This window comes from Sphingopyxis sp. (assembly GCF_036675685.1).
Taxonomy (GTDB): Bacteria; Pseudomonadota; Alphaproteobacteria; order Sphingomonadales; family Sphingomonadaceae; genus Sphingopyxis.
This window is the reverse complement of sequence record NZ_JAKFEM010000051.1, coordinates 1-47,507: the sequence shown is the minus strand read 5'-3', so window position 1 is coordinate 47,507 and position 47,507 is coordinate 1. Positions and strand designations below refer to the sequence as shown.

Genomic DNA, 47,507 nt, shown 5'->3' with positions numbered 1-47,507 from the left:
CGCCTGAAGGACTGGAGACGCGTCGCGACGCGCTACGATCGGTGCCCGAAGGCCTTCTTCTCTGCCGTGGCTCTCGCCGCAACCGTCATCTTCTGGCTCTGATCAATGAGTCCTGACCCTAGAAACTCGCTGGCGCCCGCAAACCACTGGTCGAAATATTGCTGTGCTTCCTTGCGAGCCTCCTCGGGCGACAACGGCTTCGGCGCATCGAAGGACTGCGTGCCAAGCTGGTAGAGTATGATCCCGTCGCGCACGATATCGATGAAGAAGGGCCGCCCGCGCGAAAGCTGTTGGTTCACGTCGGTCAGGCTGTGGACGATCAGGCCGACGGGGGCCGAGAGCTTCTTCGTGACGCCATAGTCGCGCAGGAAGCGGTCTTCGGCCTTGTACCAGTAATCGACCGGATCGGTGAGCCGCTCGTCGTTGACGACGACGAGGATATCATAATCCGAATAATAGCCACCGACGGGATCGGCGACCCAGTCGCCGCGCGCATAGCTTCCGTAGAGAATGACCTTGAGGATGCGGCCCTGCTTCTTCCACTTTTGCGTGGCGAGGGCCGTCGCATCCTCGAACTCGGCGAAGAGGATTTCGACGATACGTGCGAGGTCCTGCTGCTTGCCGCCGGGAAGATGGTCGAGATCGGTTTTCATGTCTTTCGAATCCTAGCCGAATATTACGCGCTGACAATGGAAAGGGTGAGCCCCGCGCCCGCCGGAACGGACGCGGGGTCTCAGCCCTCAGTCAGCCGGGTTCCAGATGACGGCATAGGTGTCGTCATCGTCCTGACCCGCGGCGCGGCCGAGGTTCGCGTAGAGGCGGCGCGGTCCGAACTCGGGTGCCGCGAGGCTCAGCGAGACGTAAGTCTTGCCCGACACCTCGCCGGCCCGGACCCATCCGGCGCCGATCTCGACGCCTTCGGAAAAGACCCGGAAATCGGGCTGGACATCGTTGCCCTTGGTGCGATTGGGGCTGATCTCGATGCTCGCGCGGATCGAGAGAGTCTTGAGCTGGCCAACGAAGCCCTTTTCGATGGTGCCGTTCACAAAGCCGATAGCTGCCATTGTTCGTCTCCTTCATCGCTGCCGGAGACCATCCCCGGAGCGTGAGCAGGGACAGGCCGGGGGCCATAACGGCGCGCACCCGAAGGGCCGGAGCACATGCGGAGGACGGCCGGCCCGGCACTTTTTTGGACGCGGGAAACGCGTCGGCGCGAGGAGCCCGCACAGCGGGCGGGGAAAAAAGCACCGGGACGGCCGTTGCGCGGCGTTTCGCGCCCGGCCAGACGGCTCACTCCGGCACCGGGATGGTCCCGGCGGTGAAGGACACTAAGGCGCGGCTAAAGAATTTTTGCTGAACGCTTCATCGAAATTGGCATGGTCAACGCCGAGCGGCCGTAGCAAGGCACGCAGGAACAATCACCGGGTTCGCGGACGGGCGATCCACGGCATCCGGACATCGCCGCGGCTACGACAGGCGGATCAGGGGATATGGAATGAACGGCAGGGCGGAGCTTCTGATCGCAGGCGAGCATGGGGATCTCCAGCAGATCGCGGCGCGCAGCGCGGGCATCTGGGTCGGACTGTCGATCGACGATGCCGCACATGCCGCTCTCCGCCGCGACGGGCTCGATCCGGCACGGCTGCGGCTGACGGGGCTTCACCCGTTCGAATATTCCGGCGCAGCGAATGGCGGGCTTCAGGTCGTGGCCTGCGCCAACGATAACGAGACGGCGGAGGCGCTCCTCGACCTGTTCCGGATCTATTTCCTCAGGCGCTTGCTCGCGTAATCAGAGATTTCGGGAACGCGCCGCCGAGCCCCGACCGGGGCTGAAGGCCGATAGCCGTCACGACGATCGGGCGAAGGCCTCGGTTATGAAATCGCGGCCAAGCCGCAGTCCGACCGGATCGACGCTGTGGCCCACGCCGTAGGAGATGTGCGTCGTGACCTCGACGCCAAGGCGCTTGAGCTCGCTTTCGGACATATGGAGCGCGGCAATCGGCACGACCGGATCGGCCGTGCCGTGCACCAACAGCACCGGCGGCTTCGGCGAGGCGTCGTGCGCAAGCCCGAGCGTTCCGGCAAGCATCCCCGAGTAACCGACGATCGCAGCGACGGCTCGCGACCGGCGGAGCCCGACATGAAGTGCCATCATCGTGCCCTGGCTGAAGCCGACGAGCGCCAGATCGGCTTCGGTCAGTTCATATTGGGCGAGCTTACGGTCGATGAAGGCGTCGATCGCCGGCGCTGCCGATGCCGCGCCCGCGGCCAGTGCCGAGGGCGCAAATCCTGACAAGCCCCACCATTGATAGCCCGCGCCCATCATGCTGCAACGCTGCGGCGCGTGCGGCGCAAGGAACAGCGTGTCGGGAAGTGCCTCCTGCCACTGGGGCGCGAGGGAAATCATGTCGGTGCCGCTCGATCCGAAGCCGTGCAACAGCAAGACGATCTTTTTCGGCGGCGCTCCCGAGCGCGGCTTCAGGCTGACCCCATTCACGATCTTCGACAAAGACTATCTCTCTCCGTGTTGTCGAAGGCTATTTGGTCACGGTCAGTAGGCTCCACAAGCTACGAGAGGATCTTCCGGCAATGATGCGACAGTGCCGGACCTTGGATACAACAGCGTTTGGCCGCTTGCGGCCGGTCCGGTTTCAGGTTGGTAGCCGATAAAAGCAGACGGCCTTGCGAGAACCCTCGGCAACGGTCGTGTGCCAGAAGCCCGTCGCTTTATCGGGTCACAACTGTTTTTCAGGAAGATCATCGCTTTGAACAGCCGGGTGCACTGTTCTTCGTCAGCCGGCCAGAATAGATAGCTGCCATGTCCGATTACGAACACACGCCCAACCCAAGCCCCTGGCTTTGGATATGCGCCGGAATAATGACCGGTCTCGGGTCAGCCAGCTTTGTCATCACCGAGCGCCAGTCACCGTCGGACTGGGATATCGTCACAATAGTGATGACGGCTGGACTCACCCTGCTTGCCATCGCTCTGCTCGGTGTCGGCGCGGCAGGGTTCCGGCGGCGTAAGCGTTAGGGCGTCTGGTCGGCTAACGGTCCCGAAAGCCGTCGGTCTTGCCACCGGCGAAGCCATCGACCTATCCGCCGACGGATCAATCGGGGATGCGCGCGAGCGATTATTGCTTCGAGCCGAGATGAACTGGCTCTTCTCATTCGGAGTCGCGCTCTGCAGCGTTATCCTGTTCAGTCAGGTTTTTGGAAATATGATCATCACCCGGCTTTGAAGGCGACAGAATATCCGGAAGCGACGGAAACTACGTCAGGCGGAGCCGCAGCAGCGCTCGTCTATGCTCAGTTTTCGGGAGGGCGGATTTGTCTCATGACGAAAGCGCCTTGCGCGACTTGCAACACGCAGAAGCTTTTGAGAACGCTTTCGCACTCAAGCAATTTGGGGGGCATAAGATAGCAGACTTGATCACCACGCCGATGATGGCTGAACGAAGATATTTATTCATGCTGCCCATGTGGGTATCGGCGATCGAGTGTCTGCTCGAAAACTGGTTTGGCAGGCCGTGCGAACCGGCCGAATCCGGCTGGAAAGGGAATGATATGAAAAGGCTCGGGCTTTTGCTCGCATCCGGCGCCGCGCTCGCCCTCTACGCCGCCGCGACTAACGGCCGGGCCGACGATGGGCAGGCTGCCGCAGATGCCGAGGCCTCCGCTGACGACGCTCAGGTCGCCACAAATCCAGCGCCCGGAATCGAAAGCTTCGGTAAAACGCAATTCATCTTGAGCGGCGATCCGGTCATTCCGCCGAGGGATTATTCCAAAAATGCCGGATATCCACGCGAGGAGGCGCATGGCCCCATCGAAACGGGCCGCGTCTACGATATTCTTTTTGGAGGTATTGAAGGCGGAAGGATGCAGTTTGACGTTCGCGGTTATGCAGCCGAAGATCTGGAGCGACCGGCAAGCAGCCAGCGCTTCAGCTTTCCGGTCGATCAAACGGTGATCGAATTGCGCGATATCACTATCGAAATCGATGCTGTCGAAGCCGGCAGTTTGACATTTCAGGTGCGGAAAAACTGAGCGGAATAGGCGAAAGGCCAGCCCCCTTTTCCTGCAATGCGTCGCCGAACCAGTCGGCAACCTACTCCGACGATGTCGACACGGCACGGAACATCGACGCAAGCTGCCGCCGGACGGCCTGCGCAGCATCATAATCCTCCCCACTTATGGCAAGTTCAGCGCAGGTGCCGATCGGGCCATGTTCGCCAACATCGCTGTCGCACAATTTTATCCAGCTGGCGGCACGTGCAGCCTCGCGACGATATAGCGCGCGGGCTTCATCGCACACGGTCTTGGCGTTGTCCGTGCAGCCCTGTGCGAACGCGATGTAAGCGAGATGGTCTGCCCTGGCCGCATCGCGCGGCGAACGACCGCGCAGTTCGAGCGCCGTCCTGCCCAGAAAGTGGCAACCCTCCGGGTCGATAAGAATTGCGTCGTTGTGGAAGAAGCAGGCCTTCGCGAGCTTCCCAAACGCCTCATCAAGATTGCGCGGGACCCCGGTCCCGGTGAAGGACATCCAGCCGAGATATTTGCAGGCATAAGGCCCCTGGCCGGAATCGTCGCCGGAGCAGGTGCGGGCGAGCCTCTCCTTCGCGCGCGTGTAATCGCGCAGTTGCCGAATATGGAGGTAGAGCTTGCCTGCCTCATAGCAGCCCATGGTGCCGATGCCGGCGTCGCAGGACATGTCGTAATGTTCGAGCGCGCCGCGCAGGTCGCCCCGCCGTGCAGCGCCGACGCCGCGGCTCCAGCAGGTATCGACGTTGTTGTCTGCCTTGCAGGCAGGCGCATCGGCGGCGCGGATCGGCGGGTCGATCGGGTAGTTCGGAAAGGTCACGCCGTCAGACGTCCGCTCGCGGCCCGCGTTGCGCATGCGCGCCAGCAAGCGGTCTGGATTCCTCTCGATGCTCGCCGGAACGCAGGCCAGCTTGGCGAGCGCCTTGCCAGCCCGGCTCACGGTCAGAAGCCCGAACGGGCGCAGAGCGGATGGATCAGGCTGCGCGCCATTCTTGAATCCGGCGGCAAAGCGGTAGGTGGTGTCGCCGTTCGCGAAGGTCGCAATCTCGTCGATCGTGTCGCCCGCACCGTCTTCGCGCCGATAGTCGAGCTCGGCCAGCGGGCTGGACAAAGTCAGTTCTGGCTTTCGCCCGGGGCGGCCATAGCGATAGATCGCCCGGGTGCCCGCAAGCGAAATGGACGCCACCCGGTCCTGCGCCTCGAACCGGCAGCTCAGGACGGTTTCCTCGGCGTGCCATTGAGCCGAGGCAGGCGCCGCGGTCCAGAGACAGGCCGCGATCATGGCGGCGCACAGCCACATCAGGCCATCAACTATGCGCGTCATCATCATGCTGTACATCTCTCATGGTTTGCTTGCCGGAGTGGCCTCCGGATCTTTGGCCGGCGGCCGGGCGAGCGCCAAGGCTTTTTCGGCCTCGGCGGCGGACGGCGTCTTCGGGTCGAGCATGAGAACCCGCTCCAGCAGCGCGATGGCGCGCGCAGCGTCGTGCTCGCGGCCGTTCCCGGTCTGATAGGCCCGCCCGAGCGAGAAGCAGCTCTCGGGCTCGCCCGGGCTGCAGGCTTTGTCGAACAGCGCGAGGGCGCGCGGCGGTCCTTTGGGCCAGCCCGCCGCATATCGGTATCTATCCTATGAAATTCATTGATTATTCGATCAATGTGCGGTCGATCACATTGACGATGCGCAATCGCTGGCTAAGCGGAGCGCGCGATATGCGCTCCAACGAAACAAAGGACGACCCCATGCCCCTATTGTCACGGCGCCCCGGCCCTGCACTCCGCGCGGTTCTGACGATCGCGTTGCTGCTGGTGCCCCAGATATCGCTCGCGCAGAGCTGCAAGGTGGACTTTGCCGCAGTCGAAAAGAGCATAGCAAGGCTCGAACCGTCCTATGCGGACGTACTGTCCGATATCAGCTGCGATGCCCCAACCTTGAAAGCACATCAACTGATGTGCGAATCGTTGGACGAATACCCTGCCGGACTCTGGCACATGGGTCGCCTCGACGACCTTGCCTGGGTTTATGCGAGCGAGAATGCAACCAAGCAGGAAGTCGACCAGAGCAATCCCCCTCGCGATGCCGCCTTTATCGCAAAGCGGGACGCCTGTTCCGATGCCGCGTGTCTGTGTGATCTGCTGATCAGCCACACGAACGATAGCCTCGGCGGAGAATCGCCGTATTCCGCACGTTGAAACCACGGCCCCCGAATGGCTCCGGCGATTTTTCATTGCTGATGATATCCCGGTCCCTCGGCTTGTTCGCATAATCCAGGCTCCATGCCGGCAATGGCCGCGATCTTGCGAACCGCCATTCCAACCGAATCCGGGTGTGGCCGATTTCGGACTGACGGCTTTCAGCATCGGAATCTAACAAGCGGACGTTCGGTAAACCTCGGGGCGCCGACTTTGTCGAAGAATGGTCCGGCCGCTAGAAACGGCGGCGGCTAATTTCCCCACGAACCCGATTGTCGAATCAGCGAGGCCGGAGACCTGATTTAAAATTGAACTTAGCTCTGATTTATGTTTTAGATGCTTCATGCCCAAGGTAAAAGATGCCCTCAATGGTTTCAGCGTGGCTGAAGTTCACTCGATCAGTGGTTTATCCACGCCAATGATCGACTATCTGAAACGCCACGGCTTCCTCCTTCCCGCCTATAGCAGCGCTGACAATCCTCGCGGCCGTGTCCGATACTATTCCTATCGGGACCTTCTCGTCGCGAAGATGATCCAGCGCTTCCGTGATACCGGCGTCCAGCTCTCCCGTCTCAAGATCGCAGCAGAACGTCTTTCTCAGGATAGTTTCTGGCCCGACGGAGAATCTCCCGTGCACGGTCTGAACTGGGTGGTCAGCGATGGCAGCGACGTTGGTTTTCGCAATTACGATCAACTTCATGAAGAAATACTAGGCAACGGACAGAAGGTTTTTGCCTTCGTTCTGAATGTCGGCGAACTTGTTCGGGAAATCCGCTCCAACATTCCTCGCGATAAACAGGCGCTTTTCTCGATGACCGTCGGAGAGCTGCAGTTTGCGCCAACCGGCGAGGCGAAAGCCGCATGAGGCTGTGGTCACCCCGACAACCCCTCACGAAAGTCGGCGGCCGGACGCAGAGAGGGGTCGGCCTGCCCCGGCCCACTTCCTATGCCGAAGCGACCGTTCTAGCGGCGACCCACATTTGGAGAGACACATGAATTACCATCCGCGCAATATCGCGCCCGCTGCCCTCCCTGCGCCTGTCCATGCAGGCGACACTCTCGTGTGCTGGTCGAGGATGCAGGCCGAGGCGGGCCAATCGCTTGACGCCATCGTCCGCCGCAAGGAACTCGAACGTGAAGCCAATGGAGGACTATTCCTGTGGGGTGTCGGCAACGCGCCCTCGCGGCTCGCCCATGTTTTTGCGATGATGCGACAGCCTGTCAGCGCGATTTTCTCCGTCATGAAATCCAAGCCGAAGCAGATCGATGCGGAGGCAAAGGATCTCCTTCTTTGGCGCGCCTATTACGACGCCGCCGGGACGCCACGCCGGTTGCCGGCGGCCTCGGTCGTCACCAGCCGGGCGGGTACGTCGGCAGGCCGCAAACGCGCCCATTATGCGCTCATGTGTCGCAGCGATGATTCATTGCGAATAGACCGCGGCGGCGCCCGCTTCGACCCTCTGGCATTTCGTAACGTCGGGGAGCGCGGGGGACCAGTCGGCGCATCGCAAGTCACTGCCCTCCTCCGTCAGGTCGCGACCCAGCGAGATGATGCCTCCTACGAAGTCAGCATGACAGCGGACCTTGTCGAAGGATATTGGGTCCGTCTCTGCGATCCGGTGCTGATTGGGCCGGCCGAGAAGGCCGAGCTTGATAACCTTTCGTCGTCCTCGTCAGCCGAATGGTCGCTGCTGGCAGCCCGGCTCAAGGATCGGCCCGCGCTCAACCTTGATGACGACCTGCTGGTTTAACTTCAAAGGTTCCCTTTTCGTTCTCTTGGTGCTAAACATCCTCAGACTGAAGGATTGGCAGAGCGATTGAACGCGGAACGCAAAAAACTGACTGACGAGCTTCGCCGCGCGGGCATAAGCAAGTCCGCGATTGAGGCAGCGTGGCCGAGCTGGTGGGATGACACGCTCGCGGCGTCGCCATCGGGCCGTGCCGAGCTCCGATTTGCGATCGCGCGTCGGCTCGGTCTTCGTTCCCAGCCCCTACTCGGCGAACGCGTCGAATTTGTGTGGAACGACGAGGCACGGTTCAAGCATCTGACGGCCGAAGACGAGGCTGCCCAGGCGGCCATGACATCGTTCGGGATGGCGATCGGCAAGTCGTTGCTTCAGTCCGTCGCTGAGGGGCCTGGGATGGACTCGATCGACGCCGGGCGGCTGCGCGAGGCGTTGCTCGCTAGACGAACATATGCGGACCTCGGCGGCCTCCTCTCGACCTGTTGGGCGCTCGGCATTCCCGTCATCCATTTGCGGGTATTTCCGCTCGATGCAAAACGAATGCATGCGATGGTTGTGCACTCGAACGGGCGCTTTGCAATCCTCCTCGGACATGATGCACGCTTTCCTGCGCAGCTCGCCTTCACTCTTGCGCATGAGCTGGCGCATATCATGCTCGACCATCTTGCAGGCGCCCCTGCGCTGGTCGACCTCGAAGATCCAGCGACGGCGAGTGAGCGCGACGATCAGGAGCGCGAGGCCGACGAATATGCCCTGACAGTCCTGACGGGCAGCCCCAAACCGAAGATCGAGACGAGCGTCGATGATTTCAATTCGCCGACACTTGCGCAAGCGGTTCGCGTCGCAGGGCCAGTTTACCGAATCGAGCCAGGTACGCTCGCACTTTGCCTCGCCTATCGGCGCAAAACTTGGCCGGTCGCAATCGCCGCGCTTAATAGGCTCTACCCCGACGTCGGCCCGCTGTGGCAAGAGGTCAACGGCGTCGCGGAGCGCCAAATTGGCTGGGACGCCCTCACTGACGACGCGTCCGACTATCTGCGCAGCGTGATGGGGCTGCCGGATGCGTGAGAGAGTGTTGCTCGACAATGATGTCCTCATCAAGATTTCGGCCTGGCAGCTCGGCGGCCCGCTGACGGAGTGCCTGACCACCGTATTTGGCGCGCCGGCAATGCTGGGTGTCGCCTCATTCGTCATAAGACGTAAGCTTGGGAAAATCGGCCTCCGGGATCCCGCGGCTGCAGAGGCCGCGTTTGCCCGGCTGTGCGATGCTCTGTTGCTGGTTGAGCCGACCGATGAAGAGCTCGAGACGGCGGCGGCGCTAGAAGACGCAGCCAATCGGGCCGACCTTCAGTTCGACACGGGCGAAAGCCAGCTCGCTGCTATCCTTTTGCACCGTGGTGCTGCGCTGCTGGCAACGGGCGACAAGCGCGCCATTGCCGCGCTCGCGGTACTTGCGCCCGATGAGCTTGCAGGTCGCGTCGCATCGCTTGAGGCTTTGCTACGGCAAATCGCGGCGCGGATCGGTATCGAGCAACTGCGCACGCATATCTGCAGCGAGCCGGGGGCCGACCGATCTGCCGCGATCTGTTTTGCCTGCCACCGCAAAGAGGCTATTCTGGCGGCAGAGGTCGAAGCCTGCCTGACGAGCTATCTTGGCGACCTCGCCCAAGCTGCGGAGCCGATCCTCATCAGCGATGCCGCGCTCTCAGCGCTGGCCGCGTAGGAATACCGCATAGGGTTTGCGCAATGTCGCGACGAGGCTGATCGGAATGTCGCGAAGCGGTGCATCGTTTGGAATCTGGGGGCCGTCGAGCATCTCAAGGCACGCCTTGTCGACACGCCCCTTGATATAGCGCCCGCCATTCCGCCCCATACTATTCCCGATGGGCACCTGAGTCTGGTTCAGCGGCAGCTGGAACTCAGCTTTGCGCAGATTGTCGATCCAGAGGGCATAGCGCGAACCTCGGACACTGATTGCTTCGGGGATCTCGTGCCAGTCGGTGCCGTTGACCGAATATTCAGCTGCACTGATTGGGTCCGCGAAATGCTTGGAATTGATTTCTTCCATACATAGTTCGATGACCCCGCCGCGCGCACCGATCGCCTCTCCGAAAGGCTGAACCATGGTGCTCGGATGGCAGGTGCTTCCCCCATAGCCCCATAGGGCATATCCCGCCTCCCGTATTTCCTTGTCCTTGCGCTCGATGATGTCTTCAAGGCTTTCGCGCGCATGCACGCCGACCTTCATGAACAAAATGCCGTCGCCGGGCTTGTACGGTGCGTTCATCGGCTGTCTCCGAACAGTTTGAGCTCATATTCATCGTCATGCGCCTTGCCGTAATTCACGCGGTGGCGCTCGAGGACATAATGGACCCGAGCCTCCTTCGAGCGGCCGTAGAAATTCTCGAGACGGACGGGATCGGTGATCGCGCTGCTGGGCAGCCCCGGCCCCTGATTGCCGGGGAGCGCCGATATGTAGAGATTGCAGGACCGCAGGTCCGGTGCGTCGTCCAGATGATATTCGTGTAGCTTGCGCTGCATCTTCGAGACATAATAACCCTTCTCGGCGGCACGGCGCTGGACGCTCGCGAGAACCTGCTTCGGCCAGTCGAGTTCATCATCGTCAGCGATAACAATCATGCCCTCACCGCCATGGCGGCACGCCTCGATTCCGCGCTCGACGAATATGTTGACACTCTCGCCATTGTTCGAGGCACCCCAGGGCGGATTGGTATAGAAGCAATCATATGGCTCAACGTCCGGGAGCGCATCGAGAACGTTGTAGAGGCGGGCATCGAGATTGGTTATGCTGGCGGCCTCGGCAAAGCGAGTGACGGCGTTGACCGTCCGCTCGTCGAAATCGAACACCGTGATCTGGGCCGGGCCGAAAGGAAGGACCTCGCTTGCCTGCAGATAAGCGACGCATACACTGATCGCATCGCCATCGCCAACAAAGGCGAGCCGCTTGCCATCCGCCCAGTCGGCAACGATCTCGCTCTGGAAGACCATGTCGCCCGACTTCATGTGAATCTGATCGAACTCGCGCAGCGGGCGCGGGCGGTTCTGGACGACATCGGAAATCGCATTGATGGCGCGCCGCAAGTCCACTTGATGGGGCGGCCTCGGAATAACCGGTAAGGGGGTGGCAGGCAGGCGGCGCTTTCGCTTCAACCATGAGAAGAGCGGATTCATGCGGTGTCCGTCCAGAGGCGCGGATGCGCTGATACCTGCGAGCTGGTGTCGATCGTTGCCGGGAGCCTCCTGTTTGATCTCGCGAATTGTATCGAAGCGCGACGTCCTGCGCAATGTTCTATTTTAGTTCCATGGAGCATGCTCCCGGACGGTAGCATGCGATTCATAATCGTCGCTGAAATACGGTCATGCTCCCGATCGGGAACATTGGCCTTGATATTGCCGCCTGTACGAGCTATATGATCCCGTACAGGAGCATGTATGAAGCCACCGAAGTCCGACATCGAGAGGGCCGCAGCCGGCGAAGGAGCGTTGAATGCGTTGCTCCGCGGCCGCGTGTCCGATCAATCCGCGATCTCGGATATCCTCGCGGGTAACCGATCCACACTTAAGGTCGGCGCCGGTAACGAAGCGCCAGACAGGACGCCCGCGAAGCCCGTTGCGCGACAAGCAATACGGTCTCAGCTCCACGCTGTCGCGGATCTCGGCGCGCTCGTGCGCAAGGCGCGCCTGCAACTCGGATTTACCCAACAAAGCTTCGCGGACCTGGCCGGAGTAGGGCGCCGCTTTGTGTCCGAACTCGAAAGCGGAAAGCCTACGCTTGAGGCGGACCGCGTCCTGCGCTGCTGCGCCGCGGCCGGCATAGACATTTTCGCGGAGCTACGCGCGCCATGACCGAACTGGACGTCTGGCTCGAGGCATTCGGCCAACCGGTCGGCCGCATTGTCTCGGCCGATGCCGACGACCTCAGCTTCACCTACAACGAGAGCTATCTCGGGGTTGCCGACGCGCATCCCATATCCCTCTCGCTGCCGCTTGGCGATAGGACCTACCGCAACGGTGTGGCCCGCGCCTTCTTCCAGAATCTGTTGCCGGAGAATAACCAGCTCGACCAGCTGCTCGCGAGAGAAAGGCTGGAACGAGGCGACGTCGCCGCAATTCTCCACCATCTAGGCGCCGACCTCTCCGGCGCATTGTCTTGCCTTCCCGCCGGCTCGGCCCCGGTAAAGGCTCCCGGACAACTGGCCGAAGACTATATCCCGCTCGACGACCACCAGCTCCACGATATTGCTGCACGCCTGGGAAGCAACCGGCCGCTTCCCGGCGAGATACGCGACCCCTCCCCCGTCTCGGGCTTTCAGCGCAAGATCGCGCTGACCCAGCTCCCGGATGGCACGTTCGGCGTACCGCGGCCGGGCACGGGCGTGCCGACGACCCATATTTTGAAGGTGCCCGAGCTCGCGTTTCCCAGGGAAGCCTTTTTCGAAGCCACTTGCGGTAGCCTTGCACATCACATCGGGCTCGATACCGCGCGCTCGCGATCCTACTGGATCGGAGATTATGAGGTCATATTGAGCGAACGGTTCGACCGCGTAATCAGCGACGGTGCGGTCTACCGGATTCATCAGGAGGATTTCGCGCAAGCCGCCGGACTGCCACCGCGGCTCAAATATGAACGAAACGGCCGACCAGACCATCGCTACGACGTGGAGACAATCTTGCGGGTTCTTCGCCAGACCGCGAGCCCTGCGCTCTCCAGCGACGCCTTCCTGCGCGCAACGATCTTCAATCTTGCCATCGGCAATACCGACAATCATGCCAAGAACCACGCCTTGCTCTTTGATCGCGGCACGTCACCGCGTCTTGCACCGCTCTACGATCTGGTACCCATCACGCTAAGTGACGAGCATAATCACAGCCTGTCCTTTTCGATCGGCGATGCGGCGCATCCGGACCAGGTAAACGCCGGGGATATTTCCGAGCTTCTCACACGCTTCGGCCTCGTGGGGCCCGCGGCCCGCCGTTTCATCGAGCAACGACTGGAGCCGATCGTCGCACCGCTTGCGGAAGCCCGCGAGGTAGATGGCGAATGGGCAGCGAGGTTCGACACCGCGTTGCGGGCGCAGAGTAACCGCTTGCTTGATCTGCTGCGCGCGGCAGCTAGGAAGAGCTGAGGGCAACGCGCAAGACAGCACGGGGGAAGAACGTCAATGGCGTCACTCGACCATTGGGATGCGATCAACAAAGTCTCGGACGTCGTCCAGAACCGGCCGCGCCCGCTACGCGACTTCGACCAGATTTACATGAAGACCGGCGACATGGTGCGCCAGTCCGAAGTCGTCGCCGCATGGGCCAGCGATAAACGTCTGGCCTTTATCGGCGACGGCGACGCGGTGAGCATCTGCGTTGCCTATCTTCACAAACGTGGCGTTCTGGACTTCGGTCCGTCGAGGGTCACCGTGTTCGACTTCGACGAACGCATAGTCAATTCAGTCAAACGGTTTGCCGACAAGGAGCGGCTCGACAATATCCTCGATGCGCAACGCTATAACGTCCTCGACCCGTTCCCGGATCCTGGCCGATTCGACCTTTTCTACACCAACCCTCCATGGGGCGAACATAATGGCGGCGACAGCGTTAATGTATTCGCGCAGCGCGGCTTCGAGGCCACCGGATATCAGGGCGAAGGCTTGCTCGTAATCGCAGACGACGACGAGCTGCCCTGGGCGCAGACAGTTCTCGCCAACGCCCAGCGCTTCGCATCGGACCGGGGTTACCGCGTCTCTCAGCTGCAACAGAAGCGGCACCATTATCATCTGGATGTCGAGATACCCTCCTGCAACCTGTTCCTGCGCGCCCTTCCCGGCAACCCGCCTCCCGAGACGCCGTCCGGTCCAATTGAGCCCGCAAGACTCAAGAATTTCTACGGTCTCTACCAGGAACCCAAGGTCCGCTATATCCGGGAGAGATCCCGCCCCGACTATGGGAAGGCGGCCGAGACAGAATATGAACTTGAGTATCTGGAGCCAAAGCCGTGACCGAATTTCTCACCCCCGGTACCGGCCTGTTCTTCATGCGGGTCGGCACGCATGCCCGCGAAAGCCTTGAGCAGATCGTCGAGCGCAAAACCGCGGAAATCGAGAAGCGGGGCTACACATTCTGGGGCTATGGTGGAAACACCTGCCATCCTGTTACCTCCGTGCAGCCCTTTGCAAAGGACCGTAGGGCGTCCGGCAAGTCGCTGTTCCTCTGCATGGAGGAAATGGTGTCGGAGCGCTACTTCGGCGAGCCGTTGGCCGCGGCCGAGTATTCGGAGGACGGCCGGAGCTGGCAGGACATCCCGGCCGACATCGAGGTCCGGGGGTCGCGCTACGCCCTGCGTATCGACAGCCTGCGCAAATCGGACTTCATCCTTCCGCTGGAAGATACGAGGATCCCGGTAGGCCCGTCATCGGGGCGGCCGGGCAGCCGCTTCGTCCAGGGAAATGTCGACAAGGCCTGCCTCGTCGTTGAGCCGGGCGCTGGAATACAAGACGAATATAGTCACCGCAGGATCTCTCTCGTCGCAAACCTGCTGGAACCCTATGCCCTGATGCTCCGGAACTTCCGGCCGGCCGAGCACGAGAGCTGAGCACCGGCTTCAGGAGCGACCTCGCTAGCTAGGGCGACAAGCTGGCAAACAAGGTTTGCCGGATGCGCGATGAAGAGCCGTCGACCTGGCCAAGAAGCAACGAACTGGAAGACCTGTCCATGCATATCGAAACACTGTCGCTGACAAACTTCCGGTGCTTCGGACCAACCCCGACACCTATCGCATTGAGTCAAGGGCTGACCGCCTTCATCGGGGTGAACGGGGCCGGTAAGACAGCGGTCCTGCAGGCACTGCAAAGATTGTTCGGCGTCACCGGTGACCAGCGTAGATTGAGGCGGCAGGATTTCCACATTCCGGCGGCCGAAGCTGCGGCGCCATTATCGCGTACCCTAGCGCTCGAGGTCATTCTCGCCTTCCCAGAACTCGACGCCGGAAACGGTGGCGGGGCCGCGGTGCCGCAATTTTTCCAGCAGATGGCGGCAGATGGCAGCGGCGCGCTCAAATGCAGGCTCCGCCTAGAGGCGACTTGGACCGACGACGGCTCGTCCGAGGGATCCGTCGACCAGAAATATTGGGCGATCCGGACGCTGGGAGACTATGACGATTCCGACTGCATCGATCTAAAGCCTCTAGACCGGGCTCGCATCCAGCTGATCTATGTCCCCGCCTCACGGGATGGCGCTTCGCAAGTGTCGGCTTTCCTGCGCGGCCGGCTCTGGCGTGCGATAAACTGGTCCGCCGATGTCCGTCAGACATTTTCTGAATCGGGCGCCACGCTCAACAGCGCCTTTTCGGCGGAGCCCGCCGTCGACATCGTCGCACAGGCAGTCACGAAGCGCTGGCAAGAGGTTCACACCGCGGGCACGGACACGACGCCGTCCTTCCGGCCGGTGGACTTGCGCTTTCAGGAGTTCATCCGGAAGGTGCAGGTGATGTTTCGTCCGGACGAAGCCGGCCGCGAGCGGGCACTGGAGGATCTGAGCGATGGCCAGCGCTCGCTATTCCATCTTGCGATGACGGCCGCGACCCTTGATGTCGAAGCGGCAATTGCAGGTACAAACGGGGCGCATGGATTTCAGGCCGGAGGCCTGCCCCTTCCCGCGCTTACGCTTATCGCGGTCGAGGAGCCCGAGAATAACCTCGCGCCCTTTTATCTCGCTCGGATCGTACGGCAGATCGAGGATCTGACGCGGGGAACGCAGGCGCAGGCCTTCATATCGAGCCATTCAGCCAGCATCCTCTCGCGAGTGGACCCCGTCCGAATCCGTCATTTCAGGCTCGATTCGGCGGACCGGACAGCACGGGTCCGCCAGATCACTCTTCCGCCCGGCGGCGAAGAGGCCTCGAAGTTCGTCCGGGAGGCTGTGCGAGCTTACCCCGAGCTCTATTTTGCACGTTTCGTCATACTCGGCGAAGGAGCGTCGGAAGAAGTTCTGCTTCCTCGCCTTGCCGATGCCATGAATCTCGACATCGACAGAAGTTTTGTTGCCGTCGTCCCGCTAGGTGGCCGCCACGTCAATCACCTCTGGCGCCTCCTGACAGCACTCGACATCCCGCATGCGACGCTGCTCGACCTCGATTGGGGCCGCGATGGCGGTGGATGGGGTCGTATCAAGACGAGCTGCCAGCAGCTGCTGCAAAACGGAACGCCGGCGGCATTGCTGTTCGGAGCGCAGCCTGATCCCCTGGGCCCTGATGCCAATCTAGCTGCTTTCGATTCCTATGCAGCGACCGATATCCAAGGTCTGAACAACTGGATAAACCACCTCCGGGTCTTCAACATCTTCTTCTCAGCGCCGCTCGACATCGACTACGCCATGCTGAAGGCCTTTCCAGCAGCATATAAAGTCACAGAGCCGGGACGGGTCGGCCCATCGCAACAGGGCGATCCTCGCGGTGCAGTGCTCGGAGAATATGGGCAGGGCCAGCTTTACGACGCTTCGACCGACGACGACCTGCGCTGGTATCGCTACCTGTTTCTCGGGCGCGGAAAGCCGGGGACCCATGTCCGTGTGCTGAATTCCATTTCCGCCGATGACCTCGCCGCCAGCGCGCCGGTGACATTGCGGGATCTTCTCAACTCTATCATTGTCAGGCTATTGCCAGCCCCCGCAGTAGCTCCACATGCGTTCAATATCGCGCCGCCTGCCCCGCCGCCTGGGCCGCCGCCTCCCCCGCCGGCCCCGTGACATTGCGACTCATTGCACCCGACCACTGGCGGCCACGGGGCATTGCCGACCTTGAGCCGAACGCGTGGGCAGCGCTCAGGCACGCAGGATCGGCCGCGATCGTAGCCGGTCCGGGCGCAGGCAAGACCGAGTTCCTGGCCCAGCGCGCCGCCTATCTGCTCGAGACGGGCATATGCCCGGACCCGTTCCGCGTGCTCGCTATTTCGTTCAAGAGCGATGCAGCGGAAAATTTGGCCGCCCGTGTGCGGCGACGATGCCCGCCCGAGCTCGCGAACCGGTTCACCTCACTCACCTTCGACGCATTCACCAAGAGCCTCGTAGATCGCTTCCAGTCGGCAATTCCAGCGCCTTGGCGGCCGACGCGACCCTACGAAATCTGGTTCCCGACGCGGCAACAGACCGAGGGGCATCTTTTAGATGGCCGGTTGGCGGCGCCGGAAGAATGGCAGGCAGAGATTGCAGAGCTTTCGCCCCTGAGTTTTGAATCGCGCTGGGTCGGCACTTATCGGCTTCCCGGCGCTCCGCAACTTCCGCAGTCGGGGACCGAATTCGCAGTGGATCGGTGGTGGTCGAAAATGCTGCCGGCACAGCCGCGGTCGGTCATGACATTCACTGCGCTGAACCGACTTGCGGAACTCCTGCTTCGCGCCACGCCCCATGTTCGCCGCGCTTTGCAACTTACTTATCCTTTCGTCTTCGTCGACGAATTCCAAGATACGACCTACGCCCAGTATGATTTTCTTTTGTCCACATTCCACGGCTCGGGCGCAGCGATCACGGCAGTGGGGGACGACAAACAGCGGATCATGACCTGGGCCGGAGCAAGGCCCGACTCGTTCCAGCGGATTCAAGCCGATTTCCAGGCTATGAAAGTTCCTCTCCTTTTCAATTTCCGTTCTTCCCCGGAGCTTGTACAAGTGCAACATGTGGTGGCACGGGCCATCGAACCCCAAGCTTCTGCTGGGATATCCCAAGCCTCGCGCCAGATAGACGGAGACGCCGTACAGGTCTGGCGAAGCCAAATCCGAGATCAGGAAGCCCACCATCTGGCTCAGTGGCTGACAGCCGATATGCAGGCGCGCGGGCGCGACCCGCGCGATTACGTCGTTCTGGTCAAGCAGAAGGCCGACGTGTTCGCGGCCGAGCTTTCCGGACGTCTGCAGGAGGCGGGGCTGACGCTGCGCAATGAGGCACTCAGCCTGGGCCGAACGACCCTCCAGGACCTTCTGAGCGATCCTGCCGCAAGGCTTGCCGCAGCGCTGCTGCGGCTCGGCGCAAGCGGAAGGGCACCTGAAGCTTGGCGATATTGCTCTTCGGCTCTCCCCGACCTCCGCGCGCTCGCCGCAGGCGACGTGGTGGGTCAGCATCGTGCCGAGAAGGAACTCGGCAGTTTTATCGCATCCCTTTGGCACGATATGTCCGGATCGATGCCGACGACCGCGAACGCGGCTGAACTCGCCCGACGGGCATTCGAGTTTCTGGACCTCGCAGCGATACGGAGAAGCTATCCGGACTATGCAACGGGAGAGCTGCTCGACATTATGATCGAAGCCTTCGGAAAGCACCTCGACGCATCCACTGCGGGAGCCGTCGACTGGGCGGCGGCGATCGACGCATATGAGGGCAAAGACCAGATCCCAATGATGACGGTACATAAGAGCAAGGGGCTGGAGTACGACACCGTCATCTTCATCGGCCTCGACGACCAAGCATGGTGGGCGCATTCTCCGGGCAATCCGGAAGGTCTATCGACGTTCTTCGTTGCACTGTCCCGTGCCAAGCAGCGCGCGATATTTTCATTCTGCGAAGGTCGAGGGCAAAGACAGAAGGTCGCCGAGTTGTTTCAACTGCTTACCGACGCGGGCGTTCCGGAGATAGTCATCTGACCGGACAGGCGCCGGCCCCCGAGACCCGCCCTCAAAAACGATGCAATCTCGCAATTCCTCCTAGTTTGCCGATAGAGACGAGAACGCATTCATCTTCGGACGTGGCGTCGGGCTTCAGGGGTAGCGCGATCCTGAACTCCTTCTGCGAGGCGTATTCGGGTGGCTTGATCATCACCACTCGTTCGGGAACCGCCCAGTCCGCGCCGGGGATCTTGTCATAGGGCCTGTATTCGGTCTCCCCGCAAACGACCGCGGCATAATCGAGCCTTGAGGCCTTGGTCGCTCTCGCCTGCAGTCGCGCGACGACGGTGTCGGGGTCAGCAATTTCCACACAAAAGGGTCCCAGTTCGGCTGCCCGTTCCGACGAAAGTTCGCTGCTCATACAATATACAAACATGTTTTGCGCGGCCGTCGAGAAGCTGATGCCGGAAAGCTTCCTCCCATCAGCAACCATCGTAATCTCGATACCCTCGTGAGGCTCATAATGAAGCGTCCCATCCTTGGGATCACCGCGTACTCCGCCGTCTTCGAGCTGACGATAGCTGGCCAGCGATCCGAATCGCATGTCGCCTTTGCGGATGAACGAGTTGGCAAAGCGTTCGTCAGTAAAATACTTGTAGAGCGGCATCGCTAGCTCCTCATTCGAATGGCTGCTTACGGTCCCTGGGCTGCGGCGACCAGAACGACCGACATCAGGCGCAAAGCGGCTGCGCATGGGCGAGGCAGCCATCATACCTCCCGCTCGGCAAACCGAGCAATGTCGATCGGCTCGCTACAAAGAATTCTTCGCGACCGATGCGCCCCGCAATCGGACGAACAGCACCTTGTTCGACTCGGCGCCGACATTGATGTCGCCGGTATTCATGGCCGCGATGCCAATTTCGCGCCTGCCCCGTTAAGCGCGCCGCGGCTCAGTTGAGCGGAATGATGCAATTCTCATAGTAGAGATGGGGCGCTAGCATCAGATGCTCCGGACGGTCGGAGCGGATGATACGGATCCATTCGGGGGCGTGGTTCACGCACGAGGTGTAAGCGCTCTGCGTGCTGTTGACCTGTCCAGGCTCGAACGAACAAACAAGGTGGACGTAGTTGTCGACCAGCCAGCGGATATCGCCTTTCGAACCGCGGAAATTTGCGGAGAACGGCGACAGTATGTCGACCTCGATCCCGCGCGCCGTGATCACCCTCTTCGTATAGGCGTTGAGCGGCCCAGGGGTTTGCCCCTGCGCGTAACTGCGTTGCGCGACGGTCGGGCATAGCGGCAGTCGGGTGGTGGCGCAGCCCGACAGGAGCAGCGCCACCAAGCCTAACGTGCCCATTGGCAGAGCACGCACGCCTCATTCCTCCGTCAGGATCGCGGCGAAATCGGCCAGCACGGGAGCGACGAGCGCCTTGACGCTGTCTTCGAACACCGTGACCTTCTTCACCGCGAAGCCCACGAAACGCAGCGTCGCGTCGTCGTCCGTGATCGTCAACGTCGTATCGCTCTGATCGACCTTATGCTCCTTGACGTTCTTGCTGTAGCTGCCCGATCCGCCGAAGTTGATGCCGAACGAGCGGAAGCCGCCGCCGCCCGAGGCGCTGAACGAGCTCTTGTAATCATAGGTCCATTTCTGCGACGACTTGAACTTCGTGCTGAAGCCGCGGACCATGATCAGCGCGGTCGGGTAATAGAGCAGCGAGCCTTTGGGGCCGAAGAACTCGGCGAAATCATGCGGGTTCTCGCGGACCCTTTTGTGGGTGAACAGCAGCGGCCGGAACCAGGTCGGAAAGCTCATATTGACGCGGAACGCGGCCTTCGCGCCGAGCTGGATCGAAGTCGCCTTTCTGAAATCCTCCTGGATTTCAGTGTGCTGCGAGGCATTGGCGCGCACGCGGATAAACGACCAGCCGCCGCTTCCCGATGCCTTCCAGTCGGTTTCGATCGACTTCGATTCCTGGGTCGATCGGTCGAAGGTCGCATCGAACGCGCCGGCGCCGCCGGTTTTGATCGTCGCAAGGCTCTTGTCCGGCGAGGCAACATGGCGATCGTCGAACAGCGCAGTCGAGCCGAGCGGCAGGATCGCCAGATAGTTCAGATTGAAACGGTCGCCATCGTCATAGAGGTGATCCGGATGAATCGGATAGCGCAGCCGCACCGCCGGATCGCTATAGGCGAACTCGGCGTCGATGATCTCGCGATCGCTGGGCTCGGGGAAGGTGCGGTCGAGGATCGTGCGCTTCTCGACCTCGGCAATGCGGATCGCCTGCATCTTGGCTTCGATGTCGCGCCGGTAGCCGAAGCTCGACGACCATTGCACGTAGGCATTGCGGTCGCCGATCTCGTAGCCCATCGCCTGTGCATATTGCGTCCATTCGCTGGTCTCGCGGATGGCGAGCTGCCGCGCCTCATATTTGCGGGCGTCGGTGATCTTGTCGAGATCGGCGAGGCGCAGCTGGTCGGCGGGGCTCAGCACCGCGACCACCGCGAAGGTACGCAGCTTGCGCAGGAAGCGGCCATAGACATCGGTGAGCGTCGTCAACCCGGTCGCGACTTCGCCGCTCACCGGCGAGGGTTCGATCGCGAGATCGGAGCGCCGGAGCAGATTATAATAGGACCACCAGATATAGCCGCCCTCGCTGGCCTTCTTGTCCGACAGGTCGATCGTGTCGGCGACCAGCTTGAGCTGGAGATATTCCTCGGTGGCCAATCCGCCGACCTGCGCCTTCAGCAAGTCGTAGTAATTGTCCAGGCTGATCTTGAGGGCTGTGCCGAAGGACACGTCCTGGATCGGGCTGTCGGGTGCATACATTGAACGCCTCCTGTGGATATGAGCGTGCGGCGTTGAAACTCCGCAACGACTCGTATCCTCGGCGCACAGGGGTCCGTTCGGCGTGAAAGCCGCGTGTGGAACAGCGTGAAAAGCGACGCGGCCCCTAGTCGTTCGACGCAGCGCGCACCAGCAACGGTGTGTCGGCAGCGGCCTGCAACACCGATTCGAGCATCTCGCGGTCGCCCGGCCGGCGTAATTGCCGCGCCAGCGCCAGCCCGCCGCCCTGCAATAGCGCGATGGCGCGCGCACGCGCATCTTCCATGCCGAGCAGGTGCCCGGTGACGCACAATCCCAAGGCCGTCGGCGGGAACCCGGGCGTGGTACGCTCGGCCTCGCCAAAGAAATGATACGCCTCGTCGACGTCGCCTTGCTGGAGCTTGGCGAAACCGATGCCCGCCAGCGTCTGGCCGAGCGCCCCCGTTGCCGGATTGATCCGCAGTGCCAGTTCGAAGCGCTCGGACGCGCGTACCGGTTCGCCGCGCAGCACATCGACCCATCCGCCCCAGAACAACGTCGGCTGATACGCTGGAAGCAGCCGCAGCGCGCGGTCGATAATGCGGTCGGCCATATCCATATCGCCGCCGATATTCATCAGCGTGCCGACGCAATAGCCCAGTGCTTCGACATTATCGGCGCCATAGCGCATCGCTGCCTGATAATAGGTGATCGCGCGATGCCGGGTCGCTTCGCGGTCGGGCGAATAGTGCATCAGATAGGCGATGCTGCTGCAATAAGCCGCAAGCGATGCCGACCAGGGACATGTGGGATCATCCGCAACCAGCTCCATCGTCAGCGTCAGCGCTTCGTCGATCGCATCGCCCTCCCAGCTGCGGAACAATGCGTTGGCGCGCCAGAAACGCTCATAATCCCCCGACACAGGTCCGATCAGCCGCAGGCTGCGCTGGCGCTCGGCGCTATCGACCTTCGTCCAGATTTGCGGGGCGATGCGGCCGGCGATTTCCTGCTGAAAGGCGAAGCTACCATCCGATTGACCGACAAAAGTGTCGGACCAGAATTGCTCGCCGCTTTGCCCGTCGAGCAGCGAGGCCAACACGCGCAATTGCCCGCCGTCGGATAATATGGTTCCGTCGAGCAGATAGCGCACGCCCAGCCGCGCCGCGATCTCGGTCGGCGTGCAGCCTTGCTGGGCAAGCAGTCGCGCCGCAGCGCTGGCAATGATGAACAGCTGGGGATAGGCGCTCAGGCACACGCCAATCTCGTCGGCCAGTCCGGCTCCCAGCCAGGCCTGCGGATCGGGACCGCGCACCGTGAACGGCAGCACCGCGAGCGAGGGCTTGGGAGGCGGCATCAATCGGCTGGCCGATGCCAGCGTCTCGCGCGCGCTCGGCAGTTCCGCGCCGAAAACCTCGTGCGGCGCGGGCAGCGGCGTCCCGATCGGAGGCGGCGCCCTGTCGATGATGTCGTGGACGCGTTCGCGCTCGCCGCGCAGCCAGTCCTCGAATTCTTCGCAATCACGCAGGTCGATGCCTTCCAGAAAGTCGCCGGGCAGATGCGATCGCCGGTCGGTGCCGTCGATCCCGAGCGCGAAGAGGTCGACATCGATGCGGTCGATGGCAACCGCGACCCTTTTGGTCTCGCAGATCAGCAGTTCGCCTGCGCCGTAATCGGCGAGCGTCTTGCGGAGGTTGGACAACTCGCGACGCAGGCTGTCCTGCGCCTGCTTGGCCGAACGCGAGCCCCATAGCATCGCCTCGAGCTTGCGGCGCGCACGCACGCCGCCGGGGGAGGCCACGACGAGAGCGATCAGCGCCATTGCCTTTTCACTGCTGATGGCGATGCGACAACCATCCGGCGCAAACAGACCAAATGGGCCGACCAGATTCAGACGGTACCGCATATCCCCCCTGCGGACATACTTAGCACGTCTGCCGGGATGCAACAGGCGCTTTCACGCTTTTTGGACGCTGGGGCATAGTAGAACGCTGGCGGGCCATGTCGAATCAGGGAGCCGGACGTGAAACGCCTCATGGTAATATCTGCGATGCCGCTACTACTCGGCGGATGCATTCATCTCGATGCCAAGCCGTTCGACTTCACGTGCGGCCAATTGCTCGACGCCTATAGCGAAACCTATCAGGCGACGCCCCTGTTCGCCGAACTGCAGCGCGATGGCGGTCTCGACGAATGCACCGCCGACCCCGACGGCAAGCCCCGCTGCACCGACGCCAAGCCGCACGCACTGGATGGCGCCGCCTTCCCGATGTCCGATCCAATCATCGCCGCGCTCGCCGAACGGCGCCGGAGCCCGACGAGCCTCGTCGCGCCGGACGAACCGGCCAAGGTTTTGATGCTCTCGGGCGGCGGCAGCTGGGGCGCGTTCGGCGCCGGCTATCTGGAGGCGCTGGGGCGCAACGACTGGACGGTCGTCACTGGCGTCAGCACCGGGGCGTTGCAGGCGCTGTTCGTCGCCGCCGGCGATTATGCTGCGCTGGCGAAAGCTTATGACATTGCCGATGAGACCGATCTTGCCAGGTCGAATGGCCTGCGCGGATTCCTGTCGAAAGGCTCGCAATATTCGATCGCACCGCTGCGCACCAAGGTGCTTGCCTATCTGCTGCCGACGGACGGCTCGGAATCGCCGCTAATCCGAATGATCGAGCCCGGCCGCCCGCAACTCTCGATCGCCATGGTCGAGGCGCGCAGCGGCGATTTGAAGGCCGTGCACATTACGCGGATGCTCCGCGTCGAACTCGGCGGCAGCACGCCCGACCGAGCCAAGCTCGAGCGCGTCGGACAATGCGTCGCTGGCGTTGCCCTGGCGTCGAGCTCGATTCCCGTTCGCCTCACGCCGATCCGGATCGACAAGCACAGCTATGTCGATGGCGGCGTGCGCAGTTCGGTTTTCGACAGCGGCATCGCGCGCCGGGTTGGCAGCTACGCGGCAAGCCTCGCTGCCGGCAAAGCGCCGCACATCTATGTCGTGCGCAACGGGCCGACGATTGTGTTCCACGATGCCTTCGACAAGAAAGACCCCGAGACCGCCGCTGTCGATGCGCGACCGGATATCTTGCGCGTCGGCATGCGCGGCTATTCCACGATCGTGAACCAGAACGAGCTGATGTCGATCGCCGCACTCCGGCTAAACTATCTCAAGGGCGATATCAGCGTCATATCGGCGGACGGATTCAACGCCCCGCCCGACGCGCCGGCCAGCCAGCCGCGCCAACCCGGACCGGACACCCCTGCTCGCCCGACGCCATGCGGTCCGCGTCCCGAAGCACTGTTCCATGCCGGCTTCATGCGCTGCCTGATCGGTTGGGGTGCGTGGAAGGCGAAATATGGCCCTGACTGGATCGCACTGAGCGGCGCTGCGGCACCGGCGCCCGCGCCAGCCATCACGCGGCGCTGAGCGCGCGATATCTGAACAAAGGAGAGACCCGATGCCCACGATCCGGTACCGCAGGCATGTATCCTGGTCCAACTATCACCTTACCCTCGGCACGGTGCCGCCCGGCGGCAGCGATCCGTCGATGATCATCGACACGGTTGCCACGGTCGATGCCGGCGATCTGACCCAGCCATCGGGCCTGGCGCGGTTCGCGGCGAGTGGCGCCGCGCTGTTCGAACACCTTGAGGCGATCGAGCAGATGCCGTCGGCATCGCGGGCTGCGGGCACAGTCGGCACCACCGGCAAGGCGTGGAGCTTCTCCGGTTTGATCGGGGCTTCGGATCGCCAGCTGGATTTGACCGGGCTGGTGGGCATAACCGAGATGGGCGCGGACGAACTGGCCAGCGATGCGGTGGTCGGCGCTGATCGGATCGCTCTGGTCGGCGGCGGGACCCTGCTCGCCGATATTGCAAGCTGGGCCGAGGCACGCGACCGCACGCTGTGCACCAGCGGCACGCATCTCAAGCCGACCATCGCCGGAGGTTTCGCGACCGCCAGCCACGGCTCGCGGCTCGGCTATGGCGGCCTTCAGGATATGGTGCTGGGCATGCATCTGATCACCGGCAGCCGCGAGCATGTCTGGATCGAACGCAAGACCGGCCCCGTCCTGAGCGTGGCGGGGCTCACCAAGCTGACGATCGACGGTGTGCCGGTACGGGTCGTGCGCGAGGACGAGCGCTTCGAGGATGCGCTGGTCCATCTCGGTGCAATGGGTATCGTCAACGGTGTTGCCGTCGAGCTCGCCGACAACCAGCGGTTCGCGCTGATGCAGCGGCTGCTGACCATCACGCCCGATTTGCTCGACGAAATCGGCGGTGGCCATTTCGACCGGGTCGCCCGGCGCCTCGGCTGCGCGACCGCACCGGCATTTTACGAGTTGACGATCAATCCGCATGCGCCCTTTTCCGATCCGGCCGGACATATCTTCTACTTCCCGACGCATAAGGTGCCGCTGTTTCCGGCCGGAAACGCCGGCATCGAGCGGCCGGCGGATGTCATCGCGCGGATCGGCGAGCTGATGCTTGCCTTTGCCAGCCAGCCATTGGCGGCGCCACCGACATCGGCGGTAGCGGCCAGCGCGATTCCCCCTTGGGTCCTGCCGGCGCTGCTCAAGGGCGCGGACTCCGTCTTCGCTTTCTATCTGGACCTGAAGAACTTCGAAGCTGCCGATTCGCTCTTCGATCCCGATGCGCCCGAGCGGCCCGCCTATCTGTGGAGCGAGCTCCATGGCGGTGAAATTACCGGCGGCGAACCCGGTGCTCTATACAACGCATCCTTCGCCATTCCCCTGGACCGCGTCGGAAAAGCACTTCCTGCGATCTGTGCGGCAGTGGCCCAATTAGCCGGATCGTTCGTGTTCACGCTTCGGTTCGTGGCCAAGCCGGCCGGAACGCTGGCGTTTACGCGGTTCGACCAAAATGCGGTGATCGAGATCGACGGGCTCTCGCCGTTGATTTGCCGGAAGGCCGCGCAGGGCGTCGATCCCGACCTCCCACAAGCGGGAGAGCTTCTGCTGGCATTGCAGGAACTGGCGGGAACGCTGCCCGCCGGCGCGGCGGCAACGCGCGCGGCGTTGAACCGGGCCGGAATCCCCTATTCGATGCATTGGGGCAAGCTGGGTGACCTCGATCGCGCGAAAGTCTATGCGGATTTTGGTCATCCCCTCGATACTGACTCACTAATCCGCCAGTGGCGCGGCACGCGCGACCATTTGCTGACGCCCTTCGCCAAATCGGTATTCTGGAATCCGGCGCTCATCGACTACGGCCTGCTCGACCCAGCCTGACGGGAGGACGAATGCTGATGGGATTTCCATGTTCAAGTCCAGGCCCCGGCGAAGCGCCCAGCCCGTCAGACCAACGTGCACCACCGAGATCCTGGACATTGGGCCAGATTAAACTCGACTCATGCCGCGCCTTTTGACTGGAGGCCCGCTGTTTCCACTTGCCGCCCGGCAGCAGACGGCAGACCACTACGTGACGAACGGCTGCTGTCGGAATCGACGTCGGACCGGGCCAGCGACTGCTTACGGGCGCATTCCTGCCGAGCCGCTCTTCGGCTCAAACTGGCCGTTCGGAGACCGTCCGCTTCTGCCCGAAAATCTCGGAAAGCAGACCATGGACTGCCAATCGCGCGTTAAGACCGGAATCGACCACTTGGGGACGTCAGGCTACGTCGAGTGCCAACGACTGCCCGTCTTAGTCCATCCATCCCAAAAAAAATGGCTGAATTTCATCAGGCGATCGATATGTGATCTTGATCATAGATCAGCGCGGCTCTTAATTTCATGATCGAATGGTGGATTGTTCGATGGCATGGGAACCCGAGCTGACGCTTTCGATCCCTGCGTATAGGAGTTTTTATGTTTTCGATATTTCCATTGGCACTGTCCTTTGCCGCGGCCACGAGCGGCGAGACGTGGTGCCAACCAGCGGAAACACCTCTCTTCTCCTGCGACCTCGGAAAGAAACGGGCGTCTGTCTGCGCGAACAATCGTCTCGTAACCTATCGCTACGGGACCGTGGGCGAGGCGCCAGAAATGCAAATCAGCAGCAACGGCAACGACGGGCGTGTTCATAGCGACGTTATCATTGGCGGAGGCGGCGGTCAGCAGACGAGCCTGCGCTTCAGCAACGGAAACACGCATTATATTATTTTCAGCGGCTATGCAGGAAGCCTCACGGACCGTCCCGGCAAACACTGGTCGGGCCTCGATATTCTCAAGGGTGCATCTTCGATCCGCAACAGGCAATGCGGCGCTGGCAAGCTTGTACCGCTCACATCTTCCAGCATTCCGACATTCGTTCCGGCGGACGAGGAAAATGGCCCCTATAGCGGCTGGCGCTGACTCCCCCGGCGCAGTTCCCCAGATTGGATTTCACATGAGAAAAGCCATTCGACTGCTGCCACCTGTGTGCCTCGGCGCAGCGATTTTTCTGATGCCCGCCACAGCGTTGGCGCAAAGCCATCCCTGTAGGGGAGCGCCGGGCGAGCGGCAGGTTGGCATGGCCCCGGCGGGCATCGGCTTTGCCCCTTTTCCCATCTGTATCACGGAGCCCGCGCCGAGAGGCAACCCGTCGGGTAATGAAGCGCGAGGCGATGCTGCCTCTCCTTATGATAATATGCTCGATGCGATGACACGTAACATCATCGCGCAACATCAGCGCCTGACCGCCGCGCAAGGGATCGCGGCGATCGAACAGCAAATGGCACGTGATCCTGCATTGCGGCGAATGCAGATCGGTGCCTGGGAATTCTTCCAGGCTGATCCAAAGGCGCAGCCAGGCGAAACCTGCACGGCGGTGTGGATGAAGCAAGGCCAGCTGGTCGGCATCTCGGGTCCTGGGCCCAAATATGACGGCGGGATGCTGAGCTTTTGGAGTGCGGATATTCCACGGCCACGCGACATGCAGACGATCACGATCACGATGAAGCAATCGCGCTACCCTGCCCAGACGGTGAAGGCGGTCAACTATACCATACCCGGCCATGATTTCGGTGCGATCTCGCTGATGGTGCCCGATATCGACAAGGCAATTGATACCATGCTCGACGTCGAGCATTTCGAAGTGTTGATTGATGGCAAAACCGTCTCAGACATTGGATGGGGCGGCGGACATGATGCGCGTGAAAAGTTGCGTCGCTGCGTCCATCCCGGATAGCCAAACGCTGATAGTCCAGATGGACGCATGCGGGGATGCCTGCGAATCTGATGCCCTGCTAGCCCTCGAGCGTGCCTGCCACCGTAAATCAAGCGAATGAACAGAACGAAGGAAACTGCCCGATGATCTGGAATCTGGTGTCAGTCGCAGCCATCGCGTTGGCGGGTTTCGCCGATCCGCAAGGGCAGGCACAACCAGCTCACCTCCCTCCCGCGGCGCCCGACCGGATTTCCTATACCGGCTCGGGCAACGGCTGGACCGGCGGTCGGACCGAGTGGTGGATCGATCATTCGGGGCGTGGGGGGTATCGCACGACCGTTGGCCGCAAAGCGAGCGGCACTTTCGACGCCGGTCCCCAAGGCTTCGCACGCGTCCGGGCAATATTGCGGCCGCTTGAAGATGTCCGCGAATTGCCTTGCGACGGCGCCGTCACCGATCAGGGGATGGGCGCTCTGAGCTGGCGGCTGGGCGTGCATCAGATCTCGCTGCGCTTCGATTTTGGCTGCAACTTCCGTCGGCCCGATGCTGCGCGGGATATGCTGAATGAGGCGGATAAGCTCGTGCGGCAGTGGTCAGCGGCAAAATAGGACGCAACGCGAGTCGACTGGCTGATCATTGCGCGGCACTCCTTCCAGCACGCCCTCGATGCAACGGCGAAAGAGTGGCGCTGGGCGCAATGGGCGGCATGATCATCGCCATCCCATTGATCGTCCACAGCAAGGTCAGGCTATTTGCGTTATCACCGACAGTCAGTGGCCGCGTCAATTTTCGAAAAAGAATCGGTGAGTAAAGACTATGCAAAACAGGATATGGGTAATTGCCGCGGCCCTCGCGAACATCGCGCAATTGGCAACCCCTGCAGCACAGGCTGAAGAAGAAAGGCGCCCAGAGGTCCCACATGCGCCCCTTCGCGCCTTGGTAGGCAATACGCTCGTTTACGCAAAGCCTGACCAGCCCGGCGCCGAGACAGGTGTTTTTATCCGGTTGGACGGCACTGGACGGGCGGTTACGCGTGGGCCGGATGATGCAAGCGAACCTCGTGCCATCCAATGGTCTATTCTTTCGGACGGCAAATTCTGCGTCACCGACGTCGGGCGCCGCGCTTGGGATGGTGACTGCGGAATACTTTCGGTTGACGGTTCGCTTGCGACGTTGGCCCCGGCGAGCGGGCCGGTCTGGCCGGGGAGAATTCTGGAGGGGGATGGCTGGAAGCTTGATCCCGCGACGCCGTCCGACAAAAGGCTGGTTGGTAGGGCGGCCATCCAGGCGCTAATCGGCAATACTCTCGTTCTCCTTCCCGTGGGGGGCGGTCGGGAGTATCTTGCACACTATTTCATGGTCAACGGAACGGTTCGACGGGCGCATAATGACCAACCCTATTTCAATCACTGGGTGCTTCAGCCCGATGAAAAATGGTCGATCCGCGGCGAATCCGAACGGCTGTGTTTCAGCGGTGGGGCGTGGGAAAAGGTTTCCTGTACCCCTGTCTCGGTTTCCGGCGATCTCGTAACTTTGCATGACGAAAGGGTTGGCCTCTTGCATGCCAGGCTTTTGAAGGGGGACGCTCGAAACCTCTCGCTCGCAGCCGGTGCGGCAGCCAAGAAGAAGGCTGATGCGCTTATCGGTAACACGATGGAGCTGAAGGCCGCCGACGGGCGAACCGGAGCGGGAGGCGTGGTGTATTTTGGGCGCGACGGCTCCGGTCGAGCGAAATGGCGTGATGGGACGCTTGCGCCTGTCAAATGGCTGTTACAGCTCGACGGAAAGCTGTGCATTGTCGAGCGGCAGAGGGAATTTCGGGATAGCGAGTGTAGCATGTTGTCCCTTGACGGCAATGCGGTGACATTGGGGTCGCCGGATCGCCCCGCTTTGCTCGGCCGAATCGTGAAGGGCAATGCGCTGAGAATGTAAACCGCACGGAGCCAAGCCCGACAAGAATGCCTCAACCTGGCAATGACGGTTGCTATAATGAGCGCCACCTCGGTGTGGCAAATTCCAATCGGGCCTCATTCAAATCGGGCCTCAACGTACGTCACGCTATCGTGCACCGGGATCGCTATCGGCCTGGCTGCCGTTGCCATCCGCCCGAAACCGCTCGATGAAAGACCGCTGGGGCGATTGCTGCAAATGGTCGTCAATTCGCGATACCCGGTACATGTCGCAACTTGTCGGGATTGCGTGTCACATAAATCGCGACAACTTTTCCCTGTTCAATATTCAAGGCCGTTGTCTGGACCGTGTTTTCTTCTTCTATGGTGATGAAGCCGGGCAAGCCGTCGATAATCGAGTAACGAATCAATCGCGAGGGACGTACGGCAAAAAGGCGCGCAAGCCCGGCGTGACGCGCGATGACGGCGTCGAGTCCAATGAGCGGACTTGAAGGCGCCGACACTTGGCCACCGCCATCGGCGTAGGTAATGACGTCTTTCGCAAGCATGGCACGCAAGGTTGCGAGGTCGCCGGTCCTTGAAGCGCTGAAGAAGGCCGCCGCGAGACGAAGGCCCTCCTCTTTCTCCACCGCAAAGCGCGGTCTTGCATCATGGATATGCGCCCTCGCGCGACTGGCGAGCTTGCGACATGCAGAGGTTTCGCGCCCGATCGATTCGGCCACGGCTTCGAAGCTGAGACCGAATACGTCATGCAACAAGAAAGCTGCCCGCTCCAATGGCGACAAACGCTCCAGCGCGATCATCAGCGGCAGCGTGACATCGTCGGTAGCGTCACCATCTTCGGGATCAAAGATTGGTTCCGGCAACCAAGGGCCTATGTAGGTTTCGCGCTGGCGCCGGCTGGACTTCAGCTCATTGAGGCACAGTCGCGTAACGACCGTTCGCAAAAAAGCTGCAGGCTGGCGTATCGTGCCATGGTCGACGGCGAGCCAGCGCAGCCACGCATCATTAACGATATCCTCCGCATCGGCGACTGACCCCAGCATCCGATAGGCGAGCCGGATAAGACGCGGCTGTTGATCGGAGAAGATGGTAGCAAGCGGAGATTCGTTGATCTGATCTCCGGTTTTCATTGGTTTATCCAAGGGTATCACGCCCCCGCGCAAGCTGAAGTGCGGTAACTGCGACCCGTTTTCCGAGATGACGCGCGGTTGCCAAGTCGGACGCGGGTGGCGCCGTATCCGGTCCCTCATCTGTGTTCGACTGCGCGCCGGCGCCAAGCCAGAAGCCGAGCCTGTTCAGATCAGCTTCCGATCCCGACGCAGAACTGTTCGCAGGGGGCAGATCGAGGTTGACCCAGTGCATCCCATGCTGCGCGGCAAACAGGGCGAACTGAATCAAGGTTGAGAGTTTGTCGCCGGACCGTGCACCTGAATTGGTAAATCCTGCAGCGAGCTTATCCTTCCAGAGATAGCCCTTGGACATCACTGCGCTCGAGGTCGCTTCCTCAAAAGCTTTGAATGCCGCTGAGGCTCCGGCCATATAAGTGGGCGCGCCAAATATGATGGCTTGCGCATCGTTGAGATCGTCCCAGTGTCGGCCCACATCCTCGACAGACACGAGAAGAACGTCGGTGCAATCGACTTCCTGAACCCCGGTTTTGACCGCCTCAGCCTGACGCCGTGTATGGCCGTAGGCGCTGTGATAGACGATCGCGATACGTATAGCGCTGCCTGCGGCCGCGATGTTATTCATAAACATATCCTCTGCTGATGTTGCAGAAGCTATGACAATGCAGCTCGGCAAAATGTGACATTCCAGTCCGATGAACTATTCGGACACATGATTCAGGTGCTACCTTGAATTCTTCTCTCCGTGCTCGTCATATCGCGGCTGGCCATCCTCAAGGTTATTGGTGATCGCTTCCGACTGTTGAGGATATCTGGCAAAATATGGAGCCGACAAACCTGCCTTTTGCAAACGAACGGAGGTGATGCGCGACCGTTGGGAGAAGATGTTCGCAGACTATACCAACATCGAATTGGAGTCGCCAAGATCGCCAACCGGGGCAGCCACCTCATCCAACTCGTATCGAAGCTGACGACGGTCGCCATTCTCTATTTCGGCGCAAAGGCGACGATTGCGGGCGACCCGGCGTTGAGTCGCTCAAATCCTCGCCGATCTATGATCGAGATCACAGAATATGAAGCGGGCCTAGATTAGCAATGTGGGGGCTGGCGCAGGGAGGTTCGGCCGAACCGACCTTCTTTGCGACTAAGCCCTGGCACAGGAGATGCCCTATGAAACTTCCATTCCTTGCATTTTTTCTTACCGTCGGTTCCGCGATGATTCCTGTATCCGCGACCGCCACCCTGCCAATGGTCGATGGCGTGGGATCCTACACCCATTCCCAGGTCATGCGCCACCGGACTGACGCCGACAAAAAAGTAACGCCCAGCCTTGAGGCTGCCAGCAGGGCCTACCGCCGATCGCTGATGCCCGAATACAAGCGCCGAGCGAAGAAATATGGCAAGGCCCCTGCTGAACGCTGGATTGCAGGACAAATTCGCGCTTACGAGCGTCAGCATCGCAGTGGTACTCGGAAGCGGTGACAGCCTGCAACCGCGATCCGCGGGGACGAAACAGGCTACTTCTCTAAAACGCGGCATCGCTTTCCACTGCCTGGATTGGCCGCCTCGCGAGCGAACGGGCTCATATCAGCGCCACTGATAGTCAGACGTCGACAAGCGACGGAAATTCAATGATGAAGGTGGCCGAATGCGGAATAGCAGGTTCCGGCGAGGAATCCCGAAAATCGGACGTCAAGTTCAACCGCGCATAGATGGTTGATGGAACATTTGACCGAACGTAATTTCCGGTAGCGGTGGCTGCAGGCGCGCTGATCAGACGCGAGATTGATCGCGGCGGTCGCCGCTGCCAGACCGGCGATGGTCGCGGGTTGACCGCTTGCGCCCGGCGCGAGCGCCGCTTGGATGCACTTTAGCTCCGTCCGGCCCCTCTCGAATCTGCGTCATTGGTGCTGACAGCGAGGAGGCAAACCATCCGACGCCGGCGTTTCGATTTCCATGGGCTCCGCGGCAACGGGTACTTCGGGATCGAATGAGGACTCGGTCCGACTGGCCGTGGTTTCGGCCTGGAGACGGACGGCGATGTCCCTGCCCTTGCCTTTCAATGCGTCGATTTCGCTTTGGCGCATTTCGAGATAGAGGGTGCGTGTCTCAACATAGGGATCGGTGCTTTCCTGTTGCAGGCGCTGGATTTGCGCGTCGCTCTCGATACGATCGTTGAGCTGCTTGATCACCGTCGTGGGAACCGCATAGGCCGTGCGGTTGAAAGGCGCACCGACGGCGGTCGGCACGACGAGCAGATCGATGCTGTTGCCGGCCAGGTCGCGCAATGTCGTCGGCCCGACGAGCGGGAGGTAGAAATAGGGACCGGGCTCGACGCCGTAAAAGCCCAACGTGTTGGCAAAGCCGTTGCGCCGGTAAGGCAGGTTGAACGGCTTTGTCTTCGCGACATCGACAAGCCCGCCGACGCCAAAGGTCGTGTTGACGGCGAAGCGGCCGAGTGTTTCGGCCGCCTTGCCGATCTTGAACTGCAACAGGAAGTTCAGGAAATTGACGGGTTCAGTCAAGTTCCGCAGCGCATTGCCAAGCCCGTCGCGAACCGGTTCCGGGACGATACCTTGGTAGCCCGTGGCAACTGGCGCGACGAGCGCCTTGTCGACCGACTGGACCGCCCGATATGACGTGATGTTGGCTTCTTGCAGCGGATCACCCGGCGGCGCCTCCCCGCGCGCGGTCACCACGATATCGTCCGGCGACGGAGGCATTTCGGTCGACGGCTCGCCATTGGCTGTTGCGGGTGCTTCGGGAGAGGAAGACGCGACGGGTCCGATCGTCGGCACGACGATCGGCGGCTCGGGTGCGATCGGGGTGTCATCGAGTTGCTGCCGCTCGACCTCCGTCGGGCTTTCGGGTGGGGTCTCGGCGGGAGGGGGCGTCGTCCCGGACAGCAAGAGGAGCGCGGCGACGGTGGAAAGGCTCATCGCGTGCGCGATCCCGCCATCATGAGGGGGGTGAACATTACTTGCATGTGCCAAACTCCGCCTTGGGGCATCAGCCCGGAACTGTGACCAAAGGGCGCTCCCTCCTTACGCCCGATGTCGCTTTAACCCGCGATGCGGGCAAGGCGGCTTTACCCTTCCCCCATCTGGAGGGAAGGGTAAAGAAACTCGGCCTGCCGTTTTATCGCATCGGCATCAGCACCGACGGGGTGTCGACCGTCCGGCTTCGTGAGATACCACCTTCGCTGGATGACCTCGCAGAGGCGCTCTACCGAGAGTTACTTGCGCCGCGATCCGTCGATCGGCTTTGGCCGATTCCAGACAGGCCGCTTCTAGATCAAAAATATCAAAAGCGGACGATACAGCGGAAGCCGATATGGCCTGTCGATGTGTCAATGGTCTGTGGGTGGCGTGCAGCGGGGCGATAGCGCCTGCAATAATTTTCAGCACAAAGATGCGAACCACCCTTTAGCGTTTTTCTCCCGATCTTGATATCCGGCATGCTCCGATCGCGACTTTCGCCTTTGCGGCCACCTCTGGGACTGTCGATGATGCAGCAAGCGCCCCGCTTCCGCTTGGCACCAGCTTGCGGCATCGCATACCAGTCCGCGGTCCACTCCCAGACATTGCCGATCATGTCGTAGATACCACGATCGTTGGGGGGATAGCTTCGCACGGGCGAGGTGCGTTCCCATCCATCGGTCAAGAGATTCGAGAACGGAAACAAGCCTTGCCAGTAATTGGCCATCATCGCGCCGCCGGGGGCCAACTCCCTTCCCCACGCGTAAGGGCGTCCGTCGTCATGCCCGCCGCGCGCGGCATATTCCCATTCGGCCTCCGTCGGCAGCGATTTCCCCGCCCATTCGGCATAGGCGAGCGCATCGCGATACGTGACATGAACCACCGGATGATCTTCAAAACCGTCGATCGCGCTGTCGCCGCCCGTCGGGCGACGCCAATCGGCGCCGGGCCGGAAATGCCACCAGTTGGCAAAATCCTCGAGATCGACAGGGCCGCGCGTGCGTTCGAAAACGAGCGAACCCGGGACCGCCAAAGCGGCGTCCATGCCGGGGTAGTGGCGCGGGTCGGGCGCTGTCTCGGCGTCCGTCAAATAGCCTGTACTCTCGACAAAAGCGGCGAACTCGCGATTGGTAACGGGGCTGGCGTCGATGTAAAAGTCGCCGACCCGGACGCGCCGCACTGGCGCTTCTTCCGGATAGAATTCATCGGAACCCATCGAAAAGGTCCCACCTTCAACACGGATCATGCCGGCCAACCGTTGCTCGAAATCAACCGATGAGCCGCTGGTGGAAGCCGTCGGCACATTTTTCACCGTCGATGATCTCATGACCTTACGCAACTATTGGACTCGAAGTGGAAGTCCGCCCGTCATAAACGCAGAATGGCTCGATGACGACTTGCCAGAAGACGGCACGCCCAAAGTCGTTCATCAGTCCCGCCAAGTGCGCTGTTTCATCTTCAAGCGAATTTGTGGCCCGACGGTTTCGGCATTCTCCCCGAGCGCAAAACGATATTCCCCAGCCGGGATCGTCCACCCCTGCCCATTCCAGTCAGCGACGAGGCGCGGGTCGACCTTCAGATCGACCTTCCGCTCCGTCCCGGGGGCGAGTTCGACACGCTGAAATGCGACCAAGCGCTGCTTTGTCTCCTCGCCCCTCGACAAAAGGTATAGCTGTACCACGGTCGCGCCCGCGCGATCTCCGGTGTTGCGAACCGCCACGCTCGCGGTCGAACCGTCAAACTTCAGCCCGCTGGTGGCGAAGCGCGTGTAGGAAAGGCCATGCCCGAATGGATAGAGCGCCTTGATCCCCTTGCTGGCATTCCAGCGATAACCGACGTCCGATCCTTCGTTCATCCTCACCGTCACTTCGGTCCGGTCGGGCGTTCCATAGCTCGGAATCGTAGGCCGCGGCTGGGTTTCCATCGTGTCCGGAAAACTGATCGACAGACGCCCCGACGGATTGACCTTACCGGTCAACACATCGGCGATTGCCGCCGCGCCCTCCTGTCCCGGATACCAAGCCGCGACGATAGCTTTGACCTTATCGCGCCAGGGCATCGCGATCGGATTGCCGGTCTGGAGGACGACGATGGTGTTGGGATTGGCTGCGGCCGTCGCCGCGACGATTGCGTCCTGATTGCCGGGTAGCGAGAGGTCCGGCGAATCGAACCCTTCGGCTTCATATTTGCTGACGAAGACGATCGCGACGTCGGAGCGCGCGGCGAGCGCCGCCGCATCTTGCGGGTAAAGGCCCGGGTCAAAGCGAACCTCTGCCTTCGGGAGCGCCGCTTTCAGCGCCGCTTGCGGCGCACCGGCGAACCAGCGCTCGACCCGCCACGACGCCATAGATCCTTCGCCGCCCCCGATAGGGATCGATGCGGCCCATCCGCTCGGCGGCAAGCCCTGCGAGGAGCCACCGCCCGACAGGACTCCGACATGGGCATTGCGCCCGATCACCGCCACCGACCCGACGCGCGCGGCAAGCGGCAACGCGCCCGCGTCGTTTTTGAGGAGAACGATCCCCTGACGGGCAATCTCGCGAGCGATTTCGGCGTGTTTTTTCATATCCACCGCCGGAGCGGGACCGGCATCGACGAGGCCGTTCGCCTTCATCGATCGCAGGATACGCTTCACCATGTCCGACAGGCGTTCGCGCGGCAAGCTGCCGTCGGCGAGCTTCGCCTTGAGCGGCGCGTCGAACCAGACCTGCTTGTCGAGCTGTTCGCCCGATTGCTGATCGAGGCCCTTGATCGCAAAGTCGGCGCTCGACACCGCGCCCCAGTCGGACATGACCCAGCCCTTGTAGCGCCAGTCCTTCTTGAGCACGGTGTTGAGCAGATGGTCGCTCCCGCAGGCCTTCTCGCCGTTGACGATGTTATAGGCGCACATGATCGAGCCCGGCTGTCCCCGCTCGATCGCGATCTGGAAAGCGAGCAAGTCGCTTTCGCGGTGCGCGGCTTCGTCGATCTCGGCGTTCCATGTGTGCCGATTGGTTTCGTTCGAATTGAGCGAGAAATGCTTCATCGTCGAGACCACGCCGACCGACTGGGCGCCTCTTGCCGCCTCGGCTCCCATAATGCCCGACAGCAACGGGTCTTCCGATATATATTCGAAGTTGCGGCCATTGCGCGGGTCGCGGATGAGGTTGATGCCGCCCCCCAGCAGGACATTAAAGCCCTTGGCGCGCGCTTCGCTGGCCACCGCTCGCGCCCCGGCGAACGCGAGTTCCGGGTTGAAGCTCGCGCCGATCGCCAAGCCCGCCGGCAGAGCGGTGGCCGTGTCGCCCTTGCGAATGCCGAAGGGGTTGGTCACGCCAAGGCTTGCATCGGTCTCGCGCAGCGAGGGGACGCCAAGCCGCGGCACGCCCATAATATAGCCAGCGCCCGGGACAAGATCGTCGGGCCATTTCGTCTTCAGCTGAGGGTTTGCATAGGGGCCGATGAGAATGGGCATGATGCCGTGGAGCATCGAAAAGCGTTCGTCATCGGTCATCTGCGCTTCGGTCTTTGCCGCCCATTCGTCGGCGGCGGCATCGGTGGCGGCGGGCGCATATCCCTGCGCCGTCATCGACGTTCCAGCCAACATGATCGCCATTGCCGTTGCTGCATATTTCCCTCGCATCACCTGAACTCCCCCGTTTCTATCGACCCGACCGCTCCTTTGTCCGACCTAGGATTTGGCTTTGCTTGCAGCTTCCAGGGCGGCCTCAACGGCCGCAATCTTTTCGTCGGTAATCGCGCCGCCCGAATAAGGCTGAAGCTGGCGAAGGCTCATGCTCTTGAACTGCTCATAGGCCGGATGCGACATCAGCGATGGCATCTCCTTGTCCATGACCGCCTTGCCCACGGGATCGGTCATGAGAGTCTCGATCGGCAAATCGATCGACAATTTTTCGGCGGCAGGCGCCGGGGCCGGTGCTGTTTGTGCCAGCGCCGGGCTGGATAAAAGCAGCGCGAGCGAAAGGAAAAGGCGCATGAAATCTCTCCGATAGATGATGCCGTTTGGGCATGGACAGCCGCCTCATCTACAAAAATGACAAGCTTGTCAATATTGCATCTTGCGCTATGATGGCCGCAAAGCCACGAGGGAGACGACGATGGACCGCAGAGACCTGCTCACGAGCGCCTTGGGCGGCGCTGCTGCCGCGCTGCTTGCGCCATCGGCATGGGCGGCGACCCGGCGACCGCCGAATTTCATCGTTATCCAGTGCGACGACATGGGCTATGGTGATTGGGGCGCCGCCACGAAAGGCGCGATCCAGACCCCGAACCTCGACCGAATGGCGCGCCAGGGCATGACGATGACCGACTTTTATGCCGGCGCGAATGTCTGCACGCCCTCGCGCGCGGCTTTGCTAACGGGACGCTACCCGGTTCGGACCGGGCTCGGGCATCGCGTCATCCAGCCTAACGACAAACGCGTCCTGCCGCTCAGCGAAAAGACGATTGCCGCGGCGCTCGCGCCAACCCACAGCAGCGCGCTTGTAGGCAAATGGCATCTGGGACACACCGGCCCCGACTGGCTGCCGACGCGCCACGGTTTCGACTATTATTACGGCATCCCCTACAGCCACGACATGAAGCCGCTCGCGCTCCATGAGGCACGGCGCGGCGCCGAAGCCGAGGCCGAGACATACCCCGCCGAAATTGCGACATTGCAGCAAAAATTCTGCGACAAGGCGCTGGAGTTCATCGACGCCAACCGCGACCGTCCCTTCTTTCTCGACCTGGCACTCAGCGCGCCGCACCTGCCTGCAATCCCCCACCCCGATTTCCACGGCAAATCGGCGGCGGGACCCTATGGCGATGTGATCGAGGAGATCGATTCGATCGTCGGGCGTATCCTCGCGCGCCTCAAGGCGCTCGGTATCGCGCGCGATACGCTGGTTTTCTTTACTTCGGACAATGGCCCCTGGTTCGAGGGCGCGACCGGCGGGCTTAGGCAACGCAAGGGCGGCGCCGGCTACGATGGCGGCTACCGCGTCCCCGCGATCGTCTGGCGCCCGGGGACGGTACCGGCGGGGCGGCGCAACGACGCCATCGGGATGAGCATCGATTTCCTGCCGACATTTTGCGCCATGGCCGGGGTTGCGCCGCCCGCAGGCGTGACAATCGATGGCCAGGACCTGTCGGCGACACTCCTGCGCGGCTCCCCCACCCCGCACGACGGCCTGCTGCTTTTCGACGACGAAGATGTCGTCGCGCTGCGCACCCAGCGATGGAAGCTTGTCACGGCGGACTATTACCGCAACTATCTCCTCGACCTGCCCGCGCGGGGCTATCCGCAGCTCTACGACATGCAAAAGGATCCGTCCGAAAGCTACAGTGTAGCGGAACGCCATCCGGACATCGTCGCCGACCTCACCGCTCGTGTCGACGCAGCCCGGGCCCGCTTCGCGCCGCTGCGAACCCAGCCATCGGCGATCATCGGGATGCGGGCGCCACCCGCACCTCCTGCCGCCGCCAACTGACCGCGAGCGCTTCCGCGGCGATCCTTGCCGATCACGGCCGGGGGGGTGCGGTGCTCTCTCGGACGACCAGTTCGATATCGAGCCGGCGGCGGATGGGATCGAGCTTGCCGCTGGGCTGCGCGGCCAGCAGCATATCGGCTGCGGCAGCACCGATTTGCTCAAGCGGCTGGCGGATCGTCGTCAGCGCCGGCGAGACAACCCGCGCGATCTCGGCGTCGTCGAACCCGGTGACCGACAGATCGTCCGGCACCTTGAGGCCGCGCCGTGCGGCCGCCGAGAGGACGCCGGCCGCCATCGCATCATTGGCGGCAACGATCGCAGTCGGTCGCGCGCGTGCGCCCAACAGCGTGTCGGCGCATCTTTGCCCCGAAGAAAAGGTGAATTCGCCATAGATGATCCGGCTACCGGGCACCGGCAGCCCGGCCTCGGCCATGGCATCGAGGAAGCCGTCGCGCCGTGGGCGCGGCGCACTGCCCTTCGACGCCAGCGGTCCACCCAGGAAGGCGATGTCGCGATGCCCCAGCTCGATCAAATGGCGTGTCGCCTCGACCGCGCCGCGGCGATCGTCGACGAAGACGCTGGCGCCGCGGTCGGGTTCGGCGGTGGGCGACACGCGCACAAAGGGCACCTGAAGCCGCTCGAGAAGGTCGACGATATCGAGGTCGTTCGATTGCGGCGGCACCAAGATAACGCCATCAAGGTGCGCGCGGCGAACGGTGCGCTCGATCATTGCGGGAACATCGGCGTCCCGCCCCTCGATCGGTTCGGCGGCGAGCAGATAGTCGCGGTCGCGGCACTGACGCGCGGCGCCGAGCTGAATGCCGGTGATGTAGCTCGCCAGCTGCGGACGGAAGAAAAGGCCGATCAATAGTGAGCGTGCGCTCGCCATGCGCCGGGCACCGGCATTGGGAATATAGTCGAGTTCGGTCATTGCGGCCCGCACGCGCTCGCGAACTGCATCGCGCACATTGGGCTCGGCATTCATCACGCGCGAAACGGTCTTGATCGAAACGCCGGCGCGCGCCGCAACATCGTGAATCGTAACGCCCAACCTAGTCTCCGGCCTTGCCTCCCGCCGCGGCCACAGACGCGCCCCTGTGCAAGGAAGATGAACCTATCGTCCGGTCCAGAAAGCCTGTCAACGACGCGAAGGCATCGTCGAGGATCACCTTTTGGCGCACCGGATCATCGGCGCGCAGGCCGTGTCCGGCCCCCTCGACCACGCGAAACTCGACCTCGACGCCGGCGGCGTGCAGCGCCTCTTCGAACGCCTTCGACTGGGCCAGCGGTACAATCTCGTCGCTATTGCCGTGCAAAATCTGCACGGGCGGGTCACCCGGCGATATACGGCTGATCGGGCTGGCGGCCTTCATGCGGTCGGCGTCGCAATTGAGGCTCGCAAGGCAACCGAGGTAGATTAGCGACAGGCGGTCGGAATCGACGGCGGTCGGACCGAACCAGTCGGCCACGGCTTGCACGCAATTGTCGCCATTGTTGCCACCCTCAGGCTCGAGGTCCGGCACCCCGCAACTGGTACCGACAGAAGCAGCAATCATCCCGCCCGCCGACGACCCCCAGATTGCAATGCGCCGCGGGTCGATCCCATATTCTTCCGAATGAACGCGCAGCCACGCCACCGCAGCCTTGGCGTCACGCACCTGGGCCGGAAAGCGCGACTTGGGTGCCAGCCGATACTCCATCGACGCGACGACATAGCCTTTTGCCGCAAGCACCGCCAGGCGCGCCGGGAAATCCTTCTCGGCGCCCATCATCCGGCTGTGCCCCTGAATGAAGCCCCCGCCGTGGACGAACAAAACCGCTGGACGCTTTCCGCCTGCCTTGGGCGGAAGATAGAGGTCCAGCGTGAGGGCCTCGCCGTCGATCGTCCGATAAGGAAGATCGGCGATGGTTCGCACGCCGCCGGCGTAGCTTGTCGCCAATACCGGGCGCGCCGCCTCGCGCTGGCAAAGCGCTGCCCCCGGAAGGCAGAGCGCTACCAACGCGAAGAGCCATTTTTTCCGCATCAGAAGCGATAATCCAGTGTCGCTCCAACATAGCGATCGGCGTTGCGCGGCCGGTTTGCGAAACTGTCGACAAGCGTCAGGTTGGCGGGCACCAGCGCGCCCGCAGTCATGCCCGAATAGTAATTCTGGTCGAACAAATTCTTGACGTAGAGCGTCAAGCCAAAGCCATGTTCGGGTTGACGCACGCCGAGCGAGAGGTCGACGATCGCATAACCGTCCTGCTGCAGCAGCGGATCCTGCTCGAGCGTAAAGCCCTGATCGCTCTGGAACGACAGGTCGGCTTGGATGAAGCCGGCGAGGTTCGACGACAAATCCCGCTCATAGCGCGGCGACAGATTCACCCGCCATTTCGGCGACGCCGGCAGCGTCCCGCCCTTGACGTCCTGCACAGGATCGCTGACCCGCAAGGTGCCCGCGTTATCGCGAAACTGATAGCGATAGCAGCTGTTGATGGGACGCGTCCCACCGATGGCAATGGTGGGCGCGCCAGGCCGGAACTGCTGCGGGCAATTGAGACCGTCGATATCAAATTTATTGTCCGCATAGGTAACGGCGGCCGTCAGCGTGAATTCGCGCGAAGGCCGGAAGCTCGCTTCGATCTCGAACCCCTTGGTGCGCGAGTTCCCCGCATTCGTCTGGATGAAGGAAGGAATGCCGTTCAGCGGATCGGAGCGGTTCGCCTGGACCTGAAGATTGGTATAATCGGCGAGGAAAGCCGCCACGGCGATCCCGAACGTGCCATCAACGGTGCGCGCCTTGAAGCCGAGTTCATAGGCATCGACATGTTCGGGCAGGACGGGCGCCTGCCCCGCGAAGTTCGCTCTGATTTCCGTGTCGAGACCAAGGCCCTTATACCCGCGCGTGTAGGTGCCATAGGCTTGCGCGAAGCGACTGAACTCATATTGGAGGCCCGCTTTTCCGGTCACGGCCGTGTCGTCGGCCGACGTGCCGGCGCGCGCGCTGGCGGTGGCGCCAAAGAGCGCATCGCCGGGAACCAGCACGCCGAACCGCTCGCCATCGACGGCGATCTTCTCGTGCTGGACGCGGAGACCGCCGATCGCCTTGAGGCCGCCGACAAGCTCCAGCTCGGCCTGACCGAAACCGGCGATGCTTTCGTTCGACAGATCGGCGTCGCTGGCGAGCGATTGATAGATCGGCGCGGCGCAGGGTTGGCCGACAACCCCGGTGAGGCACACGGCCCGTCGCTGAGCGAAATATCGGTCGATCGAGACTTTCGAATAGAAGCCGCCGAGAACATAGGTGAATGGGCCGGCACCGTTGGATGCGAGGCGCAATTCCTGCGTGAAATTCTTGATATGGGTGTTGCCGGCGTTGACGTCGAACTGCGCGGCCGATGCCGGGCTAATAAAGATCGGCCGGGCGTGACCAAAGGCATCGACCTCGCCATTCTGCCTCAAATGATATTTTTGCAGGGCTGTGATCGAGGTCAGCGTTGCCGCGCCGAGATCCAGATCGGCCTGCAACGAATAGGTCTGCTGGTCACTCTTCACACGGGTGGTATCGTTGTTCCAGATTTCGTCGCTGTCGGCCCGCACCGTGATCGGCCCGGACACGAGCGTACGAAGCGGATTGCCCACTTTGACCAGTACGCTCTGGCAGCAGTTGGAATCGCTCGTGCGGTAATCGCCTGCGAACAATAGGGTCAGACGGTCGGTGGGCTGCCATTCGAGCTTGCCCCGCACACCCCAGCTCTTCGTCCGGTTGGCGTCATCGCCGGTCAGGACATTGCGGATATTGCCACCGATATCGTTGTAATAACCGGTCAGGCGAACACCGATCGTATCGCCGACCGGACCCGATATGGTGCCGCTGGCACGGTATTCGTCCATTTCCGCGACCGTCACGCTCACCCGCCCTTCCAGCTCGCGCGAGGGGCGCGCGGTGACGACGCTGATGACGCCGGCCGTCGCGTTCTTGCCGAACAAGGTTCCCTGCGGCCCGCGCAGCACCTCCACGCGTTCGATGTCCGCAAAGTCGGTGAAGTTCTGCGCCTGACGCGCGCTGACGACACCGTCGACGACGAGCGCCACCGAGGATTCGGTGCCCAGTCCGAACAGCGACGTGCCAACGCCGCGAATGCGGAAGCTGCTGGCAACCGGGTTGGTAGCCTGCTGGAAGGTCAACGACGGGACTGCCTGGACCAGATCGCGCGTATCGCCGATCTGGCGCGCCGCCATCGCCTCGCCCGTGATCGCGGTGACAGCCAGTGGAACATCCTGGAGGCGCTCGCTGCGCTTCTGCGCCGTCACAACGATTTCGTCCGCGTCCGTCGCTTCCGGCGCGGTGGTGGCTACGTCCGACTCGCTACTTTGCGCGACAGCGGGCACGGCGACAAACGCCGTTCCCGCACCGATAAGAAACGCCAGTTTAGAGATATTTCGCATTGGTCCCTCCCGTTTGTCGCCGGGCCACCGCGCGATGCGGCGCTGCCGATCTGTTTCGTTCTCCACATGTGCCTAGCTCGCTTCGAAGAAATTGACAAGCTTGTCATTTAGAACGATGATGCGACTGACAAAGCGGCGGAGGCTGCGGCGAGATATCTGCTGGGAGGACCTATGCGTTTTCGGAAGTTCGTTTTGGCTGCGGCCGCGGCATTGACCCTCGCTCCTGCCGGCGCGTCATCGATGCCCGCTCCCGCCTCACCTGCGGCCCCGGCCAAGCCCCGCAACATCATCTTCATTCTGGTCGACGATCTGCGATACGATGGCCTCGGATTTCTCCAGCCGCAGGTCCGCACCCCCAACATCGACCGGCTGGCGCGCGAAGGCAGCTATTTCCCGAACACGCTCGTCACCTCATCGCTCTGCAGTCCCAGCCGCGCCACGATCCTGACGGGTCGGACCGCGCGAAACCATCAGGTCGTCGACAACACCAACTCGTCGGAAGAAGGACTGACCTTCTTTCCGTCTTATCTCCAGCAGGTCGGCTACCAGACGGCGTTCATCGGCAAGTGGCATATGGGCAACGACACCGATGCTCCCCGTGCGGGCTTCGACAAATGGGTGAGTTTCCGTGGCCAGGGCAGTTACTGGCCGACGGGGGATTTGCCGCCCGCGGCGGTCCGCGCAGGCGCGGTGAACAAGCTCAACGTGGATGGCAAGCATGTGCCCCAAAAGGGCTATATCACTGACGAACTGGGCGGCTATGCGCTCGACTGGCTGAAGAAGGAGCGTGACCCGAAAAAACCCTTCTTTCTCTATCTCAGCCACAAGGCGGTGCATTCGGACCCGCTGCCGCCGCAGCGCTACGCGCATCAATATGACAAGATAAACTTCGCCATACCGGCGAGCGCAGCGAACACGCCCGAAAACTACAAGGGCAAGCCGATGTGGGTCTATAACCAGCGCAACACCTGGCACGGCATCGATTTCTTCTACAACAGCGACATGAAGATGACCGAGTATCTGCGCAGCTATTATGCGACGCTGTCCGCCGTCGATGACGGCGTGGGCGAGATTCTCGCCTATCTGCGGGCGAACAAGCTCGAAAAGGACACGATGATCGTGTTCACGTCCGACAATGGCTTCCTGATCGGCGACCATGGCCTGATCGACAAGCGCAACGCCTATGAAGGCTCGGTGCGCGTGCCGATGGTCGTGTGGGCGCCGGGTCTCGTTTCTGCCGGGAAGACGAATGCGGGGCGCATCCGCAATCTCGATTTCGCGCCAACCTTCCTCGATCTCGCCGGCGCTGCACTGCCGCAGCAGTTCGAGGGAATGAGCGCCCTGCCGCTCATGACCGGCCGCGTCCCGGCGGAGAAATGGTCGCCGCCCGATTTCATCTACGAATATTATTGGGACTGGCAGTTCCCGATGACGCCGGGAACTTTCGCGATCGAACGCGACCGGATCAAATATATCCAATATTATGGAATCTACGACACCGAGGAGCTCTACGACCTCACCAAAGACCCCGAAGAAATGAACAATCTGATCGACGATCCAGACTATCTCGATCGCAAAGTTTCGCTTCGCGCGGCCCTATATAAGGGGCTGGCGAACCGGGAGGGCGAGCATGCCATTCCGTTCACTGCGCGCTACGCGCGCGGCAGCGTTCGACGCAACCGCGACGGCACCGGATCGGCCCCCTTCCCCGACGCCTGGCGGGTCGAGCCCAACCGGCTTGATCGCATTGACGATATCTTTCCCGACAACCCGATGAAAGAAAAGGCGCACCGCGAAGGTCGTGCATTCCTCCCATATCCGGTCATGGGCGGCCAGCGCGGACAGAATGATAACCAGGCCAATCCTGATAGGTGATGCGAGGTGCCCGGAAATCATCCTGGTTTTCGGGCCGGGCGAGCGCTCATCGCTGCGGCAAAGTCTGGCCGATTACGGTCAGTCTGCTTTGAAATTAAAATTCGCGAAAGCGGACGCGAGTGACTCTCGCTATTCGATCTCGAGGTAGACTGATCGCGGGTGCCGTTATTCGCGACGCATCGAATTCATCGTTCGCCCACTGAATCGCCGAATGTCTTCGATATACGCAGCAACAAGCGGGTTAGTGGTCTGTCCGATTCCAGTTCGACAGACAGGGCCGCGCTTGACATCGACAAACCAGTTGAACCCAAGTTCGCATGCCGTGCCTGTCGTCGGTCTGCCGTGCTACAAAAACTAAGATGCGAGGGCTTCAAGCTGACGGCTTGTCACGGCATCAGTGACCCAGCGAGAACAGGCAAGATTCGCTATCCGGTTCTTTCAAGGGAAAGCACACGCCGCAGATCGCGAACACAGATCCGGCCCGTCGTCTCGTTGAAGCGAGGCCGGACAGCGAGCAGCCCCGGACATCATCGCAGCTATTTGTCGATTTCCACAGAACCGCCAGTTGGAAGCGCTCCCGCCGCATCGGGCGGCTTGAAATAGGCCCGCGCGGCTAGCGCTATCCCGATGGCCTGTTCGCTGCCGACAAGTGAGAAGCGGAATCGGCTCGTCTCGCCGCCGTTACGATCAATGGTTAAGCGCACATGGTCCTGCTTCGCGATCAGCTTCAGAAACCTTTCGTCCTGCGGCATCATCAGCAGCAGTTCCCTGTCCGCAGGCTTGCAAGTCATGACGCCCGCGTAACCGCCGGTACCCGTCTCGATCGCGACCGGATAGTCGCGGCCCTCGACGCACCCTATGCGGCTTTCGATATAGAAATAGCACTCCGGCCCACAAACCAGACCGAACGCCGCCTCCTGGTCGTCGGTTGTGAGCGCCAGCGACATCGTGTCGTCGGCCATAAGAATCCAGTTGTCATAATAGCCCGTCAGGTTCTGGGCGACGGCAAGCGTTGGCGACAGCGCAGAAATAAGGAGGCCCGCCACCACTGGCCATGCGGACAGAGAAGTTTGTCTAGGACGTCCGATGCGCATGGACCTACCAATCTCGAATCTAGGGTCAGGACTCATTGATCAGAGCCAGAAGATGACGGTTGCGGCGAGAGCCACGGCAGAGAAGAAGGCCTTCGGGCACCGATCGTAGCGCGTCGCGACGCGTCTCCAGTCCTTCAGGCG

General features: G+C 61.8%; 41 protein-coding genes and 3 pseudogenes. 23 read left to right on the top strand and 21 right to left on the bottom strand.

The genetic code is table 11. The annotated features are described in order from the left end of the window. Positions 1–102, top strand: a pseudogene (locus tag V6M50_RS18060) (IS5/IS1182 family transposase); the annotation flags it as partial. A gap of 251 nt (positions 103–353) precedes the next feature. On the opposite strand, the pseudogene V6M50_RS18055 reads toward V6M50_RS18060, so the two are convergent. Together V6M50_RS18055 and V6M50_RS18050 are read right to left on the bottom strand one after the other, a co-directional pair. Next, positions 354–653: pseudogene (locus tag V6M50_RS18055) on the bottom strand (nucleotidyltransferase domain-containing protein); the annotation flags it as partial. A gap of 87 nt (positions 654–740) precedes the next feature. Continuing rightward, positions 741–1,064: a DUF736 domain-containing protein gene (locus tag V6M50_RS18050; RefSeq protein ID WP_332819969.1), complete on the bottom strand. Its 324-nt coding sequence runs from the start codon at positions 1,062–1,064 to the stop codon at positions 741–743. Between the two features lie 431 nt (positions 1,065–1,495). On the opposite strand from V6M50_RS18050, the gene V6M50_RS18045 reads away from it, so the two are divergent. After that, positions 1,496–1,789 carry a hypothetical protein gene (locus tag V6M50_RS18045; protein ID WP_332819968.1) on the top strand — a complete coding sequence of 98 codons (294 nt, stop codon included), beginning with the start codon at positions 1,496–1,498 and terminating at the stop codon, positions 1,787–1,789. 57 nt (positions 1,790–1,846) lie between these two features. On the opposite strand, the gene V6M50_RS18040 is transcribed toward V6M50_RS18045, so the two are convergent. Then, complete coding sequence (locus V6M50_RS18040; RefSeq protein WP_332819967.1) at positions 1,847–2,509, bottom strand: alpha/beta hydrolase; 663 nt, start codon at positions 2,507–2,509, stop codon at positions 1,847–1,849. Positions 2,510–3,330: 821 nt separating this feature from the next. Here V6M50_RS18040 and V6M50_RS18035 point away from each other — a divergent pair. Then, positions 3,331–4,047, top strand: coding sequence for a hypothetical protein (locus V6M50_RS18035; RefSeq protein WP_332819966.1), 717 nt, complete (start codon positions 3,331–3,333; stop codon positions 4,045–4,047). A gap of 61 nt (positions 4,048–4,108) precedes the next feature. Here the strand turns inward: V6M50_RS18035 and V6M50_RS18030 are convergent, their stop codons facing one another. Beyond that, a complete protein-coding gene (locus V6M50_RS18030; RefSeq protein ID WP_332819965.1) occupies positions 4,109–5,371 on the bottom strand; it encodes a sel1 repeat family protein in 1,263 nt (420 codons plus the stop codon). A 299-nt stretch (positions 5,372–5,670) separates the two neighbouring features. On the opposite strand from V6M50_RS18030, the gene V6M50_RS18025 reads away from it, so the two are divergent. The 5 genes from V6M50_RS18025 (at position 5,671) to V6M50_RS18005 (ending at position 9,699) form a co-directional block, all read left to right on the top strand. Beyond that, complete coding sequence (locus tag V6M50_RS18025) at positions 5,671–6,231, top strand: hypothetical protein (protein ID WP_332819964.1); 561 nt, start codon at positions 5,671–5,673, stop codon at positions 6,229–6,231. Between the two features lie 343 nt (positions 6,232–6,574). Further along, positions 6,575–7,096, top strand: a complete 522-nt coding sequence (locus V6M50_RS18020; RefSeq protein WP_332819963.1) for a MerR family transcriptional regulator — start codon at positions 6,575–6,577, stop codon at positions 7,094–7,096. Positions 7,097–7,223: 127 nt separating this feature from the next. Then, positions 7,224–7,982, top strand: a complete 759-nt coding sequence (locus V6M50_RS18015) for a hypothetical protein (protein ID WP_332819962.1) — start codon at positions 7,224–7,226, stop codon at positions 7,980–7,982. Between the two features lie 66 nt (positions 7,983–8,048). Then, positions 8,049–9,044: a hypothetical protein gene (locus tag V6M50_RS18010; RefSeq protein ID WP_332819961.1), complete on the top strand. Its 996-nt coding sequence runs from the start codon at positions 8,049–8,051 to the stop codon at positions 9,042–9,044. Further along, positions 9,037–9,699 (top strand): hypothetical protein, encoded by a 663-nt coding sequence (locus V6M50_RS18005; RefSeq protein ID WP_332819960.1) that lies wholly within the window; start codon positions 9,037–9,039, stop codon positions 9,697–9,699. The genes V6M50_RS18010 and V6M50_RS18005 overlap by 8 nt, the downstream gene beginning before the upstream one ends. Here the strand turns inward: V6M50_RS18005 and V6M50_RS18000 are convergent. Continuing rightward, positions 9,682–10,263 carry a hypothetical protein gene (locus V6M50_RS18000; protein WP_332819959.1) on the bottom strand — a complete coding sequence of 194 codons (582 nt, stop codon included), beginning with the start codon at positions 10,261–10,263 and terminating at the stop codon, positions 9,682–9,684. The genes V6M50_RS18005 and V6M50_RS18000 overlap by 18 nt on opposite strands. Next, positions 10,260–11,282 carry a bis-aminopropyl spermidine synthase family protein gene (locus V6M50_RS17995; protein ID WP_332819958.1) on the bottom strand — a complete coding sequence of 341 codons (1,023 nt, stop codon included), beginning with the start codon at positions 11,280–11,282 and terminating at the stop codon, positions 10,260–10,262. The genes V6M50_RS18000 and V6M50_RS17995 overlap by 4 nt, the downstream gene beginning before the upstream one ends. Before the next feature lie 147 nt (positions 11,283–11,429). Between V6M50_RS17995 and V6M50_RS17990 the strand changes: the two genes are divergently transcribed. The 6 genes from V6M50_RS17990 (at position 11,430) to V6M50_RS17965 (ending at position 18,616) form a co-directional block, all read left to right on the top strand. Then, positions 11,430–11,843 (top strand): helix-turn-helix transcriptional regulator, encoded by a 414-nt coding sequence (locus V6M50_RS17990; protein ID WP_332819957.1) that lies wholly within the window; start codon positions 11,430–11,432, stop codon positions 11,841–11,843. After that, complete coding sequence (locus V6M50_RS17985) at positions 11,840–13,123, top strand: HipA domain-containing protein (RefSeq protein ID WP_332819956.1); 1,284 nt, start codon at positions 11,840–11,842, stop codon at positions 13,121–13,123. The genes V6M50_RS17990 and V6M50_RS17985 overlap by 4 nt, the downstream gene beginning before the upstream one ends. A gap of 36 nt (positions 13,124–13,159) precedes the next feature. Further along, positions 13,160–13,987, top strand: coding sequence for a bis-aminopropyl spermidine synthase family protein (locus tag V6M50_RS17980; RefSeq protein WP_332819955.1), 828 nt, complete (start codon positions 13,160–13,162; stop codon positions 13,985–13,987). Next, positions 13,984–14,580, top strand: coding sequence for a hypothetical protein (locus V6M50_RS17975; protein ID WP_332819954.1), 597 nt, complete (start codon positions 13,984–13,986; stop codon positions 14,578–14,580). The genes V6M50_RS17980 and V6M50_RS17975 overlap by 4 nt, the downstream gene beginning before the upstream one ends. A gap of 62 nt (positions 14,581–14,642) precedes the next feature. After that, entirely contained in the window at positions 14,643–16,730 is a 2,088-nt protein-coding gene (locus V6M50_RS17970) for an ATP-dependent nuclease (protein WP_332819953.1), read from the top strand. Between the two features lie 2 nt (positions 16,731–16,732). After that, a complete protein-coding gene (locus V6M50_RS17965; protein ID WP_332819952.1) occupies positions 16,733–18,616 on the top strand; it encodes an ATP-dependent helicase in 1,884 nt (627 codons plus the stop codon). A 31-nt stretch (positions 18,617–18,647) separates the two neighbouring features. On the opposite strand, the gene V6M50_RS17960 is transcribed toward V6M50_RS17965, so the two are convergent. The 4 genes from V6M50_RS17960 to V6M50_RS17945 form a co-directional block, all read right to left on the bottom strand. Then, the gene (locus V6M50_RS17960) at positions 18,648–19,244 is read right to left on the bottom strand and encodes a hypothetical protein (protein WP_332819951.1); all 597 of its coding nucleotides are present in this window, start codon (positions 19,242–19,244) and stop codon (positions 18,648–18,650) included. Positions 19,245–19,527: 283 nt separating this feature from the next. Then, positions 19,528–19,950, bottom strand: coding sequence for a hypothetical protein (locus tag V6M50_RS17955; RefSeq protein WP_332819950.1), 423 nt, complete (start codon positions 19,948–19,950; stop codon positions 19,528–19,530). 3 nt (positions 19,951–19,953) lie between these two features. Continuing rightward, a complete protein-coding gene (locus V6M50_RS17950; RefSeq protein WP_332819949.1) occupies positions 19,954–21,408 on the bottom strand; it encodes a hypothetical protein in 1,455 nt (484 codons plus the stop codon). A 124-nt stretch (positions 21,409–21,532) separates the two neighbouring features. Continuing rightward, on the bottom strand, positions 21,533–23,203 hold the full coding sequence (locus V6M50_RS17945; protein WP_332819948.1) for a hypothetical protein: 1,671 nt from the start codon (positions 23,201–23,203) through the stop codon (positions 21,533–21,535). 201 nt (positions 23,204–23,404) lie between these two features. On the opposite strand from V6M50_RS17945, the gene V6M50_RS17940 reads away from it, so the two are divergent. From V6M50_RS17940 to V6M50_RS17915, 6 genes are all read left to right on the top strand, one after another. After that, entirely contained in the window at positions 23,405–24,799 is a 1,395-nt protein-coding gene (locus V6M50_RS17940; RefSeq protein WP_332819947.1) for a patatin-like phospholipase family protein, read from the top strand. A 31-nt stretch (positions 24,800–24,830) separates the two neighbouring features. Further along, positions 24,831–26,624, top strand: coding sequence for a hypothetical protein (locus V6M50_RS17935; protein ID WP_332819946.1), 1,794 nt, complete (start codon positions 24,831–24,833; stop codon positions 26,622–26,624). 576 nt (positions 26,625–27,200) lie between these two features. Continuing rightward, positions 27,201–27,686 (top strand): hypothetical protein, encoded by a 486-nt coding sequence (locus V6M50_RS17930; protein ID WP_332819945.1) that lies wholly within the window; start codon positions 27,201–27,203, stop codon positions 27,684–27,686. Between the two features lie 34 nt (positions 27,687–27,720). Further along, positions 27,721–28,500, top strand: a complete 780-nt coding sequence (locus V6M50_RS17925; protein ID WP_332819944.1) for a hypothetical protein — start codon at positions 27,721–27,723, stop codon at positions 28,498–28,500. A gap of 122 nt (positions 28,501–28,622) precedes the next feature. Next, entirely contained in the window at positions 28,623–29,087 is a 465-nt protein-coding gene (locus V6M50_RS17920) for a hypothetical protein (protein ID WP_332819943.1), read from the top strand. A 208-nt stretch (positions 29,088–29,295) separates the two neighbouring features. Beyond that, complete coding sequence (locus tag V6M50_RS17915; RefSeq protein ID WP_332819942.1) at positions 29,296–30,411, top strand: hypothetical protein; 1,116 nt, start codon at positions 29,296–29,298, stop codon at positions 30,409–30,411. A gap of 223 nt (positions 30,412–30,634) precedes the next feature. On the opposite strand, the gene V6M50_RS17910 is transcribed toward V6M50_RS17915, so the two are convergent. Together V6M50_RS17910 and V6M50_RS17905 are read right to left on the bottom strand one after the other, a co-directional pair. Further along, the gene (locus V6M50_RS17910; RefSeq protein WP_332819941.1) at positions 30,635–31,522 is read right to left on the bottom strand and encodes a sigma-70 family RNA polymerase sigma factor; all 888 of its coding nucleotides are present in this window, start codon (positions 31,520–31,522) and stop codon (positions 30,635–30,637) included. A gap of 4 nt (positions 31,523–31,526) precedes the next feature. Continuing rightward, positions 31,527–32,144 (bottom strand): flavodoxin family protein, encoded by a 618-nt coding sequence (locus V6M50_RS17905; protein ID WP_332819940.1) that lies wholly within the window; start codon positions 32,142–32,144, stop codon positions 31,527–31,529. A gap of 545 nt (positions 32,145–32,689) precedes the next feature. On the opposite strand from V6M50_RS17905, the gene V6M50_RS17900 reads away from it, so the two are divergent. After that, positions 32,690–33,001, top strand: coding sequence for a hypothetical protein (locus V6M50_RS17900; protein ID WP_332819939.1), 312 nt, complete (start codon positions 32,690–32,692; stop codon positions 32,999–33,001). A gap of 419 nt (positions 33,002–33,420) precedes the next feature. Here V6M50_RS17900 and V6M50_RS17895 read toward each other — a convergent pair whose 3' ends face one another. From V6M50_RS17895 to V6M50_RS17880, 4 genes are all read right to left on the bottom strand, one after another. After that, the gene (locus tag V6M50_RS17895; protein ID WP_332819938.1) at positions 33,421–34,458 is read right to left on the bottom strand and encodes an MlaA family lipoprotein; all 1,038 of its coding nucleotides are present in this window, start codon (positions 34,456–34,458) and stop codon (positions 33,421–33,423) included. Between the two features lie 364 nt (positions 34,459–34,822). After that, positions 34,823–35,743 carry a formylglycine-generating enzyme family protein gene (locus V6M50_RS17890; RefSeq protein WP_332819970.1) on the bottom strand — a complete coding sequence of 307 codons (921 nt, stop codon included), beginning with the start codon at positions 35,741–35,743 and terminating at the stop codon, positions 34,823–34,825. Between the two features lie 183 nt (positions 35,744–35,926). Beyond that, complete coding sequence (locus V6M50_RS17885) at positions 35,927–38,092, bottom strand: beta-glucosidase (protein WP_332819937.1); 2,166 nt, start codon at positions 38,090–38,092, stop codon at positions 35,927–35,929. Positions 38,093–38,167: 75 nt separating this feature from the next. Further along, positions 38,168–38,473 (bottom strand): hypothetical protein, encoded by a 306-nt coding sequence (locus tag V6M50_RS17880; RefSeq protein WP_332819936.1) that lies wholly within the window; start codon positions 38,471–38,473, stop codon positions 38,168–38,170. A gap of 121 nt (positions 38,474–38,594) precedes the next feature. Here V6M50_RS17880 and V6M50_RS17875 point away from each other — a divergent pair, with 121 nt between their 5' ends. Continuing rightward, on the top strand, positions 38,595–39,968 hold the full coding sequence (locus tag V6M50_RS17875; protein ID WP_332819935.1) for a sulfatase-like hydrolase/transferase: 1,374 nt from the start codon (positions 38,595–38,597) through the stop codon (positions 39,966–39,968). Positions 39,969–39,999: 31 nt separating this feature from the next. Here the strand turns inward: V6M50_RS17875 and V6M50_RS17870 are convergent, their stop codons facing one another. Genes V6M50_RS17870 through V6M50_RS17860 form a run of 3 tightly spaced genes read right to left on the bottom strand, consistent with a single transcriptional unit; the run spans position 40,000 to position 44,397 of the window. After that, positions 40,000–41,019 carry a LacI family DNA-binding transcriptional regulator gene (locus V6M50_RS17870; protein ID WP_332819934.1) on the bottom strand — a complete coding sequence of 340 codons (1,020 nt, stop codon included), beginning with the start codon at positions 41,017–41,019 and terminating at the stop codon, positions 40,000–40,002. 1 nt (position 41,020) lies between these two features. Continuing rightward, the gene (locus tag V6M50_RS17865; protein ID WP_332819933.1) at positions 41,021–41,992 is read right to left on the bottom strand and encodes an alpha/beta hydrolase; all 972 of its coding nucleotides are present in this window, start codon (positions 41,990–41,992) and stop codon (positions 41,021–41,023) included. Then, positions 41,992–44,397: a TonB-dependent receptor gene (locus V6M50_RS17860; RefSeq protein ID WP_332819932.1), complete on the bottom strand. Its 2,406-nt coding sequence runs from the start codon at positions 44,395–44,397 to the stop codon at positions 41,992–41,994. The genes V6M50_RS17865 and V6M50_RS17860 overlap by 1 nt, the downstream gene beginning before the upstream one ends. Before the next feature lie 171 nt (positions 44,398–44,568). Between V6M50_RS17860 and V6M50_RS17855 the strand changes: the two genes are divergently transcribed. After that, positions 44,569–46,272, top strand: a complete 1,704-nt coding sequence (locus V6M50_RS17855; protein WP_332819931.1) for a sulfatase family protein — start codon at positions 44,569–44,571, stop codon at positions 46,270–46,272. 536 nt (positions 46,273–46,808) lie between these two features. On the opposite strand, the gene V6M50_RS17850 is transcribed toward V6M50_RS17855, so the two are convergent. Both V6M50_RS17850 and V6M50_RS17845 read right to left on the bottom strand, forming a co-directional pair. Beyond that, positions 46,809–47,366 carry a hypothetical protein gene (locus tag V6M50_RS17850; protein ID WP_332819930.1) on the bottom strand — a complete coding sequence of 186 codons (558 nt, stop codon included), beginning with the start codon at positions 47,364–47,366 and terminating at the stop codon, positions 46,809–46,811. A 39-nt stretch (positions 47,367–47,405) separates the two neighbouring features. Beyond that, positions 47,406–47,507, bottom strand: a pseudogene (locus V6M50_RS17845) (IS5/IS1182 family transposase); the annotation flags it as partial.

What these genes read in the sequence shown, in the direction of transcription:
- V6M50_RS17865 (WP_332819933.1), bottom strand. Translation starts at nt 41,992, where the DNA reads ATGCGGAAAAAATGGCTCTTCGCGTTGGTAGCGCTCTGCCTTCCGGGG.
- V6M50_RS17905 (WP_332819940.1), bottom strand. Translation starts at nt 32,144, where the DNA reads ATGAATAACATCGCGGCCGCAGGCAGCGCTATACGTATCGCGATCGTC.
- V6M50_RS17960 (WP_332819951.1), bottom strand. Translation starts at nt 19,244, where the DNA reads ATGCCGCTCTACAAGTATTTTACTGACGAACGCTTTGCCAACTCGTTC.
- V6M50_RS17925 (WP_332819944.1), top strand. Translation starts at nt 27,721, where the DNA reads ATGAGAAAAGCCATTCGACTGCTGCCACCTGTGTGCCTCGGCGCAGCG.
- V6M50_RS17875 (WP_332819935.1), top strand. Translation starts at nt 38,595, where the DNA reads ATGGACCGCAGAGACCTGCTCACGAGCGCCTTGGGCGGCGCTGCTGCC.
- V6M50_RS17950 (WP_332819949.1), bottom strand. Translation starts at nt 21,408, where the DNA reads ATGTATGCACCCGACAGCCCGATCCAGGACGTGTCCTTCGGCACAGCC.
- V6M50_RS17985 (WP_332819956.1), top strand. Translation starts at nt 11,840, where the DNA reads ATGACCGAACTGGACGTCTGGCTCGAGGCATTCGGCCAACCGGTCGGC.
- V6M50_RS18045 (WP_332819968.1), top strand. Translation starts at nt 1,496, where the DNA reads ATGAACGGCAGGGCGGAGCTTCTGATCGCAGGCGAGCATGGGGATCTC.
- V6M50_RS17890 (WP_332819970.1), bottom strand. Translation starts at nt 35,743, where the DNA reads ATGATCCGTGTTGAAGGTGGGACCTTTTCGATGGGTTCCGATGAATTC.
- V6M50_RS17930 (WP_332819945.1), top strand. Translation starts at nt 27,201, where the DNA reads ATGTTTTCGATATTTCCATTGGCACTGTCCTTTGCCGCGGCCACGAGC.
- V6M50_RS17935 (WP_332819946.1), top strand. Translation starts at nt 24,831, where the DNA reads ATGCCCACGATCCGGTACCGCAGGCATGTATCCTGGTCCAACTATCAC.
- V6M50_RS17910 (WP_332819941.1), bottom strand. Translation starts at nt 31,522, where the DNA reads ATGAAAACCGGAGATCAGATCAACGAATCTCCGCTTGCTACCATCTTC.
- V6M50_RS17945 (WP_332819948.1), bottom strand. Translation starts at nt 23,203, where the DNA reads ATGGCGCTGATCGCTCTCGTCGTGGCCTCCCCCGGCGGCGTGCGTGCG.
- V6M50_RS18005 (WP_332819960.1), top strand. Translation starts at nt 9,037, where the DNA reads ATGCGTGAGAGAGTGTTGCTCGACAATGATGTCCTCATCAAGATTTCG.
- V6M50_RS17855 (WP_332819931.1), top strand. Translation starts at nt 44,569, where the DNA reads ATGCGTTTTCGGAAGTTCGTTTTGGCTGCGGCCGCGGCATTGACCCTC.
- V6M50_RS18020 (WP_332819963.1), top strand. Translation starts at nt 6,575, where the DNA reads ATGCCCAAGGTAAAAGATGCCCTCAATGGTTTCAGCGTGGCTGAAGTT.
- V6M50_RS18030 (WP_332819965.1), bottom strand. Translation starts at nt 5,371, where the DNA reads ATGATGATGACGCGCATAGTTGATGGCCTGATGTGGCTGTGCGCCGCC.
- V6M50_RS17860 (WP_332819932.1), bottom strand. Translation starts at nt 44,397, where the DNA reads ATGCGAAATATCTCTAAACTGGCGTTTCTTATCGGTGCGGGAACGGCG.
- V6M50_RS18025 (WP_332819964.1), top strand. Translation starts at nt 5,671, where the DNA reads ATGAAATTCATTGATTATTCGATCAATGTGCGGTCGATCACATTGACG.
- V6M50_RS17900 (WP_332819939.1), top strand. Translation starts at nt 32,690, where the DNA reads ATGAAACTTCCATTCCTTGCATTTTTTCTTACCGTCGGTTCCGCGATG.
- V6M50_RS17990 (WP_332819957.1), top strand. Translation starts at nt 11,430, where the DNA reads ATGAAGCCACCGAAGTCCGACATCGAGAGGGCCGCAGCCGGCGAAGGA.
- V6M50_RS17920 (WP_332819943.1), top strand. Translation starts at nt 28,623, where the DNA reads ATGATCTGGAATCTGGTGTCAGTCGCAGCCATCGCGTTGGCGGGTTTC.
- V6M50_RS18050 (WP_332819969.1), bottom strand. Translation starts at nt 1,064, where the DNA reads ATGGCAGCTATCGGCTTTGTGAACGGCACCATCGAAAAGGGCTTCGTT.
- V6M50_RS17850 (WP_332819930.1), bottom strand. Translation starts at nt 47,366, where the DNA reads ATGCGCATCGGACGTCCTAGACAAACTTCTCTGTCCGCATGGCCAGTG.
- V6M50_RS17970 (WP_332819953.1), top strand. Translation starts at nt 14,643, where the DNA reads ATGCGCGATGAAGAGCCGTCGACCTGGCCAAGAAGCAACGAACTGGAA.
- V6M50_RS17980 (WP_332819955.1), top strand. Translation starts at nt 13,160, where the DNA reads ATGGCGTCACTCGACCATTGGGATGCGATCAACAAAGTCTCGGACGTC.
- V6M50_RS17895 (WP_332819938.1), bottom strand. Translation starts at nt 34,458, where the DNA reads ATGAGCCTTTCCACCGTCGCCGCGCTCCTCTTGCTGTCCGGGACGACG.
- V6M50_RS18015 (WP_332819962.1), top strand. Translation starts at nt 7,224, where the DNA reads ATGAATTACCATCCGCGCAATATCGCGCCCGCTGCCCTCCCTGCGCCT.
- V6M50_RS18000 (WP_332819959.1), bottom strand. Translation starts at nt 10,263, where the DNA reads ATGAACGCACCGTACAAGCCCGGCGACGGCATTTTGTTCATGAAGGTC.
- V6M50_RS17915 (WP_332819942.1), top strand. Translation starts at nt 29,296, where the DNA reads ATGCAAAACAGGATATGGGTAATTGCCGCGGCCCTCGCGAACATCGCG.
- V6M50_RS17880 (WP_332819936.1), bottom strand. Translation starts at nt 38,473, where the DNA reads ATGCGCCTTTTCCTTTCGCTCGCGCTGCTTTTATCCAGCCCGGCGCTG.
- V6M50_RS17885 (WP_332819937.1), bottom strand. Translation starts at nt 38,092, where the DNA reads ATGGCGATCATGTTGGCTGGAACGTCGATGACGGCGCAGGGATATGCG.